Origin of the sequence: Sporanaerobium hydrogeniformans (assembly GCF_002735925.1) — a bacterium.
In the GTDB taxonomy this organism is placed as follows: domain Bacteria; phylum Bacillota; class Clostridia; order Lachnospirales; family Cellulosilyticaceae; genus Sporanaerobium; species Sporanaerobium hydrogeniformans.
Genome location: NZ_PEDL01000002.1, coordinates 1 through 57,671, shown reverse-complemented (window position 1 = coordinate 57,671; position 57,671 = coordinate 1). Strand labels below are relative to the sequence as shown.

At 34.6% G+C, this 57,671-nt stretch carries 49 protein-coding genes, 1 tRNA gene, 1 rRNA gene, 2 pseudogenes and 1 riboswitch (1 of these 54 running past the window's edge); of the genes and pseudogenes, 4 read left to right on the top strand and 49 right to left on the bottom strand.

The window, feature by feature from the left end:
• The 7 genes from CS063_RS03205 to CS063_RS03175 form a co-directional block, all read right to left on the bottom strand.
• On the bottom strand, nt 1-504 hold the 5' portion of the coding sequence (locus CS063_RS03205; RefSeq protein WP_099448546.1) for an ABC transporter ATP-binding protein. Its footprint begins 237 nt before the window's first position; the window shows 504 of its 741 coding nt (coding positions 1-504); it begins with the start codon at nt 502-504; the stop codon falls past the left edge of the window.
• 25 nt (nt 505-529) lie between these two features.
• Entirely contained in the window at nt 530-1,636 is a 1,107-nt protein-coding gene (locus CS063_RS03200) for a branched-chain amino acid ABC transporter permease (RefSeq protein WP_099448545.1), read from the bottom strand.
• Between the two features lie 5 nt (nt 1,637-1,641).
• The gene (locus CS063_RS03195; RefSeq protein WP_099448246.1) at nt 1,642-2,541 is read right to left on the bottom strand and encodes a branched-chain amino acid ABC transporter permease; all 900 of its coding nucleotides are present in this window, start codon (nt 2,539-2,541) and stop codon (nt 1,642-1,644) included.
• Nucleotides 2,542-2,631: 90 nt separating this feature from the next.
• Nucleotides 2,632-3,783 carry an ABC transporter substrate-binding protein gene (locus CS063_RS03190; RefSeq protein WP_099448245.1) on the bottom strand — a complete coding sequence of 384 codons (1,152 nt, stop codon included), beginning with the start codon at nt 3,781-3,783 and terminating at the stop codon, nt 2,632-2,634.
• A 159-nt stretch (nt 3,784-3,942) separates the two neighbouring features.
• The gene (locus CS063_RS03185) at nt 3,943-5,733 is read right to left on the bottom strand and encodes an FAD-dependent oxidoreductase (RefSeq protein ID WP_099448244.1); all 1,791 of its coding nucleotides are present in this window, start codon (nt 5,731-5,733) and stop codon (nt 3,943-3,945) included.
• A gap of 184 nt (nt 5,734-5,917) precedes the next feature.
• Nucleotides 5,918-7,741, bottom strand: coding sequence for an LTA synthase family protein (locus tag CS063_RS03180; protein WP_099448243.1), 1,824 nt, complete (start codon nt 7,739-7,741; stop codon nt 5,918-5,920).
• A gap of 87 nt (nt 7,742-7,828) precedes the next feature.
• Nucleotides 7,829-8,719, bottom strand: a complete 891-nt coding sequence (locus CS063_RS03175; protein WP_308415414.1) for a M15 family metallopeptidase — start codon at nt 8,717-8,719, stop codon at nt 7,829-7,831.
• A 233-nt stretch (nt 8,720-8,952) separates the two neighbouring features.
• Between CS063_RS03175 and CS063_RS03170 the strand changes: the two genes are divergently transcribed.
• Together CS063_RS03170 and CS063_RS03165 are read left to right on the top strand one after the other, a co-directional pair.
• Nucleotides 8,953-10,482 (top strand): catalase, encoded by a 1,530-nt coding sequence (locus CS063_RS03170; protein WP_099448242.1) that lies wholly within the window; start codon nt 8,953-8,955, stop codon nt 10,480-10,482.
• Between the two features lie 25 nt (nt 10,483-10,507).
• Entirely contained in the window at nt 10,508-12,049 is a 1,542-nt protein-coding gene (locus CS063_RS03165; protein ID WP_099448241.1) for a glycosyl hydrolase family 18 protein, read from the top strand.
• A gap of 174 nt (nt 12,050-12,223) precedes the next feature.
• Here the strand turns inward: CS063_RS03165 and CS063_RS18200 are convergent, their stop codons facing one another.
• From CS063_RS18200 to CS063_RS03105, 13 genes and pseudogenes are all read right to left on the bottom strand, one after another.
• Nucleotides 12,224-12,394 (bottom strand): Kiwa anti-phage protein KwaB-like domain-containing protein, encoded by a 171-nt coding sequence (locus CS063_RS18200; protein ID WP_143452434.1) that lies wholly within the window; start codon nt 12,392-12,394, stop codon nt 12,224-12,226.
• A pseudogene (locus CS063_RS17810) lies at nt 12,369-12,521 on the bottom strand (transposase); the annotation flags it as partial. The pseudogene CS063_RS17810 and the gene CS063_RS18200, both read right to left, overlap by 26 nt.
• Before the next feature lie 82 nt (nt 12,522-12,603).
• On the bottom strand, nt 12,604-13,359 hold the full coding sequence (locus tag CS063_RS03160; protein WP_099448240.1) for a stalk domain-containing protein: 756 nt from the start codon (nt 13,357-13,359) through the stop codon (nt 12,604-12,606).
• A 199-nt stretch (nt 13,360-13,558) separates the two neighbouring features.
• Nucleotides 13,559-14,323 carry a helix-turn-helix domain-containing protein gene (locus CS063_RS03155; RefSeq protein WP_099448239.1) on the bottom strand — a complete coding sequence of 255 codons (765 nt, stop codon included), beginning with the start codon at nt 14,321-14,323 and terminating at the stop codon, nt 13,559-13,561.
• A gap of 317 nt (nt 14,324-14,640) precedes the next feature.
• Nucleotides 14,641-15,186: a peptidoglycan recognition protein family protein gene (locus CS063_RS17805; RefSeq protein WP_308415413.1), complete on the bottom strand. Its 546-nt coding sequence runs from the start codon at nt 15,184-15,186 to the stop codon at nt 14,641-14,643.
• A gap of 99 nt (nt 15,187-15,285) precedes the next feature.
• Nucleotides 15,286-15,414, bottom strand: coding sequence for a P27 family phage terminase small subunit (locus CS063_RS18195; protein ID WP_308415412.1), 129 nt, complete (start codon nt 15,412-15,414; stop codon nt 15,286-15,288).
• 86 nt (nt 15,415-15,500) lie between these two features.
• Nucleotides 15,501-15,965, bottom strand: a complete 465-nt coding sequence (gene arr, locus CS063_RS03140) for an NAD(+)--rifampin ADP-ribosyltransferase (RefSeq protein ID WP_099448238.1) — start codon at nt 15,963-15,965, stop codon at nt 15,501-15,503.
• 353 nt (nt 15,966-16,318) lie between these two features.
• Nucleotides 16,319-16,840, bottom strand: coding sequence for a methyltransferase family protein (locus CS063_RS03130; RefSeq protein WP_099448236.1), 522 nt, complete (start codon nt 16,838-16,840; stop codon nt 16,319-16,321).
• 26 nt (nt 16,841-16,866) lie between these two features.
• Nucleotides 16,867-17,055 carry an HNH endonuclease gene (locus CS063_RS03125; RefSeq protein WP_099448235.1) on the bottom strand — a complete coding sequence of 63 codons (189 nt, stop codon included), beginning with the start codon at nt 17,053-17,055 and terminating at the stop codon, nt 16,867-16,869.
• A 543-nt stretch (nt 17,056-17,598) separates the two neighbouring features.
• Complete coding sequence (locus CS063_RS03120) at nt 17,599-18,381, bottom strand: Cof-type HAD-IIB family hydrolase (protein ID WP_099448234.1); 783 nt, start codon at nt 18,379-18,381, stop codon at nt 17,599-17,601.
• A 22-nt stretch (nt 18,382-18,403) separates the two neighbouring features.
• Nucleotides 18,404-22,144: a helicase-exonuclease AddAB subunit AddA gene (gene addA, locus CS063_RS03115; protein WP_099448233.1), complete on the bottom strand. Its 3,741-nt coding sequence runs from the start codon at nt 22,142-22,144 to the stop codon at nt 18,404-18,406.
• A complete protein-coding gene (locus tag CS063_RS03110; RefSeq protein WP_180270656.1) occupies nt 22,131-25,547 on the bottom strand; it encodes a PD-(D/E)XK nuclease family protein in 3,417 nt (1,138 codons plus the stop codon). The genes addA and CS063_RS03110 overlap by 14 nt, the downstream gene beginning before the upstream one ends.
• A gap of 156 nt (nt 25,548-25,703) precedes the next feature.
• Nucleotides 25,704-26,117 carry a hypothetical protein gene (locus CS063_RS03105; RefSeq protein WP_099448231.1) on the bottom strand — a complete coding sequence of 138 codons (414 nt, stop codon included), beginning with the start codon at nt 26,115-26,117 and terminating at the stop codon, nt 25,704-25,706.
• Between the two features lie 211 nt (nt 26,118-26,328).
• Between CS063_RS03105 and ytaF the strand changes: the two genes are divergently transcribed.
• Nucleotides 26,329-26,973: a sporulation membrane protein YtaF gene (gene ytaF / locus CS063_RS03100; RefSeq protein WP_099448230.1), complete on the top strand. Its 645-nt coding sequence runs from the start codon at nt 26,329-26,331 to the stop codon at nt 26,971-26,973.
• A gap of 201 nt (nt 26,974-27,174) precedes the next feature.
• Here ytaF and mgtE read toward each other — a convergent pair.
• The 12 genes and pseudogenes from mgtE to CS063_RS03045 form a co-directional block, all read right to left on the bottom strand.
• Nucleotides 27,175-28,505: pseudogene (gene mgtE / locus CS063_RS03095) on the bottom strand (magnesium transporter).
• Nucleotides 28,506-28,801: 296 nt separating this feature from the next.
• Nucleotides 28,802-28,974, bottom strand: a riboswitch (M-box (ykoK) riboswitch).
• Between the two features lie 114 nt (nt 28,975-29,088).
• Nucleotides 29,089-29,628 carry a ClbS/DfsB family four-helix bundle protein gene (locus CS063_RS03090; RefSeq protein WP_099448229.1) on the bottom strand — a complete coding sequence of 180 codons (540 nt, stop codon included), beginning with the start codon at nt 29,626-29,628 and terminating at the stop codon, nt 29,089-29,091.
• 70 nt (nt 29,629-29,698) lie between these two features.
• On the bottom strand, nt 29,699-29,809 hold the full coding sequence (locus tag CS063_RS18260; RefSeq protein ID WP_456300487.1) for a WCX domain-containing protein: 111 nt from the start codon (nt 29,807-29,809) through the stop codon (nt 29,699-29,701).
• A gap of 192 nt (nt 29,810-30,001) precedes the next feature.
• A complete protein-coding gene (locus CS063_RS03085) occupies nt 30,002-31,642 on the bottom strand; it encodes a SpoIID/LytB domain-containing protein (RefSeq protein ID WP_143452433.1) in 1,641 nt (546 codons plus the stop codon).
• A gap of 89 nt (nt 31,643-31,731) precedes the next feature.
• On the bottom strand, nt 31,732-32,706 hold the full coding sequence (locus CS063_RS03080; RefSeq protein WP_099448228.1) for a hypothetical protein: 975 nt from the start codon (nt 32,704-32,706) through the stop codon (nt 31,732-31,734).
• Between the two features lie 145 nt (nt 32,707-32,851).
• Nucleotides 32,852-33,118 (bottom strand): HPr family phosphocarrier protein, encoded by a 267-nt coding sequence (locus tag CS063_RS03075; RefSeq protein WP_099448227.1) that lies wholly within the window; start codon nt 33,116-33,118, stop codon nt 32,852-32,854.
• Complete coding sequence (gene whiA, locus CS063_RS03070; protein ID WP_099448226.1) at nt 33,099-34,076, bottom strand: DNA-binding protein WhiA; 978 nt, start codon at nt 34,074-34,076, stop codon at nt 33,099-33,101. The genes CS063_RS03075 and whiA overlap by 20 nt, the downstream gene beginning before the upstream one ends.
• Nucleotides 34,077-34,100: 24 nt before the next feature.
• Nucleotides 34,101-35,078, bottom strand: a complete 978-nt coding sequence (locus tag CS063_RS03065; protein ID WP_099448225.1) for a gluconeogenesis factor YvcK family protein — start codon at nt 35,076-35,078, stop codon at nt 34,101-34,103.
• Nucleotide 35,079: 1 nt separating this feature from the next.
• Nucleotides 35,080-35,952, bottom strand: coding sequence for an RNase adapter RapZ (gene rapZ, locus CS063_RS03060; RefSeq protein ID WP_099448224.1), 873 nt, complete (start codon nt 35,950-35,952; stop codon nt 35,080-35,082).
• A 19-nt stretch (nt 35,953-35,971) separates the two neighbouring features.
• Nucleotides 35,972-36,850 carry a UDP-N-acetylmuramate dehydrogenase gene (gene murB, locus CS063_RS03055; RefSeq protein WP_099448541.1) on the bottom strand — a complete coding sequence of 293 codons (879 nt, stop codon included), beginning with the start codon at nt 36,848-36,850 and terminating at the stop codon, nt 35,972-35,974.
• A 151-nt stretch (nt 36,851-37,001) separates the two neighbouring features.
• Nucleotides 37,002-40,094, bottom strand: a complete 3,093-nt coding sequence (locus CS063_RS03050; protein ID WP_099448223.1) for an SbcC/MukB-like Walker B domain-containing protein — start codon at nt 40,092-40,094, stop codon at nt 37,002-37,004.
• The gene (locus CS063_RS03045) at nt 40,084-41,244 is read right to left on the bottom strand and encodes an exonuclease SbcCD subunit D (RefSeq protein ID WP_180270655.1); all 1,161 of its coding nucleotides are present in this window, start codon (nt 41,242-41,244) and stop codon (nt 40,084-40,086) included. Before CS063_RS03045 ends, CS063_RS03050 begins: the two co-directional genes overlap by 11 nt.
• 188 nt (nt 41,245-41,432) lie before the next feature.
• Between CS063_RS03045 and CS063_RS03040 the strand changes: the two genes are divergently transcribed.
• Nucleotides 41,433-42,431, top strand: coding sequence for an alpha/beta hydrolase (locus tag CS063_RS03040; protein ID WP_180270654.1), 999 nt, complete (start codon nt 41,433-41,435; stop codon nt 42,429-42,431).
• Between the two features lie 113 nt (nt 42,432-42,544).
• Here the strand turns inward: CS063_RS03040 and CS063_RS03035 are convergent, their stop codons facing one another.
• The 17 genes from CS063_RS03035 to CS063_RS02955 all read right to left on the bottom strand — a co-directional run.
• A complete protein-coding gene (locus CS063_RS03035; RefSeq protein ID WP_099448220.1) occupies nt 42,545-42,883 on the bottom strand; it encodes a DsrE family protein in 339 nt (112 codons plus the stop codon).
• 74 nt (nt 42,884-42,957) lie between these two features.
• The gene (locus CS063_RS03030) at nt 42,958-43,302 is read right to left on the bottom strand and encodes a DUF4190 domain-containing protein (protein ID WP_099448219.1); all 345 of its coding nucleotides are present in this window, start codon (nt 43,300-43,302) and stop codon (nt 42,958-42,960) included.
• A gap of 234 nt (nt 43,303-43,536) precedes the next feature.
• Nucleotides 43,537-44,613: an ABC transporter substrate-binding protein gene (locus CS063_RS03025; RefSeq protein ID WP_099448218.1), complete on the bottom strand. Its 1,077-nt coding sequence runs from the start codon at nt 44,611-44,613 to the stop codon at nt 43,537-43,539.
• A gap of 22 nt (nt 44,614-44,635) precedes the next feature.
• Nucleotides 44,636-45,415: an ABC transporter permease gene (locus CS063_RS03020; protein ID WP_099448217.1), complete on the bottom strand. Its 780-nt coding sequence runs from the start codon at nt 45,413-45,415 to the stop codon at nt 44,636-44,638.
• Nucleotides 45,412-46,227: an ABC transporter permease gene (locus CS063_RS03015; protein WP_099448216.1), complete on the bottom strand. Its 816-nt coding sequence runs from the start codon at nt 46,225-46,227 to the stop codon at nt 45,412-45,414. The genes CS063_RS03020 and CS063_RS03015 overlap by 4 nt, the downstream gene beginning before the upstream one ends.
• A 2-nt stretch (nt 46,228-46,229) precedes the next feature.
• Complete coding sequence (gene potA, locus CS063_RS03010) at nt 46,230-47,285, bottom strand: spermidine/putrescine ABC transporter ATP-binding protein (protein ID WP_099448540.1); 1,056 nt, start codon at nt 47,283-47,285, stop codon at nt 46,230-46,232.
• An 18-nt stretch (nt 47,286-47,303) separates the two neighbouring features.
• Nucleotides 47,304-47,843 carry a helix-turn-helix domain-containing protein gene (locus tag CS063_RS03005; RefSeq protein WP_099448215.1) on the bottom strand — a complete coding sequence of 180 codons (540 nt, stop codon included), beginning with the start codon at nt 47,841-47,843 and terminating at the stop codon, nt 47,304-47,306.
• Nucleotides 47,844-48,306: 463 nt separating this feature from the next.
• A complete protein-coding gene (locus CS063_RS03000; RefSeq protein ID WP_099448214.1) occupies nt 48,307-49,371 on the bottom strand; it encodes a TolC family protein in 1,065 nt (354 codons plus the stop codon).
• 15 nt (nt 49,372-49,386) lie between these two features.
• The gene (locus CS063_RS02995; protein ID WP_099448213.1) at nt 49,387-50,589 is read right to left on the bottom strand and encodes an ABC transporter permease; all 1,203 of its coding nucleotides are present in this window, start codon (nt 50,587-50,589) and stop codon (nt 49,387-49,389) included.
• Between the two features lie 15 nt (nt 50,590-50,604).
• Nucleotides 50,605-51,825: an ABC transporter permease gene (locus tag CS063_RS02990; RefSeq protein ID WP_099448212.1), complete on the bottom strand. Its 1,221-nt coding sequence runs from the start codon at nt 51,823-51,825 to the stop codon at nt 50,605-50,607.
• Nucleotides 51,826-51,827: 2 nt separating this feature from the next.
• Nucleotides 51,828-52,520, bottom strand: coding sequence for an ABC transporter ATP-binding protein (locus CS063_RS02985; protein WP_099448211.1), 693 nt, complete (start codon nt 52,518-52,520; stop codon nt 51,828-51,830).
• Nucleotides 52,517-53,962 (bottom strand): efflux RND transporter periplasmic adaptor subunit, encoded by a 1,446-nt coding sequence (locus tag CS063_RS02980; RefSeq protein WP_099448210.1) that lies wholly within the window; start codon nt 53,960-53,962, stop codon nt 52,517-52,519. Before CS063_RS02980 ends, CS063_RS02985 begins: the two co-directional genes overlap by 4 nt.
• Nucleotides 53,963-54,089: 127 nt before the next feature.
• Nucleotides 54,090-54,731 (bottom strand): TetR/AcrR family transcriptional regulator, encoded by a 642-nt coding sequence (locus CS063_RS02975; RefSeq protein WP_099448209.1) that lies wholly within the window; start codon nt 54,729-54,731, stop codon nt 54,090-54,092.
• A gap of 259 nt (nt 54,732-54,990) precedes the next feature.
• Nucleotides 54,991-55,075 (bottom strand) — tRNA-Leu (locus tag CS063_RS02970).
• Between the two features lie 83 nt (nt 55,076-55,158).
• Complete coding sequence (locus CS063_RS02965) at nt 55,159-55,998, bottom strand: tRNA 2-thiocytidine biosynthesis TtcA family protein (RefSeq protein ID WP_099448208.1); 840 nt, start codon at nt 55,996-55,998, stop codon at nt 55,159-55,161.
• 14 nt (nt 55,999-56,012) lie between these two features.
• Complete coding sequence (locus CS063_RS02960) at nt 56,013-57,134, bottom strand: cysteine desulfurase family protein (protein WP_099448207.1); 1,122 nt, start codon at nt 57,132-57,134, stop codon at nt 56,013-56,015.
• A 238-nt stretch (nt 57,135-57,372) separates the two neighbouring features.
• Nucleotides 57,373-57,671, bottom strand: a 23S ribosomal RNA gene (locus CS063_RS02955); the annotation flags it as partial.

Below are 57,671 nucleotides of genomic sequence, written 5' to 3'. Positions count from 1 at the left end.
TGGTTCATCCAAAAGTAAAAGTTTGGGATTAGTTGCTAATGCTCTTGCAATTTCAAGATGTCGTTGTTGGCCATAAGGTAGTGAACTTGCTACTTCCTCTTTTAAATCGATAAGTCCTACTTTCGCCAAAAGTTCTTCACATTCTATCCGCATTTCCTTTTCTTCTTTCCTTGCCCAGGGTAAGTGAAGGGCTGTACTAAAGAGACCATGCTTTAAATGTAAATGCTTTGCAATCAGTACATTTTCCATTACAGTGAGCTCTTTAAAAAGTCTAATATTTTGGAAAGTACGAGCAATCCCTAATTGAGTAATTTTATGAGGTTTTAACGCTGTAATATCTTTTCCATTAAAAAGAATCTTTCCTGAGGTAGGTGTATAAACACCTGTTACCACATTAAAAGCAGTTGTCTTTCCTGCACCATTAGGTCCTATAAGTGCTACAATTTGCCCTTTATTTACATGTAAAGTTAAATCATTGACTGCAGTTACCCCTCCAAAACGCATAACAATATTGTCTAGTTGAAGTACATTACTCACTTAAGTCACCCCCAACCTGACTGCCTTCCTTCTTACCAAATTTCTTAAAGAAGCCAATAATTCTTTCCCAACTAAGCTCTGTCTGTCCCATGAGCCCCTTACGATAGAAAAGTACAACTCCCATCAAAAGAAGTGAAAAAACAACCATACGAAGCCCTGGTCTAAAGAGAGGGATAGAAATTCCTGCTATGCTTAAAGGTTCATCTAAAAATCGGAGCCATTCTAAACCTATTGTTACAATAAAAGCGGACATAATGGTTCCTGAAATACTCCCCATCCCACCTAATACAATAATCAAAAGAAAATTATACGTTAATGTAAAATAAAATTGCTTAGGATCTACTGTTCCTAAAAGAGCTGCAAATAAGCCTCCACCAATACCTGCCATAAAAGCACTTATCATAAAGGCAATCACTTTGTGCTTAAACAAACCTATTCCCATTGCTTCTGCAGCAATCTCATCTTCGCGAATAGCTTTAAAAGCTCTTCCGTAACTAGAACGAATTAAAAGCACCATGCTACTAATAACAATAAGGGCTATTCCCCATGTCCACCATAAATTACTAATTGTAGGGATGTTTTTAATCCCTAACGCTCCATTGGTAATGTTTTGTATATTGGTAAAAACGATTCGAATAATTTCCGAAAAGCCTAAAGTAGCTATAGCTAAGTAATCTCCACGTAATCTTAGAACAGGCGCACCAATTAAAAAAGCTGCTAAGGCGGCTAAAAGTCCACCTAATAAAAGTGCTACGACAAAAGGTAAACGAATATGGCTAATAGCTGGGTGCATAGGTTCAAGATAAAAAATAGTTGCTCTTGCTTCTAAAGGAACTGTAAAAATAGCTACGGCATAAGCACCAATAGCCATAAATCCTGCTTGCCCTAAAGAAAAAAGACCTGTAAAACCATTAATAAGATTCATAGATAATCCTAATATGGTGTAAATGGCACATAAATTTAAAATACGTCTTATGTAACTATCCAAAAATTGATTAGCAATAAAGATGAAAGCAATTAAAAATACTATAGCACCTATATTAAGTAACCATCTATTTTTTAAGGGTAATTGTGTTTTTGTTTTTACTCTTTTTTTCATATACATTACACCTTCTCCGCTGTCTTTTCTCCTAGTAAGCCAGTAGGACGTACAAGGAGTATAATGATAAGAAGTATAAAAGCAATGGCATCTCTATAACCTGTTAAACTACTAAAGGCTGCTACAAGAAGAACTTCTGCAAGTCCTAGGATAAAGCCACCCATCACAGCTCCTTTTATATTTCCAATTCCACCAATTACAGCAGCAATAAAGCATTTGAGTCCAGGCATAACCCCCATAAGTGGTGAAACTTGTGGATATTTCATTCCCCACAAAATAGCTCCTATAGCCGCAAGACTTGAACCAATACCAAAAGTATAGGCAATGATACGATCAATCTTAATTCCCATCACTTGTGCTATTTCATAATCCTTTGATACCGCGCGCATGGCCATTCCTAGTTTAGTATGGTTAACAATAAAAAGAAGTATAAAAAGAAGTAGAATCGTAACGAGAGGTACAACAAGAGTCAGTACTTGAATAGATATCCCCTTTATTTCTAATACTCTTGTCATTGCAGGAAAATCCGGAAAAGCTTTTGGCTTTCCTGAGAACAAGAAGGTTGCTAAATTCTCTAATAAGAATGAAACACCAATTGCAGAAATAAGTACAGAGCTTTTAGGTGCATCTCGAAGCGGTCTATAAGCAGCCTTTTCAATACCTGCACCTAACAAAACGGTTACTCCAATTACTAGCAAAAAGGCCACATACCAAGGTAAATGAAAAACTGCTATACCAAAAAAAGCAAAATAGGCTGCCATCATAAAGATATCGCCATGAGCAAAGTTAATGAGTCTTAAAATACCATACACCATGGTGTAGCCAATAGCAATTAAGGCATATAAGCTTCCCACAGAAATGCCATTTGCCAAGTGTTGCATAAATGTCTGGGCATCTAAAGTCATTTTTTATCCTCCTTTTTGTAAATTTAATCACTATAAAACAATAAACCCTCACCACGCAGAGCACTGAGTGAGGGCTTTCCTACAAAAATATTACTCTATAACTACAGTATCTAGATAAACAAATTGCCCATCTTTTACTGTCTTAATAACAGCTGAATTTTTGTCTGCATCGCCTTGTTCATTAATAGTGATAGAACCGGTTACTCCTTCAAAGTCTTTTGTAGTTGCAATAGCATCACGGATAGCCGTTGAGTCGGTTGAACCTGCTTTTTCAATAGCTTTAAGAATTAATAAGTAAGCATCATAGCCCAAAGCAGATACAGCTGCTATACTTTCCTTATCTGCATACTCTTTTTTGTATTCTTCTACAAACTTTTTAGCCTCATCTGTAACAGGTGCGGTATCATCAAAGAAGGTGGTAATAACAGCCCCTTCTACATCTTGACCACCTACATTTAAAAACTCTTCTGTTTCCCACGTATCTCCACCTAAAAATGGTACATTTAAGCCTAAGCTTTTCGCTTGCTTAATAACAAGCGCAGACTCTGTAAAATTCCCTGGCGCAAAAATAGCATCTGGATTTTTACTCTTAATATTGGTTAAAATACCTGAAAAATCTTGATCATTTGTATTATAATTTCCTACTTCTACGATACAATTTTCATCTCCTGTTAATTTCTTAAAAGCAGCTGTAAAAAAGTTAGCAAGCCCTACTGCATAGTCATTGGACACTTCCTGAACAATAGCTATTTTTCTATATCCTTGTTGATATGCATAATTGGCCATAACTGTTCCTTGGAACGGATCTAAGAAACATACCCTAAAATAGTAGTCATTATCTTGTGTAACCATTGGATTAGTACAAGAAGCTCCTACGGCTGGTACTTTATTGTTTTTCACTAAGTCTCCAGCAGCCATTGAAAGACTTGAACCCCATGAACCTATAATAGCGGACACCTTGTCTTTTTCAATAAGTCTAGCTGCAGCTGTTGTAGCTTCTGCCTTATCTGATTTGTTATCTGCAATAACGAGCTCTACTTTCTTACCTAATACTTCTGGATAAAGTTTATTGGCAAGTTTAATTCCTTCTACCTCTAACTCTCCTCCCGCTGCATTGGCACCTGTAAGTGGTTCAAATACTCCAATTTTTATAACGTTTGCATCCTCTTTTGTTCCCCCACAGCCAGCTAACATAACTACTGATAGACTTAAACACAAAATACTTACCAAACATTTTTTCATAATATCCCCCCACCATTAATAGTTAAATACCTGTTTAATATTTATCAAATTACATTACTTAATTTAAAAATATTATGCAAATTGATTATATTAATAATTATTATAATATATTTTATATTTACAAAAGTCAATATTCTCAATTGTTATTGACTAAATTTTTCACAATTTTCTTTTGTTTGTTTTTACTTTTTGTAAAACTTCATCCAATATAGCGTAAACATCTTCATTTAATAGGTTTTTGTGAAGATAAACCTTTTGGTAAGTTTCTTCACTTATGATGCCTAAATCTTTCATTTCTTCTAAATTAGCGCATAGTATTCCTGTGAGCTTATTCATTAGAACTACTATTTCCTCCTGCTCAAGTATCTCTCCAATTACCATTATGTCATCTAGTTTAGGTAATTCCCAACCTCCATTTGCTATTAAAAGCTGCCATTGACGCTTCATCGTTTCTTCGTCAGCTACTACCTGGCAGCGATAATCATTTAAGTTATGATACTCTTTTGAAACAAGTCCTTTCCCTCTTAAACTCACAATATGCTTATACGCCCAACTCTTTTTTTCATCTTGAGGTTCCTGAATAGGAAGATCTAGAAGGACACCTTCATACCTTAGGGTTTGCTGAATTTTCCTAATGGATGAATCTGTTTGGATAATCTCGTTTATTCTTTGCTTTTCTTGAATGCTATAGCTCGCTACTATGCCTGCAGCTTGTCCCATAGCCATTCCTACTGGTACAGTACGCGCACTGCTATGAGCAATACTGTCCATGCTCATGGAACGCCCTACTACTAAAAGACCTTCTAATTTTTGTGGCACCATAATAGAAAGGGGTAAAGTATAAAGACTTCTAGAGCTTAATACTGTTCCCCCAATTCCATCCCTTTTAGTCGCTTGTAAATCTGTAGGGTAACTTCCATAAGCTACCTTATCAGGAAAATTACTGTTTGTAAAAAGGTCTTCCCCTTTTAGAGTATAAGCTCCCTTAATCCGTACACCTTCTCGTACATAAAGCTCTTTGGCATATTTACTTAGTGATGCATCTTCAAATCCAATTGCCCTCTTATTTAAAAATTCTACAATATAGGGTAGCTCTTTAATGGCTTTTTCATAGCTTTCATAAAGCCTCCTAGGTGCTAAAGCATTAACATGAAAGATTTGAAAAGCATTGATAACTACTTCTCCATTATCTTGCAAGGAAAGGTTAAGTCTTCTTAGCTGAAAATCTTCTGAAGTAGGAACATAAGTTAACATTTCAGGATATCCCCATGCTACTTTGTTATTAGCCCCTGTATGAACAGAATCGTCATTATTTAAATAGCTCTTTACCTTTTCCCAATTCACATCTTTTACAGAAAATACTAAAGTTGTTGCTGCACAGACTTTGCCTAGTCCCATATCCTCTCTTCCTACCACATAATCAACACCTGCTTTTCGACTAAATGGTACATCAGGAGTTGCCTCGATAACAACTTTAGCAGGCAAACGATAACTCCTTCCTTCTTTTATATAACTTACTCCTACAATACGCCTTCCTTGTCTAAGAGGTAGTATATGGCGTGCTCTTAAAATAATGTCTACTTGCTCACTACGAAGTAACGTCTGGAAATATTTTTTAGTTTTTTCAACATCAATATTTGCTTCTTCCCCTACTGCATCATAAAATTCACGATAAAAGCCTTCATTCACAATATCTGCTGAGCCAAAAGCGCGATAATTCAAATCTAGCATACTGAGCATACCAGAAGTATAAAGACCTCCTACTTCATCTCTCGTATCGATTAAAAGAACCTTTTCTCCTTGTCTACGTGCACTTACAGCTGCACTAATACCTTCTGGGTCACTTCCTAATACAATCACATCATACGGGGTTTTCTCTCCACTATAGAAAACAGCAGCTACCAAACATAGCATACTACTTATAAGCACTAACCCTTGTCTACTTTTCACAAATCTCACCCTTCTTTATTTATTACCTATCCTTAGCATAAACAAAAGGTGAAAATTTATACACTCTACCCCTCTCTCCTATCTTTTTAAATAGCTACTTAAGCTTTATCATACTTTGTACACAAAAAAGACAATGTAAAATCTGTTTTCAGATTTTACATTGTCTTTTTTGAAATAATATATCTTATTTTTGATAAAGTAATCCTTTGCTGTATTTCTTACCAAACATTTTATCATATTGCAAAAGCCAATGTTGTTGCTTTTTATTTTTAATTTCTTCTGGCGCTTCTAACTGTGCCTTGCCTTCACCATCTACATAAACATAATTGGAATAGGCAGGTATGGTCTTAGACATTTCTAAAAGATAATCAAAGTACCTAGGTAACTCCACCTGCATACTACTTAACACTTTAGGAGCCAAATAATGTGCATTAATAACTCCCATATCTTCTTTTTTAAGAGCATAATTATTCCATGCCACAAAAGGTGTCGTATACATATCTAGGTAATGCTCTGCTGACCACTCGCCTTCTGGGATATAACCTAGTTCTTTATATACCTTATAATCATTACCTAACATAGGTAAGTGGTCACCAAACATGACGACAATCGTTGGCTCTTTTACTTTCTCAAAATAAGCAATGACTTGCTTTAAGGCATTATCTGCATCCTTTACACCTTGCACATAATTATCTAACATAAGGTTTACTTCCTCTGAAGCACCTTCTGCTGAAGCTGAAATGTTACGACTTGGATAAGTTTTATCATCATAAGGTGCATGATTTTCCATTGTCACTGTAAAACCAAAGAAAGGGGCATCACTTTCTGCTTTTGCCTTTTCATATTCTTCAATTAATTTCTTAATAGTTTCCTCATCTGAGATGTAGTTACCTCGTATTTCAGGGTCATTAAAATCTTCATCACTTACAAATTTCTCAAAGCCAAGAGCCGGATAAACTTCATCTCTATTCCAAAACCATTTTTGATAAGAATGAATTCCTACTGTAGTATAACCTTCTTCTTTTAAGAAAGAGGCTAATGAGGGATACTCCTCTTTTACATACTGCGGATAGGCCATAGCTCCATTAGGTAGAAACATCATACCATCTCCTGTTAATACTTCAAATTCTGTATTAGCAGTATTCCCACCATATTGTTGAGTTAGAAGCCAACCACTTACAGCTTCTTTTCTCAATTTATTAATGGTAGGAAGAGGATCCTCTGAAAAGGTTACTCCCTCTAGCTTAGTTGGATCCCAAAACGATTCATTCATAATCATAATAATATTAGGTTTAACATTATTTTCTGAGGTTACATTTACACTATTTAATAAATTTTCAACACTTTCCTTACTATAACCATTTGGCTCCATAATAATAATGTTTTTTGTATTCACCATAAAACCTACTAAAAAACCATTATAGTTATAATTCCTCACTTGATCCCAGTTAATTTCATAAATTCCTAGTGCATTCATATTGGTCTTATTCATAAAAAGGGTATAAAAACCTACCATAAAGCTTATCAAGCTAACGCTTAGTCCTACCAAACGAGCTCTCCAGCTTATTTTCTTTTCTTTTAAAAACAATGTACCTATAAAAAATAGACTCACAAAGAGAATCCCCCCCATCATTTGGGGTGTAAACTCAATAGAAATATGCTCCATAATATTACTTAACTCTTTACCTAATCTTAAATCCCAAGGTACAAAAGCATCACCACGTAATTCCATCTTAAAATAATTGATAAGTGCACCAACCAAAAAAAGAGAACCTGTAATGAGTGTCGCACTCCAAGTTCTTGCAGTTAAAAAATAAAATCCTATAAATACTAAACTAATGATGCCATAGCCTACCATAAAAGTATATGGTTTTGTCTGTATCCATCTCCACGTCTCAAGGATTGTCTCCCTTTGTAAATATTCAACTAAAAAATTAAGAAATAAAGGAAAAATGACCCATATTATATATTTAAAACTTAAATGCCATTTAGATTGTTTAAATCTCATTCTTTTTAAACCCCCTATACAAAAGTGCAGACCTATTATACTACACTCTTGCACATAGGAGTAGTGTTAATTTATGGTGTATTGTTTTTACTTTTTCCTCTCTGGAATTATTTTCTTTGTCGTTTCCTTCACCGCACTCAAAAAAAGCTGTACCTGCCTTTGATCCTTATTAAGGTCAGTCCCCTCTTCTGCAAGTGTTGTATTTTGTTCAACTACCTGAGAAGTTACTTCTTTTAGTTCTTCTAATTCTGTATGGATGAATGCTTCCTGTTTTACTTGTTCTTCCATCAATTCTTCTGGGGCTTTTTCTAATAGACAGCATGTTTCTATTTCTTCTAAGGTTAAACCTGTCTTATAAATATGTTCTGCTAATTCCGTACCTACATAGCGAATATGCCAAGGTTCATAGCTATACCCTGTAATCTGCTCTTTTCCTTTAGGATAACGAATTATAAAACCATAACGATATGCATTTTGAGCTAACCATTTTCCTTCTTGAGTCATTCCAAAACGAGTCGTTAAATCATAGCCTACACTTTTAGCAGAAACATCTATAGCAAGTCCTGTTTGATGTTCACTTTTTCCAGCTTGTGCACTTACTGTATCTGTGTATTTTTTTCCATAACGCTTTATGTACTGATTATAGAGTGTATTTTGCCTTTTATAAGAACGATAACCTGATACAGCTACTAAACTTATTTTTTCTTTATTAGCTCCTTGAAAAAGTTCTTCTAGATGAAGAGCTGCTACTTTTTCCATATGATTTTTTTCTATGTTACCAGCCTGTAGTACCTTTACATTGGGGATAACTAAATGGCTCGGCTTATAATCTGAGGATAAAGTCTTTTCTTTGTTAACAATCTGATGATATTTATTATTATTTGGACATTTATCTACTGCATCTTTTGCCAACGTTAAAAGGCTAAAGCTAAGACACATCCCCATCAAAGTCCATCTATAGATTTTATTTTGTTTCACGCATAATCTCCTCTAATCTATGTTGTCTTTTTATTCTATTATAACTGAATATCCAACATAATTAAATAGACTTTTATCCAATTTTCGCCTTATTTCGTCATTTAGTTAATACCTCCTTCTTTTATCTTGTCCTTCTTTCAGAGAAAAAGCTTGATTTTATTGTCAAACCTAGCATATCCTTATCCTTTCATGAATAGGATAACATAGAATACTCTAGCCTTAAGGAGATTAAGATGGATAACAAAAAGGTGTTAACAACATCTCTAGCTAAACCTATTGATAATGATCAAGCCTCACTTACTACTGGCAAAAAAGTAGGCTATACCTTGATGGGAGATGTAGATTTATTTCAGAAGCTTGCCCATTTTAATAGGGAACGTATCCCTGAACGTGTGGTGCATGCCAAAGGTTCTGGTGCTTTCGGCTACTTTGAAGTAACTAATGATTTAAGTAAGTATACTATGGCTAAATTTCTAAAAGGGGTGGGTAAGAAAACTCCTGTATTAGCTCGCTTTTCTACTGTAGGTGGTGAAAAAGGTTCTGCTGATACAGCCCGTGACCCACGTGGCTTTGCCCTTAAGTTTTATACAGAAGATGGTAATTATGATTTAGTAGGTAACAATACGCCTGTTTTCTTTATTCGTGATGCCATCAAATTTCCTGACTTTATTCACACCCAAAAAAGAGATCCACAAAACAATCTTAAGGACCCTAATATGTTTTGGGACTTCCTTTCCTTAACCCCTGAGTCTCTTCTTCAAGTTATGCGCCTTTTCTCTAACTTAGGAACTCCAAAAGGCTTCCGTCATATGGACGGCTTTGGAAGCCATACCTTTATGTGGTATAACGAAAAAAAAGACTATCATTGGATTAAATATCACTTTTTAACGGATCAAGGTATTGAAAATTTTACCCAAGATGAAGCTATTCTTATGGCAGGAAAAAACCCTGACTACGCTACTCAGGATTTATTTAATGCTATTGAAAAAGGAAATTACCCTTCTTGGTCTTGTTACATTCAAATAATGACACCTAAGCAAGCTAGTAATTATCGTTTTAATCCTTTTGATGTGACCAAAACTTGGGATGAAACAGACTTTCCACTCATCCCTTTAGGTAAACTCGTTCTTAATCGTAATCCGGATAACTTCTTTGCTGAGATTGAGCAAGCAGCCTTTGCACCTAGTCACTTTGTGCCAGGTATAGGCCCTTCTCCTGATAAGCTTCTTCAAGGTCGCCTTATAGCCTATACAGATGCCCATAACCATCGTCTAGGTCCTAATAGTTTTCAGATTCCTGTTAATACACCTAACTATTCAAATCCTTATACCAATCAGCGAGACGGAATGATGACTGTTAATGGTAATTTTGGTTCTCATCCCAATTATTATCCTACTACATTAGCTGATGTAGCTGTTACTCCAAGTGTTTCTTTACCTCCTATGCCTGTAGATGGAATCATTGCTAAACATACTATTGAGTCTGATGAGCAAGATTATATTTTACCAGGTGAATTTTTTAATACTATGGATCATCATGAAAAAGCTCATACTATCTATAACCTCACCCAAAGCCTAATGCTTGCCAATCCTAATCTACAATACCGTCAAACAGCTCTTTTTTATAAGGTAGATCCTATTCTTGGTAATAGTATTGCTGAGGTATTAGGTTTAGATAAAATGAAAGTACATGAACTTGCCAACCTTACCCAAGAAGAACGTGTCAAAGCTACACTTAAGCCCTATACTTTTTATAAAGAATAATTTATCAGTAAAAGGAGTGATTTTTATGAGTCATTTACTAAAGCTCAATGTGCCTGCCCCACCTTTTACGGCTTCAAGTACACAAGGTCTTCTTCAACTAAGTGATTATCATGGAAAATGGATTGTTTTACTTTACTCCCCTGCTTCTTTTTCTACACTTCATAAAAACCAGCTATTAGTACTTAGTAAAGGTCAATCTCTTTTTCAATCAAAAAATACCCAGCTACTAGGTATAAGTGCAGATAAAAATGCTACTCATCTTACTTGGTATTATACCAATACACGCAGCGGAAACCCTCCTCTTCCTTTTCCTCTCATTGATGATAGGCAAGGAAAGATAGGTGAACTCTATGGTATTCCTGAAAATACTGACTCCTCTACACAAGTATTTATTATTGATCCTACAGGTACTTTAAGAGCTTCTTCTAGCTACACTACCTTTAATTTTCCACAGTTAAAAGAATTAATTGAGAAACTAGAAAACCTCCAACATACTTATCGTCCCCCTATTCAAAGTGAAAAAAATCAGCCTATTGGTGATAATCCTAATTGTGATGTTACCCCTATTGTAGGAGAATATGTACTTGGTAATCCTAACAATGTAGATGGCTTACTTCTTGATTTTGTTATTTATGCTTTTGCACTTATTAATGCAGATGGTACCTTACAGGTATATTCAACACGTTATCTTAGAGAACTATCTAACTTAAGAGTAGAAAACCCCGAGCTTAAAGTCATACTTGCCATAGGTGGCTGGGGAGCAGATGGTTTTTCTGACGCTGCCCTTACACCACTTTCTCGCTATACCTTTGCGAGAGAGGTTCAGCGCTGGGTAAATGACTATAATTTAGATGGTGTAGACATTGACTGGGAATATCCTGGCACAAGTGTAGCAGGTATTAAATCACGCCCAGAGGATAAAGAAAATTTTACACTTCTCCTTGAAGCCTTACGTGATGTTTTAGGTCCTGATGCATGGTTAAGTGTAGCTGGAACAGGTTACCCTAGTTATATCCAAAATGTAGAAATTGCTAAGATAGCACCTATTATCAATTATTTTAATTTAATGGCTTATGACTTTAATGCTGGCGAAACCGGACCTGGTGCTGCTACTCATCACTCTAACCTCTACCCATCTAGTCTATCTCTTAGCAATGTAAGTGTAGATAATCAGGTCAAAAATCTAGAAGCAGCTGGAATGCCTTCTTCCCAAATCCTTATGGGTATTCCTTTTTATGGAAGATACGGTGCTTCTAGTACCAAAACCTTTGACGAACTCCGTACAAATTATATTAATAAAAACGGTTACAAAGTGCAGTGGGATAATGTAGCTAAAGCCCCTTACATTACAGACCCTTCTGGTGATTTCGCTTATGGCTACGACAACCTACTTTCCATCTATTTTAAAGGACTCTATGTCACTGATAACTGCCTAGGTGGTATGTTCGCATGGCAAAGTAGTATGGATAAAGCTAACATTCTCACTCAAGGTATGTCTCAAGCTATTCGTGATATAAGCTCTTTGGAAGATGTTCTTCAAAAAGCTTATTATGATACCTCTCAATAAAATGTATCTAAAAGAAATCTTAGGTCATACTAAATTATCTACTACACAGATTTATTTACAGATTAGTAACGAAGACCTACAACATAATTATGATAAGTATAGTCCTCTTGATTGCATTACAAGATAAGGTATAAAGCTAAAAAATAAGCTTAGCCCCCATTTTGGGGGCTTTCTTTATGAATTAATAGAATTAATAGCCTTCTTTTTTATTACATCTTGAAATCTATAAGATCTTTCCAATTTATCTAAATCTTTTATAAATAATTGGTTGCTTAAGGAAAAAAATTGAAAACCTCCATCTAATCTTATTAAAATGAAATATCTCCCAAAGGATTGCCCTATCATCTACATTTGCAGCTGTTATTTCTATATCTGTGATATAACCTTCTAGAGTAACTGCAGCATGAAGTTTTAGACCGTAGTAAGTTTCTTTTTTAGAAGCACAATACCTGTAAGATAAAATATCTTTAAATCACTTACTAAGGATAAAAAAGAAGGCTAACCCATAGGCCAACCTTGCTCTTATTCTCATAATAATTAGCTACATATTGCAATCAATATCTTCTAATATAATGGCATGATGTTTTAGAAGGGAAGATTAATGGCGTAGCAATTTCATAACAAATATTTTTGATTCTTACCCTATTATTCCCATAAATAGATACCATTGATACAATATCATCTGCTGAATAAAATATAAAACATGGACCTCCTGTCCTCAATTCTTGATTGCTTGATATCTTAAACTCATTTTCACTAAATTGCTGCATTACTTCTGGAACCTTTCCTGATGAATATATAAACTCAAATTCTGCTAGTGATCCAGGAACGAATCCAATTGAATCGACTAGTTCATACTCTGGAATCAATTCAGAAAAACTATATGAAGTATTTGTATCTACTACATCTATATTAATCATATCATTACTACATTCTATCTTAGTTAGAAAAAGGGCGTTTAAATCTTCTACACTTACATACAAAAGTCCTTTCCGCAAAAGAGGTTTTTGTTTTAACTCTACATGCAAACTTAATATATTTAATGCCCAACCATTGTCAACTTGAAACTTCACTGCCCCATATGGTACTGATAATATTGCTGTTTTTGAGTCATTATCCCATGATAACTCACCTTTCATAATATTAGCAACATCTCTTAATGAAAGAGAAATTCTTTTCTCCTCATATATAATTGGATTTATCATGCTATATTCTTGTCCATCTACACAAACTTTGTAATTGGATGCAGCTACATTTAAAGACAACACGGCATAAATAAACATAAAAATAATAATTATTAGTTTTCTCACTATCTTTCCCCCTTTTCAATAAACATACTATTCTGAATTTATTTTATCACATTTAGTATATTTTTTATATAATCTACATAATGAAATATTAATCTCTTCAGGAACAAAAATAAAACCAACCCTAAGGCTGGCTTATAAATTAACTATTTTATTAGTCTGCATTTTTACTTTAACTTCTTATAGCAATTACTTTGTACTATTATTCGTATTTCTTCCCAACAATATAAATCGGCAGGAACATACTAAATACAGAACCGAGCGTAAGAAATAACTGAAATTTTCCCCATAGCATTGGAGAAATATAAGAAATTCCTAAATATACCAAAGGGAATAAAATAAAAATAAACATAATTGATGTATGTGTGGCTTTAAGTATGTGTTTCCAGTTGCTATTGTTAAATCTAATTCCAGGAATATTCATTCTAAAAAATCCATCATAATAAAAGTTTATTTTATTTTCATCGTAGTAAACAGGCAAAGTTTCTTTTGTAAAAAATGTGAAGTAAAATCCAAAAATTAGCATAAGCAATTCCACAGTAAATAAATTCTCAAAAAGAGAAACTAGTGTATACCCCAATGAAATCATTAGAGTCATTTCTAAAATAATAAATAAAATGCAAAATGAAAAAAGAAATTTTCTATTTCGTTTAGCTTTGTTTTGTTCCTCTTTTTCTTCTTTAGACAAAACAACTGTTCTATTCATTAAAGATTCTACCTCCATCACTGTAAGTTGTGTATTTGGCTCAATTCTTTTTCCACTTAGTAATTCTGTTATTGTGACATCGAATATTTTAGATAATGGTATAAGTAATGATATGTCCGGTAAACTTAATCCTCTTTCCCACTTGCTAACTGCTTTATCTGAAATATATAGTTTTTCTGCAAGTTGCTTTTGTGTCAATTTTTTTTCCTTTCTTAATTCACTTAAGAACTGTCCAAAATGTTCATTGTTTATTTTTTCCATCACTAAACACCTCCTACTATATAGTAAATTGACAGATATATAATAAACAACCAACTGTCAGTAGAACTAAGCTAAAAGCAAAGTAAACCAACGGTAGAGTATATAAATAATCGCCACTGAACAAATATCTATTTTAGCTATTAACGTAACTTCTTTATCTCCATACTATCATTTAATAGAATTTTCCTAAATCTCAAACATTAGCCAACTTAACAATCAAATTCCTCACCTTTCTCTTGCTATAAGTCCTCTGTTTCCATATCTTTGGTCAGGTAATAATTCCCTCTACAATTAACCTATCCACTATTTCGTCATAGTCATTTAGGTTGAATTGCTTTTGCCCTAACTTCATAATGAGGGAGGCAACGTTCCTTAAGAAAATGGCTTGTGAGGTCATAAGCCTTTTGTGTGGGCTTACCTGTATTGTCCATGTGGCATAGCTCAATACCTATAGAATAACCATTGACCTTACCTGCATGGTAGGCTACCTCCTTTTCAGGGATACATCTAATAATAGTCCCATCATTCCCTATAATATAATGGGATGAAGCGTAGATGTAGTTACCACCTGAATTTTTCTCTTTTGCCAATACTGCATTGGTTTCTAAAAGCATTTTATTGGTAATTAAATTCAATAAGTTGCCACGACAAGGTAGAGTTGCTGCTGATACTCGTCTACCGTCAGTTATATTTGCATCATTAGATAAGGCTCTTAAGGTGCTTTCATTAATTTTACAAGTAATTACGTCCCTTTTAATATCAAACTTATCTTTAATAAAAGGTGAGGATTCGATCAACTTCTTGGTTTCGTTATAGACAATCTTTGATATATTTATTTGTTGGGAATCTACCATCCAGTACATCTATTGCATACTGATAAGCTTTTGATTCTTTAAAACTATTATAATCTATTACCCACCATCTCCTTGAATGATTCTAAGTAGCGGGTCTTGCTTTTCTTTTTACACACTAATATTAATATTGGCAAGTTTAGCCCTTGACTGAGGGCTTAGGCTTAGCTCGTTGCAGAGCCTAAAGAACTCCTTCATGTAATTAGATTTCATTTTAAGATAAGGACTCGGATCTTTCATTTATAACTATGTTTAATGAATAAACAAACTACTCTATTGATTTGAAATGAAAACTTTACCTAGTAATAGATAAAATTGTAAGCTCATTAATCATCGATTGCCTCTATCCCAAGTTTTTCTAATTTAGTTAGATTCTCACGCATATTTCGAAGTAGCTCTTCAGAATGGCCTTCCCAATTCAAAATTTCGCCAATTACTCGTAATGGCTGCTTGGTGCGATAGGACCTAGTAGGATTTCCAGGAAACTTCTTATCTGTTAAATTAGGGTCATCCTCAATCTCACCTAGTGGTTCTACGCAGTAAATGCGACCTGGAACATCCCCCACTGCAAGTTCTGCTCCCCAAATGGCGGTATCCATGGTGGCTGTCAAATAGACATAATTAGCTTTCTTTTGTTTTCCGTAGTTAGATTTATAACCCGTTTGTACCAAATCACCTAATTGTAGATCCGCCTTTGTACCATGATAAAAAGGGCCTGCATCTAAAACATTATTGCTTTGTGAACTATTAAGTCTACCTAAATTTCCCTCATTTTTATTTTTCTTATCCATCAAATACCCCCTATATAGTTGTTAAGATTAATGATATTAACCTCCCTCCCTTGCGCTTCTCTCCATCTGTTGTAGTAACTAGAAATTCTTGTGGCAACTCTACCACTAAATTTTTCTCATTTAGCCCCTGTTCATTTATATGCACAAGTCCATGATTTGTATTTAGATTCATACTAAACTTTGTAGCTTCATTTAATTCCAAGAGCTCTAAATTTCCTATATGCTATATCCCCCTTTACCAATCCACCACTCTACTATCCCCTATCTGAAAGTTACACACCCTACAAAGTATTACAATATTACCTAAGCTAATAATCTCTTACTAATATGCTAGTAGATAAACTGAAATTTGTTTAAATATAGCGCCTAACTTTTTTTATGTATTTCTTATAGGCTGTTCCAAACTTTGTTATACACCATCTCTCCTCTGAAAGAATTATCCAATGTGTGGAAATTTGAAATATCACTACTATTACCAATAATACCAAAGATTGAGTTAATAGAGTCATTCCAATAAAACAGATGAAATAAGCCACATACATTGGATTACGAGAAAATTTGTAAATTCCATTGGTATTCAGCCCTGTATAATCAGGAAAAGAAAAATGTACCACTGTTATCGCACATAAGCATAAGCCCAAAACATAGCCTATTAAACCTGAGTAAAAATGCCATGAAAAATCAACTTTTATCGTTTGGAAAATCAGATATACAAATATTCCTATATTAGATATTTGATAAATATAATAAGCAGTTCTTTCGTTTCCCTGTACTGGGGCAAAATAAGCAGCACGTTGTATAGATTTTGGATTTAAGATGGATAGTAATCCAAACCTTATCAACAAGAATGGTATCAATAATAAAAAAGCTCTCACACTCTTTCACCTCTCTAAATTCATATTTACCAATCCATCTCACTACTATCACCAACCTGCAAATTACGCACCCTACAAAGAATAGCTATATTATTCTCATCTAACCTCAACTCAGGATAATCCTTAAATGACTTTATATGATGCCCTTGCACATTCTCAGTAGTGATTATCTTCCACTTACTCCAACACCTTTCACAATAAGGATGTTCTTTCACTTTTTTTCCTTAATTTCTGCCATGCATATGATGAGTAAAATTTACGTTTCTCGGGTGAAATAGTTCTGTTATATGAAGTGCTTATCCTGCAAGTACACGTTTTGTTATATTCTATTGTCTTCCCACATCTACTACAGATTTTTTTCATATGTATTCCTTGTTATTACTAAATAGTATAAATTATATTAATTTTTTAAACAACACTTCAAGCTATAAAAAATACTCCCAACCTTTCAGTCAGGAGTTTATTGAGGAGTCACAAATGCATTACATCAATGCTTTTCACATATATTACTATACAACTCTACTACATTAAACATAAATTTTACCCTTGTGGGAAGATTGGTAGATTTCACCCACTACTATCACCAATCTTCCACAAGGCTTTCTATACTTTTGTAAATGCTACTTGTAGTTCCACCATTAAATACCGTAACTGTTATCTTATTTATTTCTATCATTGTTCAGGGTGATTTTCTCTTAATTAAGGTGAGTCACCCATCTTTAAGGTACTAAGTTTTTTCTTTTAAAGCTATTCATAGGTTATAATAAGAATGTTTGAATCGCATCTAATACTCCATTTTCATCATGATGCTTAGCACCATAGCGTGCTATCTTTTTCACATCTTCATGGGCATTTTCCATGGCATAACTATAATATGCCTTTTGGAGCATTTCATAATCATTCAGGTAATCTCCAAAGACTGCTGTTTCTTCATAACTTATATGAAGTCTTTTTTGAATATCTTCAAGTGCTCTGCCTTTATTCACCTCTTTAGCCATCATATCTACCCAAAGTGTACCCGCTACTGCAATTTGCACCTTATCCTTATAAGCTGCCACAATCGGCCAGCTATTTTGTTCTGCTCCTTTAAAATCAAAGTAAGTTACCTTGAGAATATCTCCTTCTATAGCTAATAAATCTGGAACTACTTGATGCTGCACATAGTATTTTCCAACCTCTTTTATGAATGCATCTGGTCCCCTCTCGATATAAGCTCCTTGTTTCATACAAAGTACAACATGCACTTGGTCTAGACTTTGACCTAACTTAATAAGTTCTCTAGCTATTTTTTTATCTAGTGGATGACATGCCAATTCTTTTTTTCCTTCCATAACAAGGCTTCCATTTTCTGCAATAAAAAGCATATCTTTACTAAATAATCCAAATTGTCTTTTTAAAGTCGCATACTGCCTTCCACTTGCTACTACAAACTGAATGCCTCGCTCTTTAAGTGCCTTAAAAACATCATAAAAATCCTTTGGTAACTCTCCTTTAGCATTCAGTAAAGTACCATCCATATCTGTTGCAATCAGTTTAATCATGTTGTCTCCTCTACTTTTATTCTTATAAATGTATCCATTCACCTATACTATAAAGATACAACCATTTTTCTTTTACCGGAAGCTTAGTAATCCTACTAATGGCCTCTGCATAAAGGTCAAGCTGTACTCTATAGCGCTTTCTAAGCTTTTCAACTCCTTTTAACTGTTCTTCTTTATCGATATAATCCGTTTTATAATCTACGAGTACAATACCATCCTCTTCAATAAAAAAGGCATCTATAATACCTTGGAGTAAAATTTCCTCATCCTCTGGATATATCTCTTCTACTTGATTGGCTTTTAAAAGATAAACAAATTGCTTTTCTTTCCATAATTTCTTAGCCTTACCCATTCGTTTAACTAAGGGTGAGTTAGCAAACTGAACTAGTTTTTTCTCCTCAATAATTTCTTCTATTTCAGGAGCTAATCTATTTTGAGCAATAAGGCTATGAATTTGCTCATGAATTTCTTCTGGTGTTTGATAACATAAATAATCCCATTGTTCAAATAAACTATGAATAAGTGTTCCTCTTTGAGTAGGTTTTAAAGACATCTTCTCCTTAATAAAAGAAGGAACTCTTTTTTCCTCCTCTATCCTGTCAAGCTCTTTTACACCCTCTTTTACTTCTACTAAGCTTTCTTTTTTAAGATCTGATACAGATACTTTAGTAGGTAAAGTTACTGCCTGCTCATAGGTGTATTTAAAGTTAAGGCGCCTATAAATCTCTTCTTTATAACTCCCAAAAACAGCTGTTGTATCCCATTCTTCTAAAAAGGCTTTCTTCTCATGAGTTAATTCTCTTCTTTTTTCATCCTCTAGCTGAAGATCCGAAGTATGCCATAGGGTAAGTTCCCAGTGGGAGCGTCCTTCAAGAGTATATTTAGGAACTACACCTGCTTTTTCTGAAAGCTGCGGTAATTCTGGGTGAGCATACAGTGCCATGCCTAACCAATTTAAATAAGAGTTTGCTCGTTTAATCCCTAGAGGTAGTAGGCCCTTACTATTTCTTACACCATAGAGACTCCAGTTCCTAGTGCTCTTTTCCCAACTATTTACCACACCTGTTATAAAGAGTTTTTCTTTCGCTCGTGTTAAAGCAACATAAAGCACACGTATTTCCTCGGAAATATTTTCAGATAGAATTTGATTTTTTATAGCCATCTTAGGTAAAGTAGAATATTTAATATGTTCTTCTATATCTACATAATCTGGACCCAAACCTTGTTCACTGTGTAAAAGAATATTTTGCCGAATATCACTGTTATTAAACTTTTTATCTGTATGCGCCAAAAAAACGACACTAAATTCTAAACCTTTACTTTTGTGGATGCTCATAATACGTACAAGATTATCTTGATCTCCAATGAGTTTTGCTTCTTCTAATCCTTCTGAGCTTTCCATTAGCTTATCTAAATAAGCAATAAACATAGAAAGCTTACCATTACTACTTTTCTCATAATCCTCTGCATATTTTTTAAAAAGACGTAAGTTAGCCTTTTTTTTCGCCCCTGTTGGAAGCATACTTACATAACGATAGTAACCTGTCTCTACGTAAAGTATCCCTAGTAATTCCTCCAAGCTTGCTTCTGGACTGATCTGCCTCCAGCGTTCTAGGTTCGACATAAAATTTTGCACCTTTTCACTAGCTACCTTCAAACGCCTAGCCTCTTCCATAGCTTCATAAAAGCAACCTTCTTCTAAACTCTTTCTTAAAACTACCAATTCATCTAGACTCAGTCCTACTATAGGTGAACGTAACACAGTTAAAAGCGGAATATCCTGAAGTGGATTATCGATGATTTTAAGCACTGCAAGCATAGTCTGTATCTCTAATGTCTCGAAAAAACTGGTTCCTAGCTCCGCATAGGCTCCAATCCCCTTTTGGATAAGAGCGTTCTCAAACAGCTCTGCTTTCCCTTTGGTGGCTCTTAACAAAATAACTATGTCTCTAGGCTCCACAGGGCGATAGATGCCTTGGTCCTTATCATAGACATGGGTTGGGTTTCCCTCTCCCTTTAATAACTTATCAATAAGTTGTGCTACCAAAATAGCTTCTTTCTCTAATCTTTTTAGTTCTCCTATTTCACTTTCTTCGTCTTCTTTCTCATCTTCTTTTTCTTCTAAAAGATGTAATTCAATGGCACCTGCTAATGCCGCCTCTCCTAACTTTTCTGGCTCTCCAGCATGATAGAAATTTCCTACTTTTAGTCTAGCAAATTCATCATATTCTAATTCTCCAACTGTTGGACTCATAAGCTGTTCAAAAAGTTCATTTGCCCCCTCTAAAATATTTTCTCTACTTCTAAAGTTTTGAGAGAGGTCAATACAAATTTCTTGACTATCTTGTACTTTATCTTCTTTATATTTATCCCACTTCTCATACTTTTCAGAGAAAATTAAAGGGTTTGCTAAACGAAATCGATAAATACTTTGTTTCATATCGCCTACCATAAAACGTGTGGGACCTTCCTCCTTGTTTCCCTCCGCTATAGCCTTCAAAATGGTTTCTTGTACAGTGTTACTATCTTGGTATTCATCAATATACACTTCTTCATAAAAGGTACTAAGCTCCTTTGCAGCATCTGTATAAGCTACTTCTATAAGTTGTCCCTTTTCATCTACCTTTGGTGTTATCAACACTTGCATACAGTAGTGCTCTAAGTCATTGTAATCTACTATACTGGCTTCTTGTTTTGCCTCTTGGTAACGTTCTTCAAAGGTGAAAATTAAATCAGCTAAAGTTCTCATCAGCTTTCCTATTATAGGAATATGAGAAAGAAGCTTTTCATCTCTTAGAAAAATAGTATCTCCCTTTAGGCCCTTCACTACCTCTTTAACTAACTCACGATAATTCTTGACCCTCTCTTTAAGTCCAGCATCACATTCTTGTTTCTTACTAGGCAACCTACCAAATTGAGTAGACTCAATAGCTAAAATAACTTCCTTTAAACTACTTTGGTCATTTAACCTACATAAGAAACTTCCATCTGCTTCAATTGTCTCTTTATAGAGCAAAGGTCCATTGTTTTTCTCACATAGTTCAAGTGCTTCCTTTAAAATGACTTGTAAATCTAGGACCTGTGAAAGAAGATCCCTTCTCATCGTTTCTCCCCATGGACTTTTCTCTATGGCTTCATAATCACCTTGAAAATAGGCTATCTTTTCTTGTAACCACATTTTAGGAAAAGGAGTGCTTTTTGAAAAGGTATGCACCTCCAAAATAAGATTGACTAAGGGACCAAGTCCCTGTACATTGCCATATACTTCAGCTAGTTCTAAAAAATCTTTCTCTCCTTCTGTTAATCTTTCCTCCAAAAGCTGTTCAAGAATTTCTAATTTCATCAATGTAAGCTCTGCTTGATTTCCCACCTTTATATTAGGATCAATCCCTAATATATGAAAATAGCCTTTAATCACCTTAAGACAAAAGGAGTGAATAGTTGAAATAGAAGCCATCGGTAAAAGAGAAAGCTGCTTTTCAAGATAAGCAACTTGCTCTTCTTCTCCTCTTTCTTGTAATAAAGTAATTTGCTCTGTTAGCTTATTGGCAATACGCTCTTTCATTTCATTTGCTGCTGCACTGGTAAACGTTACAATAAGAAAACGTTCAATTGGGATAGGCTGTTCTTTTTCACTTCCTATAATACGTTGTACAACACGCTCAGTAAGAACAGCTGTTTTACCTGAGCCTGCTGCTGCTGAAACTAAAACATCTACACCTCTTTGATGAATAGCTGCTTCTTGAGCTTTAGTCCATGCCATGCTCACTCACCTCCCTTAATTTACATACTATTTGCCAGATTTCTTCCTTATCTAGTTTGGGGAGCTGTTCATAGTTATTATCCGGTTCCCCCTCACTAAACTGACAAATCGTCCTATACTTACAGTAGTCACAGGGTTGTTTATCTCCTAATCTGTAAGGCTTTGCACTTACCTTACCCTCTAATATTTGGCGTCCTAATTCAGCAATGGTTGCCACAATATGCTGTTCTAATGCATTAAACTGTTCTAAACTAGCAACTGAAGAGCCCTTTTTTAGACTACCATCTTTATTCAAACTAACCGGAATCGTTTCACCACTTTTGGTACGGTCTAAAGCCTCAATAACCTCTTCCTCTTCAAGTGCTAATCCAGAAAGCTTAAATTGCTTAAACTGTGTAGTTTCTAGCTCTTCCTTTGTCATCCCTGCCTTATACTCTACATAGGGATTATTAATATGGAAATAAAAAATACCACCTGGTTTATAATCGGGATTAAGCTTCAAATAGGCATCCAAATAGAGAAGTAACTGGAGCTGCAGACCATAATATACTTCTACTAAGTTAAAGCTTTTATAACCTGTTTTATAATCTAAAATCTTAATATACGCTTCTTTTTCATCTTTATAGTAAACGTCTACCCGATCAATTTGCCCAGTAAGTAGTAAACGTCTTGTTTCATCAATAGCAATCTCTATAGGTGGTAAACTGGCTCCTTCTGCAAAATTAATTTCATAATCTTGAGGTATAAATTCGCCTTTAAGAAGCTGCTGAGTAAGTGCATAGATTGCTCTTTTTGTCATCTTCTCTACCTTTGAAGCTGTATATTTAAATCGTCCTTCTTCTCTTTGAGAATGCATAACTGCTTCAAGTGCCACCTCTGTCGCTCTTTTAATGCCATAATCCATCTGTTCCTTTGTAGCCTTAGTCCATGTGGTTTGTAAGAGGTCTAATTCCTTAGGGTATTGCTCAAGTGCTCGGTGAAAAAGTGTACCTATTTTAGCATGATCCCATTTAAAAATTTTACGCTCTTCTGCTTGAATACCATAACGCATAAAGTAGCAGCAGGCACAGCTTCTAAAGCTTTCTAACCTTGTAATGCTGGTTCTTAACTCATCTTTATAAAGAAGCTTAGTCGTTTCTTCCTCTAGATAGTGTTGCTGATTCGTATAGAACAAATACTGAATAAGTCCCCTAAGCTTCTCTTCCCATTCAGGTTGCTCCTTGTACCAGCTTACAATATCCTTCCAATCTTCTTCTTCATTTCGCCCCTCTAAAAAGTCTCGAAGCTTACCTCCTACATAACCAAAGGTAGGTAAGGGACGTGTCACTTCTTGAAGTATATCACTTGTTCTTACCTCCTCTTCCTTTTTAAATAACTTTTTAAGACGATAATACACACTAGATGGCCTTAAAAGCTTACCATTATCATCAGCTAAAGGACTACTTACAAACAGCTTATGTGTTGCCCGAGTGAGAACTGTATAAACTGCAAATTGCCCAGCATAAAGTGAACTACTCACCAACGACTCATAAAGCCGTTCTTTCTCACTACTTTTCCCCTCACAAAGTTGACCAAACACAAGCTTATCCATATTACTAAAAAGAGTGAGTCCTTCATCTACTTGAGGAATAATACCCTCTGTTGTACCCACTATAAACATAGCCTTAACACTAGGTAAACGCGTACGATCTAATGTTCCTATAAGTACTTGATCCTTTGCCGGTGGAATGACCCCCATCTTCATATATGAAAAGCTCGTGCTTAATATTTTTTTATAAAGTGTAAGACTTGTTACTTGTTCACCTAGTAATTCTACTAACCTTTCAAAAACTTCTATAATCTGTCCCCATATTTGAGTGTTTTCTAGTTCTAGTAGTCTATTACCTTGTTCTTTATACGCTTCAATACGCATTTGTAACTGAGTATAAGCACCGATATCTTCTAAAAAGTAATAAAGTGCCGTTGTAATTACCTCAACGGTAAGTGTCTTTCCTTTTTCACCCTTTAGCCTCTCCTCAAAGGCATCAATAGGCTTTAAAATCTGTAAGCGTGTCTCATTAATTGCCTCTTGACTAGAGTCCCCTTCTTCGGCAAAACACCAGGTCTCATGCCATTTTTTCTTTCCTTTAATGCCATATGCCAATATATAATTCTCTAGCCTATCAATTGCTTCTCGTTTAATACCAAGCATACCTGTACGTAAAAAAGCCATCATACTTTTATAAGAATAAGATGTGGTAAGTAGCTCCAATAAACCTTCAATCACTGCAACAAGGCTATTGGTATGCACATTGCGCTTCCTATCTAGGAAATAGGGAATCTCATATTCTTTAAAAACATTTTGTAGATGAGAAGTATAGCCTCCTAAATCACCTATAATAAGTGCAATTTCTCGGTAACGATATCCCTCATCCCTTACCAATTGCAAAATGCGCTTAGCTGTTTCTTCAATTTCTTGATTTTTATTAGCATAAAGAGTGAGATTTAAATGAGGACTCTCTGCTAGATAAGGAGAACTGTAATTTTTAAAATAATATTTTTCAAGATATTGAAATTCTGGTGCCTTTCTCTTTTCTTCTAAGGCTTCTACATATTGCGTCGTATAGTCTCTATTTTCAGTTTTGCAAAAGGCAACTAAACGTTGATAGGTTCGAATACTTTCATAAAAAGGATGGGTTTCTTTGATTTTCTGTTCTAAACTATAGATACCATCACTAGGTAAAGTAATAATTACTTTTTGGCAAACTCCTATAAGTTTTTGTAAAATCATAAGCTGTGGTCCTGTGAAGCCATAAAAGCTGTCTACCCATAAGGTTGCCTCTTTTAGCTTTTTACTCTTTTCTAAGTTTTTAGCAAGGAGTGTCATATGCCTTTCAACGGTTAAATACTGTCCTTGTATATAAGCTTCAAAAGCTTCATAAATGCGTTTAATATCTTTGAGTTTACTTTGGAGTAGATGTGAAGATGCGGTTTCTTTCTCAAATTCATCCAATGTTTCTTTAGAAATGCCAGATTGCTCAAAAACGGTAATTAAATGATTCAGTTCTTCTATAAAACCTACGTTTTGACTTGCTCTCCTAAAAAACAAAAGGTCTTTTTTATGCTCCTCTACAATTTTCTTTAAGATCATGACACGTTCTAAATCTTCAATAATAGGAACTTGCATTTGCCCTACTTCTTTAAAAACTTCTCTTGCTAGTGTATTAAAGCTTGCTACCTCTATCCGTAGAAGTCCAGGATAAAACCGATGACACAAGTGATCTTGTGTCTGTAAAGTAAACTGTTCTGGTACCAATAAAATTAAAGGTGTATAAACTTCTTTCTTTAACTCTTCTTCTATTTGCAGGTAGCATGTCGTGGTTTTTCCACTAGAAGCTCGTCCTAAAATAAACGTCACTGACATATGCTTCTCCTCTCTTTCACACCGTTCTTTCATACTTTTATTTTAACACATTCTCTTTGCTTTATTATACCCCTCTTTATAGAACGCAAAAAGCAAATGCTCTTAGCCGTCTTTAGGCAATAAGTAGACATTTGCTCCATTCTTTTTATTTTTCAATTATATAGATAGATAAGTATTTTTTAAATGCTTAATTTCTGAAGGACTTACATAAGGATAAACACTCTCTGCACCATCTAACATAATGAGTGCTTCATCTAAATAAGGAATACTACGTGCAGGTTCATGTGTCACTTCAAAGCTAAGCCTTGCCAAATTCTCAAAAAATCTTACCTTCTCTACAATGTATTCTTCGTAAGCTCCATGAATCCCCTTATCAAAGCGAAAGATATTTTCTTCATATATTTTGCGCATCACTGCATAAGCTTCTTCTTTCTTTCCCAGCTTCTGCAATACTTGCGCCATATACAATCTGGAATTCCAATGTAAAGGTTCTTTGTCTACATACTGTGGTAATACTTCCCCTCCTTGGATTAAGTAATCTTTTAATTCAAGTATTTCTTCTTTGTTCATATAGGCTTCCTCCCTTGAATAAATTTATCTCTTTCTCTTTATTTTACCTTCTATAAATTATGTAGAAATTCCTATTATTGTTACATATTGCCAATCGTTCTGTCAAGCTTTTTCTTTTATCTTATTATAGCGTATTTATTACCTTTTGTCACAACATTCTCTTTCTTACAATAAACTATAAGTGAAAAATAATCATAGGAGTATCCTTCGTATGCACGCTCTTAACATGAACATTTTACTTGAAGCACTTTTGCTAGTCATTGCTCTTTCTATTGATGCCTTCGTTGCTAGCTTTGCTTATGGTACAAATAAGATTAAAATTCCTTGGAAATCTGCTGCACTTATTACCTTGATCTGTTCCTTCCTCTTGGGAATGGCCCTTTTTTTAGGTAATAGTGTCAGTTCATTCATTCCACCTTGGATTACAAAAGGTCTTTGCTTTAGCGCCCTCTTTCTTTTAGGTCTACTGAAGCTATTTGATAGTACAATCAAGTCTTGGCTTAAAAAGAGTACCTATTCAACTCAAGCTATTTCCTTTAAGTTTTTAGACTTTCAATTCTTCTTAAAGGTATGCATTGATAGCACAGAAGCTGATAAAGACCACTCGCATATCTTAAGCCCTTCTGAAGCTTGCTCCTTAGCCATTGCCCTTTCCCTAGATGGTTTAGCTGCTGGTTTTAGTACTGGACTTTTAGCTACTCATTCTCTAGATATTTTGCTCCTCTCCCTCATTGTTAATGGTATAGCCATTCTATTGGGCTGCTTCCTTGGTAATCGCTTTGCCCAAAAAACGAACTATGATATTTCTTGGCTAAGTGGTGTTCTTCTTATTGTGTTAGCTTTTCTCAAGCTTTAATATACTAAAAGTGAGTCTTGCATACTTTTAAAAGGTATGCTCACTCACTTCTTAGTACTTTTTTCTTTATATTAATATTAGAAAATAGACATTTTCCTTATTTTATTAACATTTCTCAACCATATTTAATTAAAATAACTTTGTCTCTTCTATGTTTGAATCTTCTGATACTAATCTTTCTATAAACACTCTTTTGTATCCTTATAGCTTAAAGAAAAGTGTAGCAATATTAAAATACACTAAAATAGAGCATGTATCCACAATGGTTGTAATCAATGGTGCTGCCATAATGGCTGGATCTAGTTTACATTTTTTAGCGATAAGTGGTAAGATACATCCTATCACTTTGCCATAACGATCGTACATACTAAGGAACATCCTACTACGATAGCCAAGGTTAAATCTTGATACATTAAAAATATCCTAAGACTATTTACTATAGCTAATACGATACTTACTATTAATGAAATACGGAATTCTTTAAAAACAACCTTAAAGAAATCCTTAAATCTTATTTCCTCTAAAACTAATCCACGAATAATTAATGTGGAGCTTTGTGACCCACAATTACCTCCAGTATCCATAAGCATAGGAATAAAAGCAACTAATAGTGGAATAGTAGAAAAGGCTCCTTCATACTGGGTAATAATATTACCCGTAATAGTGGCAGATAACATGAGTACTAATAACCATACAATACGGTTCTTTGCATGTTTAAATATGGACATCTTAAAATAGCTTTCTTCACTAGGACTCATTGCTGCCATTTTAGTCATATCTTCTGTTGTTTCTTTTTCTATCACATCCATGGCATCATCAACAGTCACAATTCCTACTAGACATTGCTCTGTATCTACTACAGGAAGAGCCAAAAAATCATATTTTACAAATAATTTCGCTACATTTTCCCGATCTTCGTGTGTATATGTCCAAATGACATGAGTTTCCATAATGTCCTCAACGCGTTCTTCATCCTTTGACATGAGTAAATCTTTTACCGATACTAATCCAATAAGCTTGCGATTTTCTGTTACATAACACGTATAAATTGTTTCTTTATTTATTGCTTCTGTACGAATACGTTCAATGGCTTCTGAAACACTCATATCCTTTTTCAAATGAATATACTCAATGGTCATCAAGCTTCCTGCACTGTCTTTGGGATAGTTTAAGATGCTATTAATACTATTTCTGGTTTCTTCATCTGTATTTTTCAAAATGCGTTTTACCACATTTGCTGGCATTTCTTCAATAATGTCTACTGTATCATCTAAAAACATTTCATCCATTACTTCTTTAAGCTCTTCATCTGTAAGCCCTTCAATAAGCAGTTTTTTCATTAAGCCACTCATATAAGAAAAAGTAACTGCCGCTGTTTCTTTATTGAGTAACCTAAAAACAATTAATAATTGTCTTTCCTCTAATTCTTCTAAAAGTGCTGCTAAATCTACAGGATTTATCTGATGGAGTTGATTTTTTAAAATAGAAAAGTTCCTTTGCTTGATTAATTGTAAAATAATTTCTTTATTCATCTCTCTGTCCCCCTCTTGAATAGTTTAACTTTTTATTTATTCTGTAAGAGCAAGACATATTCCTTCATAAAAATAGTAGTTTCTATAATAGTAGCTGAAGAACGGATGATTCCTTGGCCCTATAGAAGCTGTTCTTTTTTCTATTCCGATTTATGTCCTGCCTACTATTCCATTCATCTTCCATTCTCCTCACCTCACCTTTATTATTTTAAATTTTGGCAAATAAAAAACACGCCAAAGTATGAACACTGGCGTGACTCTCTATCCCTCATCACTTTATAATAAACCTATAGTCTATTATATTACCGTTCAAACTTTAGCTTCACAGGGCGCAATGACTGAGTCATCTTGAAATTGCATTAGATTATGCCTTGAATTCGACATAGCCTGCTAACCAACTTATAGTGTCTCCACTATTTCGCGGCAGCAATCCTTATCCCTGTGGTAACCTTATCTACCGGACTATTCCATTCTCCTTTAATCTACCTTTAAAAGCTTTCTTTGTCAATGTCATTTTATGTAAATCTCTTTTTGCTTTTCAAAATCATTGGTAAAGCATTCTGCTAATTGCTTCAGTAGTTATTTATCCTTTACATTTTTTGATATGTGCTTTTAATTTCTTTATAGCCCAGTCATAATGGCTTGCTGTGCTACTGACAAAATATGAACCTAATGTGCTTCCACCAACCCATTTGTATACATCTTTTGAGAATAATTCTTCATCGGAAAATTCCTCAGCTAAACACATTACTTTTTCATATGATTTTGTAAGCATTTTTTTAGCTTCTTCTAATGAAGTGTTTTGATGTTGTTTCCAAAATTCTACATTCATATCACCATATGTTTTCCAGTTATATGGTTCGGGTAGAAAAGGCTTGTTTTCTCCTGCTTTATTTGAATTAATCCAGTTAATCAGAAGTTGATGCCATTCATAGAGATGGATTAAAATATCCCTAAGATTTTTGTCCCTGTTCCAATGTGCTTCTTTCTTTTTGATGTCCGATGAAAAATCAAGGGGTGTTGATAACTCCTTTTCCGTCATTGATGAGATAATGCTGTTCATTTTATCCCAATTAGCTGTTGCTACATCTAATAAATCCGTTTTTGTAGTAGGTCTACCCATACTCATTCTTCCCTTCATGGTTAAAATTTATGCTGCGTTTATTCTAAAAAAGAAATATTGACATCTTATGTCAAGGTTTATTTTTTTCATAAATTCTTTGTTCCTGTTCTGCTGATATTTTTCTCAAATACTTTGGTTCAATGACTTCAACTTGTGTTCCAAAAGAAAGTAAATATCCTATAAGCTATGTATCAATAGGCATTTTAGCAGAAGCAATTATATCTCACAGTTCTTCTTTCGATTATCAAACACGAAAGCTGCCTTTTATCTCAAGGAGTGGCTTTCGCTGTAAATTAACTTGCTTATCCGATTTTTCATAGTAATTATGACTTTGTAATTTTTTTATACTTCTACCATTGAAGGGTTTCTCTCCCTAATGCCCTACCCTAACACCTGTATAATAATATTCAATAATTTCTCGATAATTATATCCTGCCTTTGCCATACCTTTAGCACCACTTTGAGACATACCTACGCCATGCCCAAAACCTTGACCGTAAATTATCAAATCACCCATTTGCACCTCTGTAGCAGGGAGGTTATGTTTTATACTACCTCCTAAGGTAGCAGAAGTATTCGAACCTTTATCGTTTGTACCTCCTACTAGCGTTATCCCCTCTTTAGAGAGTAATACGAGCTGCTCTGGTGCTTCTACCATATCCCTAGCACTCATAAGCATTAAATCAGATAAGCTTCCCTGTCCAAGGCTACTTGCCCCCATAATGACCAGATCTGTCTTTTCTTCCTCTGAAGCAGGTGGAGCTGTCTGTCCTCCTATAATTGTGAAAGTTTGAAAGCTAAATAGACGGCTTTTCAAAGAACCTTCCTTAGTACTACTAAAAAAGCTGCGTATATTCTCATTTTTATAGCTTTTACTTCCATTTGTTCCAATAACTCTCATTTCTAATACACGCCCTGCGGGTGTACGTGATACAATCTCTATACCTAGTGCCTGTCCGATGTTCACCCCTTGTGCATTTAGACAAGCTTGCACTTCACTTAAAGTTATTTTACGTGTCCATGCTGTTTGAGCTGGCTCTGTTTCCAAAAAATCGCTTACAGCTATGAGATAAGGAACTACATTCCCCCATGTGTACTGGGCATCTTCTGTTACACCTCCACTTGTAGAGAAATAAACAGTTTCTGCAACCTGCCCATTATAAAGTGCCAATTCTCCTTTGGTTTCATCTACAGCTTGAGTCGTTATGACATTTTCAGCTCCATAACCCCTATAAACTTGACTGGCAGTAGTATCTACTAAGTTATATCCTTTGCTACTATAACGATTATACTGAAAGTTAGCTATAGAGCGTGCTACTACAGCTTGAGCCTTAAGCGCCTCTATAGGATAAGATGCCCCCATTTCACAGGGTACTACTCCATAAAGGTACTCTTCCATTCCTACTTGGTTATAGGGGGTTAATCCGCTATTTTGTCCATTTACTACACCGATTGCTCCCCTATAAACACGACTAGAACCTACTTGTGTAAGAGCTATCTCATTCCCTTTGCTAGCTCCTTGAAAAACAAGTGGCACTTCATTATTGTAACTAATTAAAATCAGTTTTTGTCCTTCATCGTAAATTTCAATAAGTGTGCTCGGCTTATCTACCTGAAAAAAACCCTCTAATTTCTCTTTGCTAAATACGCCATAGGTATATGTATCAATATAACCCGCCACAGCTCCACTCCCTAAAACTTCTGCTTCTTGCTGTGCTTCCTGAAGCGTTTGATAAATATTACCTGACCAATAATAGTTACCACTTCCTCTCGTTAGTGTCACTTGTTTAGTAGGTAATACCCCTTCTTCTTGAAAGGTCAGGCCCTCCATATAGCCTACTAATAAATTCCGTTGACTCGACAAACTAATGGTTCCTGCATCCTTATAAACAGACTCTAAACCAATTTTAATGGTGTCATAACCTGCTGCCCATACCTTCATACTCCCTAACCATAATATCGCTAAAAAAACAATAGCTCTTCCCATTTGCTTTAGCTTTTGTAACTTATCCACCTTTTTCCTCCTCTATGCTTCTACCTGATAGTCCTAAATTTTTGTCTTATTCTTCTAGTTTCTATTATATAAGCATGTGACTTAAAAAGCTATAATTTATAGTAATCCGTACATATTTTCAAATCACTAAGCCACGCCTCTACTTTATTCTCCTCCATATGACTCAAATACTGATGATTAAAATAGCTTTGAATATCTTTTACTGTACTTTGATTATGCACTACATTTTTTGAAGTAGAAAGACTTTTGTATAAGCTTTCTGTCGCTCCGTTATAAACCACTATCTTTTCATATACATGATAAAAATCTATCCAAGTGCATTTAGAGGGAAAGGCTACATATTCTTCCCATTTTTGTTTGCAGTTTTCCCACCAATAAGGATGGAGATCCACCTTATAGCCACTAAAATAATGATAAGTTAGCTCTAACCAATGGCAATCTCCTTCAAAAACCTTATAAATCCATTCATTTAAAGGGAAAACTTCTAAAGGATGTCGCCTTTCATAAATAAAGAGGCTTTCTACAAAATGACATTTTGAAATACTATAGGGCATATACATAGGATGCCACGTAGAAAGATCTAAAATAATACTTAACCTTTTAACTTTTCCCTTCAAGTATTGGTTTATCCTTTCAAATACCTCATAATAAGTCATATACATAGGAGGGATTTGAGAAAAGTCAAGAAACATACCTGTTGAATTTCCTTGTCCAATTAAGATTAGAATAACTTCCTCACTTAAAAACTTTTCAGCTCCTTTCTTTAAAAAAGCTTCAAATTCTTCTAAGGAAACTGCCTTCATCTTCATCTCATAAGTTGTTATCATCTCCATTCCCTCATAACTATACTCTTGTACCCCTCCATGTATAGGATGTATAAGTGTATCCTTTAAATCTGCAAAACGACGGTAGAGCGCTGCACAACCACTCTCAAAAACATGTGCCTTTGCATAGACTTTCAGCTGATTAAGAGATATATTTGAAAGGCCGCTTAAGCTTTTTTCTAGTGCCCCAGCTAATTCACAATTTCCTGCTCCATAAATCAATAAGCTATAGCTTCCCATCCTTATTCCTCTTTTCCTAACAACTATTTTGTCCTTATAATATATGATAGCTCTTATATTCCTATGAATAAGGCAATTAAAAAAGAAGTAGCTAGATGCCTCTTTAATGTGGCTAGCTACTTCTTTTGTGTACTATTAACGCTTGCTATTCACTTACTTCTTGTTGGGTTAGAAATTGAATAAGTGCTGCTACTGCTTCGTTTTCATCTTCTCCCTCGGCAATAATTTCGATCTTTTCACCTTTTATGGTACCAAGAGACATCATACCCATAATACTTTTTGCATTGACTTGCTTTTCATTTACAACTACTGTAATATGACTTTCATATTTACTTGCAATTTGTACAAATAATGCAGCTGGCCTTGCTTCTAAACCATTTTTAAGCTCTAGTTTAATTGTTTGATTCTTCATTTTTAATTCCTCCTCTTGTATCTCTTAATTGATCTGCTATTTCACTTATTTTTTTTAATCGATGATTGATTCCTGATTTTCCTACTGGGGGACTTAATAGCTCTCCTAATTCCTTTAAAGTAGCACTGGGATACTCCAGTCGATAAATGGCTACTTCTTGTAAGTTTTTCGGCAAATACTTAATGCCTACTTCCCTTTGTATATATTCGATATCTTGCATTTGCCTTACAGCTGCAGATACCGTTTTCTTCAAATTAGCGGTTTCACAATTAACAATGCGGTTTACATTGTTACGTACTTCTTTAACAATCCGCACATTTTCTAATTCCATAAGGGCGACATGAGCTCCTATAATATTAAGTAAATCGACTATTTGTGTCCCTTCCTTTAAATATACCACAAAATTCCCTTTACGTGGTACTATTTTAGGTTCCATTTCTAACTGCTGCATGACTTCTTTTAAATACTCTGCCTGCCGCTTCGTTCTACTTACAAACTCCAAATGATAACCTTTTTCAGGATCACTTACAGAGCCTGCTCCTAAGAAAGCTCCTCTTAAATAAGCTCTTTTACAGCAAATACTCTGTATCGTATTTAAATCAATATAATCTCTTATAACCTCACTATCTTGTTCTTTTTTTAAGATGGTCGTTGCCTGCAAAACTTTTCTAGCTTTCTCTGATTCCTTTATGAACAATAAGTAGGTTTGTTTTTTATGAAGTTTTTTATTCGTTTTTACCATTACCTCAGTATTAATATTAAAAGCTTTTTTCACTATTGTAAAGTATTTTCTTGCAATAGCTGCATTTTCTGTTTGAAATCTAATGTTATATTGCCCATTTTCATCACTTATTTCCCCTGACATTAAGAGCATAGCTGCTAGCTCTGCTAATAGACAATGTCTCGCTCCTAGCGGGACACAAGTAAGTTCCTTTTTTACATTGGAGGAAAAAGACATGTTTCTCACCTCTTTTATGTAATTTTAGTCCTTAATTTCATTAAAAATACATTCAGCTAGTTTTTTAGAATCATGTCTAACTATTCTGCGTTGGGTATAAAACTTAGCTAATGGTGCTTCTATTTTTTTAATACGTCTCCATATTTCATGATCGGCATCGTATGTTAAAACATGCGCTCCATCCATCTCATATTCCTTTAAATACTCTTCTGGAATGCATGCATTATTGACAATGACACTGTCTAGCACATTTTTACCAATATATCTTTCTAGCTTCTCAATATGGTTTTCTACTGTAAAACCTGTTGTTTCACCTGGTTGACTCATAATATTGGCCACATAAATCTTTCGCCCTTTTGCCTCTTGTAAAAGAGTAGGCATCCTATCTACTAAAAGATTGGGAATAATACTCGTATAAAGGCTTCCTGGACCTAATAAAATCATATCTGCTTCTTTAATAGCTAGGACAGCTTCTTTAACAGGTCTAGGATTATTAGGAATCAGGCAGATGTCTTTAATCATTACTTTTTCTCTGCTTCCATAGTCTACAATCTCTGTTTCACCCTCTATCTGTTTACCATTTTCAAAGGTGGCATAAAGCTGAACATCTTCTAAAGTAACAGGAAGTACCTGGCCTGTAATAGCTAGTACATTACTTGTTACATGAACAGCCTTCTCAAAACTGCCTGTAATCTCTGTAAGAGCAGCTAAAAAGAGATTTCCTAGATTTTGACCTTTTAAAGAGCCTTCTTTAAAGCGATATTGTAGAACCTTTTCCATAATAGGTTCTGTATTGGCAAGGGCAACAAGACAATTTCGTATATCACCTGGAGGCATTATCCCCATCTCTTCACGTAGTTTCCCTGAACCACCACCATTATCTGCAACAGTAACAATAGCTGTAATCGCTGACGTATATTTTTTAATTCCCTTTAGCATCGTTGATAAGCCTGTTCCACCACCAATAACAACAACCTTTCGCTCTTTATTTATAGGATCCATTTTATTTTCCTCTTTTACTATCTTTATCGATATCCCGATGCTGGATAATAACGCTATGTCCCTCATCTTGCAGGTATTTATAAAGGGCATTTGCGATGGTTACAGAACGATGTTTACCTCCTGTACAACCAATAGCAATAACTAGTTGATTTTTTCCCTCCTGCATATAGTTTGGCACTAAAAAGCTAATCATATCCTTTAATTTATTTAAAAACAATTGAGTTACTTCAAACTGCAATACATAATCCTTAATAATATCATCATTTCCTGTATAAGGACGCATTTCTGGAATATAGTAAGGGTTCGGTGTAAAGCGTACATCAAAAACTAAATCTGCATCAATGGGCATGCCATATTTAAAACCAAAAGACACAATAGTAATCATTAAACTATGAAAAGCTTTTTGCTCACTATACATCTTATAAAGAACTTCTTTTGTATCCTTAGGAAGCATGTAGGATGTATCAATAATATGATGGGCTTTTGATTTGATTTCTTTAAGAATCTCTCTCTCCTTTTGGATGCCTTCTTCAATGCGTTCATTACGTGCAAGAGGATGAAGTCTCCTTGTTTCTTTATAGCGTTTAACAAGTTCGGTATCACCACAATCTAAAAAAACAATTTCATAGGTGTGTCCCTCTGCTTTTAACTCATGTAGGCTACTAAATAAATCCTCAAAAAGTATACCTCCACGAATGTCAATTCCCAATACGACTTTATTTAAACTCTCTTGTTGCTGAGTAATAAGTGTAGCAAAGTTACCAATAAGAGTAGGTGGAAGATTGTCTACACAATAGTAACCCATATCTTCAAAAAATTTGATGGCGCTACTTTTACCTGCTCCTGACATACCTGTTACAATTATAAAATTCATAGCTGCCTCCTATCATATCTTATCTTTTGTTTGTCAGAATTCTTACCTCTGGTTCTAATTGAACACCAAACTTCTCCCCAACAATCCTTTGAACCGCCTTAATCAACATACACACATCCTTATAGGTAGCTGTGCCGTCATTTACAATAAACCCACAGTGTTTCTCAGAAACAAGCGCACCACCTATTTGATAACCTCTTAGCCCTGCATCCATAATGAGCTTCCCTGCAAAATGACCTTCTGGTCTTTTAAAGGTGCTCCCTGCACTGGGTTTATCTAGTGGCTGCTTCTCTCTTCTTCTCCCACTTAAATCTTTCATGCACTCCTGTATCTTCTTTTTTTCACCAGGGTTTAACTCTAAGGTTGCTTCTAGTACAATGTAACCTTCCCTTTGTACTTTACTGGTACGATACCCTAGCTCTAATTCTTCTTTAGATAAAGAAAAAATCTCTCCTTTTTGATCCATCACTAGGCTACTTACTAAAACATCCTTCATTTCTCCACCGTAAGCTCCTGCATTCATAGCTACAGCCCCTCCCAAGGTACCTGGAATACCGTGGGCAAACTCTAGGCCTGTTAAACTATGCTCTAAAGCAACTGTAGCTATTTTAGATAAAAGGGCACCACTAGAGGCTATTAAATAATTTCCTTCTACCTCTATCTTAGCAAAATTCCTATAAAGCTGAATAACTATGCCTTCAAGGCCTTCATCATCTACTAAGAGATTACTTCCATTACCAATAATATAAAAAGGTACCTGCTGTCTTTGACAAGCCCTAATGACTTTACCTAAAACTTCAATTGAAGGTGGTAAAATAAGAGCATCTGCTGGACCTCCTATTTTAAAGGATGTATAGTCTTTTAAAGGTTCATTTAAACGTATATTTTCTTTAGGCATAATGCCTTGTAATTCTTCTATGATTGGATGGATATTCACTCTCTCACTCCTTTAGAGAATACCAAGTTGCATTCTAGTAATATATTATTATAATATACCGTATTTCCCCCTATAATGATAGTCTTTTACCTATTTAAGAAGATATTTTTAACTAAAGACAAAATTGAGCTCTACTACCTGTTGTCCCACTCGTAATTTCAAGGCGTATAGGGATTTGCTCCTTAAGCTCCTTCACATGAGAAATAATGCCAATTAAACGTCCGGTATCTTGAATACTTAAAAGGGTTTTTATAGCTTGGTCGAGAGCTTCTTCATCTAAGCTACCAAATCCTTCATCTATAAACATGGCTTCTAGAGGTGTAGCACCTGCTAACCGTTCAATAACTTCTGCAAGGCCTAATGCTAAAGCTAAGGCAGCCATAAAGCTTTCTCCTCCTGAAAGTGTTGTAACTGGTCTAGTTTGTTGACTGTAGTAATCTATAATCCCAATATCAAGTCCTGCCTGGGCATTAGCACGTTGTAAATCATCTGTACGGTAAAGTTCATAACGATTCTGTGTCATGGGTTTTAGCTTTTTATTAGCACTTTTTAAAACTTCTTCAAAAATACTACTTTGAATATAGCGTTCAAAGGATAAACCTTTTTTATTTTTTCCTTTAGCAATGAGACTAATCCGATCAATAATCTCTTTCTTTTTAATAAGCGTATTATTCGTTTCGTAAAGCTTCAATACTTCTTCTTTAATCTTTAAATGTGTTATGCAGTAATGGGTATGCATTTGCGCCTCTGCCGCAAGCTCACTATTTCTTTTGATCAGCGCTTGCTGCTGCAGCTCAGCAGCTTCTAAATCTTCTTTTTTAAAATTCTTTACCTTCGTCTCTAGTTCTTTCATTTGAGCTTCTATAAGTGTTTTTCGTTCTTTATAGGCTTCTAAAGCTATTTTTAATTCTTCTTTTTCAGGAATAAGTGCCTTACATCTTTTATACTCTTCTTGAGAAAATAAGCCATTTACCTCTAATGCCTGCTTAAAGCTCTCTTCCTTCTCAGAAAGCTGGATTTTTAAGCCTTCCATACGTTTTATTTTTTCTAATTGAACAGCCTTATTTTGTCCTTGCTCTCTTAAGAGGGTCTCAAGTGAAGCCATCACTTCTTTATGCTGTGTTTCTAACTGGATAACTTGCTTTTTAATCTGCTCTAGCTTTACATCTAGATTCCCCCCTTGTGTAAGAGCCTCTGGAATCTCTGCCTTAATTGCTTCTATATGTGTCTTTACTTGTGTGAGTTGCAAACGTTTTTCTTCTAGTCGTTGATTTCGCTTTTCTTTTTGATATTCTTGATCTTTTTGTCTCTCTCTTTTGACTTGGTGTGTTTGTTCTAAAGCATCTAGCTCTGCCATCTGTTTCTTTAAATCTTCAATGGTCTTATCTAGTTTCTCTTTATGAATCCATTCAAAGGCTTCTTGACCTTTAATCTCCTTCTCATATTCCTCAATCACTTCCTTGAGTCCCTTGCCCTGCTCAACAACTGCAGCTAAAGCCTCTCGCTCCTTATTCATTTCACTCTCTAGCTTCTTATTATTCTTTTCTTCTACTTCTAGTGTCTCTTTTGTAATACGGCTTGCAACAAGGCTGGCTTTATGAGGGTGATTATAAGAACCGCATACAGGGCAAGGCGTATTATCTCGTAAATTCTGGGCTAACTCTCCGGCTTGATTAAGCATGAATTTTTCAAATAGATGATTATAATAAGCAAGCCTCTCATTAAAATATACCATCTTTTCTTCTATGGCTTTCTTTCGTTCTTGATAAGTCTTTAGAAGCTGATTACGCTCTTGCTTTTTTTTAGCAATCAGTACTTTGCGCTCTAATACACGCTCTATTTCTTTTTGCTCTAAAAGACTTTCACTTAACTTCCTTTGAAGTTCCCCTTTTGACTTTAAACGCACTTCTTCTTCTTCCCATTCTTTTTTTAATTGCTCTAAATGAGCTAAAAGTGCTTTTAAGTCCATTTCGTCTTTATCTACTTCTTGTTCTAATTTTTTCTCCTTTTCCTTGTATAAGAAAAGTTGTTCTACCTTGGGTAGGTAGCTTTCTAAAATACCTTCTTCTTTTTTTAGCTTTTCTATTTGCTTAGGAAACTCCTTTACTCGTTCCTCCTCTTTTTTTAGTATTTCCTGCTTTATTTCCATTTGTTTTTGTACAAGTAGTGTTTGCTCTATGCTTTCAAGTTGATTTTTAATTTCTTCTCTTAATTCTTCTACACGTTCTCCCAGAGGTAAGAGGAGGATGGCTTTTTCTGCCTTTTCTATTTTTATGCGACTTTCTTCATAATAAGGTAACTGCTCATTAAGATTATCCCATTCTTTTCTTATGGTGGCGTATTCTATACTCTGATTATATTTTTGTGTTAACTCACTAAGTTTCTGCTGATAAGCTTTAAGCCGTATACTTAATGCCTCTGTTTCTTCCTCTAGGACTTTTAAACGTTCCTGTTTGATTTTGCACTGTCTTTCTAAAAGTTCTGCAACTTGTGGTGCATTATTTAAGAATTTAGTAGCTATATACGCCTTTAGCTCTTCCTCTTCTAAAGGTTCAATATTATTCATCCAATTCTCATAGATAAGTTGTTTTTCCTTTACTTGTTCTTTAAAGGCACTCTGCATACGTTCTAGCCTTTTTTCAACCTTTTGATAAATACCTGTTTCAAAAATATCTTGTAAGATAGCTTGTCGCTCCTTACTACTTACCGTAAGTAACTCTCTAAATTTATTCTGGGCAATCATAATAACTTGCCTAAACTGCTCTACATTAAAATGAAGAAGTGTTTGAATGTGTTCACTCACTTCATTGTATTTACTAGAAAGAAGGATCCATTCACCTTCTTCTAATTTGTAAAGCTCTACTTCACTATTTACTTTCACTTTACCGGAACCTCTTTTCGAATCACGATCATATTGAGGCCTACGAATCATTTTATACTCTCGTCCTCTTAAACTAAAAATAAATTCAATCTCCGTAATAACCTCAGGCTCAGCAAACTTACTTCGCATACTTTCTCCACTTCGCTCACCTCCATTGGTTTCTCCGTAAAGTCCATAGCACATGGCATCTAATAAAGTAGTCTTTCCCCCTCCTGTAGGACCATGAATAAGAAACATATTTGCTTCTTGAAGAAGACCAAAATCAATGATTTGTTCCCCACCATAAGGACCAAAGGCTGTCATTTTTAAATATTTAGGTCTCATCCCGCTCCTCCTCTATTTCTGTAATCACTTCCTGAATATAATTGAGTTCCTCTTCCTCAAATGCTAAGTCACTGGTATAATTTAAAAACTCCATAAAAACTTCTGTTATGCTTTTTTGCTTCTGACTTAAAAAATCACTACTTGTCTCTTCTGTCTCTATACCTTCTTTTACTCTCTCCTCTACATATTCTGTACCTAATATGTTGGGATACACATTCCTTAATCTTGCTACACTGTCCTCAATATCTGTTCCTACAATGCGTGCATATACATAATCCTCACAGCAAGCATCTGTTAAAGCTCCCTCAATAAGCTTTTCTAAAGATCCTTTTAAGATGCGCACTTCACGTAATGGTTTATACTCCCTTTCTTGTATCCCTAAAAGTCCCTCTTTTCCTATCTCTACCATTACAAAGCCTTTCTTTTGATTTGCTTCTGATACAGAATATTTAAGGAGTGAGCCACTGTAACGAATATGTTCACTTCCCATAGCTTGCCTTTTATGTAAGTGTCCAAGTGCTGTATAAGTAAAATCCTGAAAATGGTTTGCGTCTACAAGCTCCGCCCCTCCTACTACACTAAGGCGTCTTTCAGAATCTGATATATCTCCCCCTGTTACAAAAGCATGTGTAACTAATACTGTAGGTACCCTTCTCTTTTCTTCTAACATCTTTTTTATTAAATAACCCATAGCTTCGTCATGGCGTTTAATGCTTTCGTCCCCTGCTAACTGCCTCACCTCTGCAGGCTCACTATAAGGAAGCATATACACATCCATTTCTACTTCTCCCTTTTGTAGAGTTACCTTCTCATAGCCTTTTTTACATTTACCTGTAATATAGAGATGTTGATTTTTAAAAATCTCACTCCCAAAATTTAAGCGTTCATGACTGTCATGATTTCCTGCTATAATCAGTGTATCTATTTTATATTCTAAAATTACTTTCCCTAAAAAAGTATTAAAAAGCTCTACAGCTGCTTCATTAGGAATAGCCTTATCATATACATCCCCTGCAATAATTAAAGCATCCACTTGTTCTTCCTTTATACAACTTAGTAGCTGCTCAAGCATATAACGCTGATCCTCTATTAAGGAATAGCCATGTAGTGTCCTTCCTAAATGCCAATCAGATGTATGTACTATTTTCACTTTTTCCACCTCTTTTACTTTTTCTCTTATCATAGTATACCATTTATGTAAGATAGACTACCAGTTAAAAGATTTTCCTTAAGGTCTCTCCCTCTTCTTCCAAGGCTATGTTATAATAATACTAAAAATGACACTATACTATATAATTTTTAATAAAATAAAGTGCTTTTACATAAAGGAGAATGAAAATGAAAGGCAAAAAAATGATTGTTAAAGACTTCTATGTTAAACCTAAACACTATAAACCTCGTAAAATTATCTATCTCCTTTTATTTGCTATTATCTTAAGTGGCATGCTCTATCAAGGTATAAGTATTTCTTTAAGTGCTAAAGACTACGCACGTGTTGGACAGCTTCTAGCTATTGATGATACTCTCATGCATGTTTATACAGGTGGAAGTGGTGATGCTACCTTTGTCCTTGCTTCATCTATTGGTACACCTTCTCCCTATGCTGCTCTCTCCCCTTTACATGAAAAACTAGCTTCTTTAGGTAAAGTGGTTGTTTATGATAAGCCTGGCTATGGTTGGAGTGAGCTGACTAAAGCCCCACGTGACCTTGATACACTCACAAGTGAAATCCATGCCATTCTAGAAAAATCTGGTAGGCAAGCTCCCTATATTTTAGTTGCTCATTCTACGGGGTCCTTAGAAATGCTTCGTTTTGCTCAACGTTATCCAGAAGAAGTGTCAGGTATTTTGCTGATAGATGGCGCTTCTCCTAGTTTTTGTAGAGATTACAACAATATTATGATTGCTGAATCTTTTTTACTTAATTTTTCACGCCATTTAGGTATTTTACGTCTAGGTGAGCACTTAGGCTATTTTCAGTATGCCCTATCTCCTAATCCTGATTTAAAAGAAGATATACAGGTTATCTCCAAAGGACTTGCTCTAGAAAAGCTTTGGAATCGTAATGCTTTAGAAGAACAGCTTCGTATTAAAAACAATGCAGAAATAGTTTTAGAAGGTGGCAATTTAGGTTCTATCCCCCTTTATTTCTTAACCTCTCAGGCTAATATTTATGGCAACTGGACAAAAACACAGCAAGAATTTTTTTCTCTCTCTACAGAAGCTAAGCAATTTGTCATAAGTGGTTCCTCAGAACAGCTTGAAAGAAAAGATCTTCCTACTATTCTAAGTGCCTGCGAGCAGCTTGTTACCTTCTTACAACCTGAGGAAAATTAGATACTATTTTACCATTTAATAAAAAGAGCTCCCTCAGTCTTTTTACATCTATTTGTAAAAAACTGAGAAAGCTCTTTTCTTTCATTTTAATAAGATCACTGTTTGGTAAATGTCTAAAGTGTAATAACCTTTTCAGCTTGCAGTAAAATAGTTGCAATTTCTTCCATATTCGTGATGCGACCTGCCACAAGAGCTTTATCATTACAAGCTCTGAAAACACATGTACCACAAGCTAGTAATTCGACACCTCTTTCTTCGAGACCTTGTAAAATCTCTCCAAAATAAGAGCCCTTTACAACTAACTTTACACCCGAATTATAGAAGATAATAGCATCGGGAACGTCTATACTGGCAAGAATTTTGCGCAAAAATGTACCAATTAAAGTATGTCCAACCTCTTCATCGCCCCTACCTAACGTACCGCTATTAATGACAATGACTGTCTTATACATTTATTTTCCCCCTTAATGTAACCTTACATAACACCATTTTATGCTTTATTCCATTAATGGGTGCACCTTATGACTTACTTTGTCTTTTTAAAATACAACACAATATCTACAATGCCTTTGGCAATAGATGCCACTAAAAAAACAGTACTTACTACAAACCCAGCAATACCAATACCCCTATTTTTCTTATTTTTCATACTTACTGCCCCAAGTACTGTTCCTACAATTGTAACTGGTAACCCTATAATAGGCACTAACCAGCCTAAAGAACCAATAATCCCTAAAATAAGAGAGGTCCATGCATTTAAATTATTACTTTTAGGTTCATTTATACTTGTGTCCATATCTTCAAATTCATCTGTCAAATCAAAGTCAGGTTCCTCAAAATCCAATTCTCCCCCTAATAATTGCTCATCCATTTTCTCTACCTCCATTCTTACTATTATTTTTATTATAGCTTATCTCCCTTCCTCTTTAAAGCCCTCTATACTATTTTGTTCAAAATCCTTCCAACTCTAAATGACATATTTTTATTTATCTTCTCTAAAAATTATAAACTATTCTTTTCTAGATCATCTAAAAAGAAGCATTCTCGATTACCTTTTCAAGAATGCTCCTTAATCTTTTCTTATATTACCTTATTTATTCTAAACTTATTGGTTGGAAGCTTTTACTTGTGTCCATAAATCAGAGTATAGTTCAATAACATCTGATGGGTCATTGAACATTTCCATGTTATCTGCACTTGTAATGGCTTCATCTGGATACGCTACAGGACTATTTTTAATTTCTTCTGGTAAAAGCTCTCTTGCTTCGCTAATAGGTGTTGAATAACCAATGTATTCTGCATTTCTAGCCGCAATATCCGGACGGCATAAGAAATCAATATATTTATAAGCTGCTTCTTTATTTTTTGCATCCTTATGAATAACAATAGAGTCTACAAAGTAGTTTGAACCTTCCTTTGGAATCGCAAAATCTAAATCTGGATTTTGATCCATCATTACCATAGCATCTCCTGCCCAAGCAATCATAAGTGCTGCTTCACCATTTACCATTTTACCTTTTCCCTCATCTCCTACATAAGCAAGTACTAAAGGTGCTTGCTTAATGAGCAGGTTTTTAGCTTCTTCTAATTCTTTAGGATCTCTTGTGTTCATAGAGTAACCTAGTTTTTTAAGGGCTACCATAATGGAATCTCTTTCACTATCATACATAAAAATCTTATCATCATATTTTTCATCCCATAAAATATCCCAGCTATCTACTGGCTCATCTACCATGGTTTTATTATAAACAATTCCTACTGTCCCCCACATATAAGGCACAGAATACTTATCTTCCTTATCAAAAGGGAGTCCTTTAAAACGCTCATCAATTTTTGTATAATTAGGAATCTTGCTTGTATCCATTGGGGCTAACATATCATTATTAATCATTTTTTCAATCATGTAGTCAGAAGGAATTAAGATATCATAATTAACATTTCCAGGCTCAACAGTTGCATACATTTCTTCATTATTAGCATACTCTGAGTAAACTACCTTAATGCCTGTTTCCTTAGTGAACTCTGCATTTACATCTGGGTCAATATAATCGCCCCAATTATAAACAACTACCTTTTCATTTCCACTTGAACTACTTTCATTTGCTCCTCCACATCCCACAAGAGATAGTACAAGTACACCTGCTAATGCTAATGGAAGTCCTACTTTTATAAGCTTTTTCATAAATTCTCTCACCTTTCATCTTCTATCTATTAGTATCTTTTGCTTTCCTACTGGCCTTTAAATTCGTTGCCACTAAAACAACAATGATAGTGGTAAACATCAAGGTAGAAATAGCATTAATTGTTGGATTGACACCTTTTCTTGCCATAGAATAAATCTTAATAGGTAACGTATCTACTCCCGCTCCTTTATTAAAGAAACTAACTACAAAGTCATCAATAGACAATGTAAATGCAATAAAGGTTCCCGCAATAACACCTGGCATAATTTCAGGGAAAATAACTTTTTTAAAGGCATAGCCCGGTGTCGCTCCCAAATCAAGCGCGGCTTCATATAAATTATAATTCATTTGCTGAAGCCTTGGCATTACCGAAAGGATAACGTAAGGAATACTAAAGGTAATATGAGAGATGATAAGGGTTGGAAGTCCAAAAGGTAATTTAATAACTGAAAATAACATCATCAAGGAAATACCGATTACAATATCTGGACTTAATAATGGAATATAGGTCACATAGAGAACACACTTCTTCTGCCACCCTCTCATACGATGAATCCCCATTGCTGCAAAGGTTCCAATAACCGTTGCACAAAGTGAGGATACTAAGGCAATCAATAGGGTATACATAAATGCTTGCTGAATACCTGCGTCATTAAACATTTTTGTATACCAATCAAGGGTAAAGCCTTTCCATACTGGTAAACGATTCGCATTAAATGAAAAAATCATAAGAAGTGCAATAGGTGCATACATAACGAGTAAAATAACTGCTATATAAGATTTTTTAAGCCATCTGATCAAAACAATCCGCCTCCTTTACCATCTAGTGAATCTTTTTTACCAAGGAAAGTAAGAGCTAAAAGTACAAGTACCATTAAAATCATAGAAATGGCAGATCCAAAGCTTAAATCACGTGTACGTGTAAATTGTTCTTCGATAATATTACCAATCAGCATAACCTTACCGCCACCTAAGAGACGTGTAATAAGGAAGGTTGTAAGAGCTGGCATAAATACCATAACAATCCCTGTTACTACACCAGGCATACTTAAAGGTAAAATAACCTTTCTAAAAGTAGTTACTTTATTAGCTCCCAAATCATACGATGCCTCTACTAAATGAGGGTCAATTTTACAAAGGGCATTATAGATAGGTAATACCATAAAGGGAAAGAAATTATACACCATACCAAAAATAACAGCCTTATCACCATATAAAAACTTAATAGTAGGAAGTCCTATCCCCTGTAATAAACTATTAATAACACCTGTATTTTCAAGTAAGCTTGCCCAAGCATAAGTACGTAATAAAGAATTCATCCACATAGGAAGAATAACAAGTAACAAAACAACTTGTTTATTAGACATTTCCTTTCCACTTAATAGCATAGCGAGTGGATAAGCAACAATTAAACAGATAACTGTGCTGAAAAAAGCAAGCTGTACAGAACGCCATAGTGCTTTAATATAATAAGGTTCTAAAAATTTTTGATAACTCTGAAAGGAAAATTGTCCCTCTTGAAAAAAACTAAAGTAAACAATAAGTAGCAGTGGCACAATGATAAATAAAGCCGACCATATAAGATAAGGTATTGCTAAAGATTTCTTATTCATGGCTACCTCCTCTTCATAATGTGAATATCAGGCGGTGTAATCACCATACCTACTTGACTTCCTATAGGTGACATAACTGTAGAATGAACAATCCAGGAATAACTGGTACTCTTAACAATCATTTCATAATGTACACCCTTAAAGGTTACACTTTCTACTAATCCATTAAGCATGCCTTGATCCTTATCTACAATCTTAATGTCTTCAGGTCTTACTACTACGTCAATTGGCATATTTTCGCCAAAGCCTCTATCCACACATTCAAAATCCACATCGTGGAAACGTACCAGGTAGTCCTTTAACATGATTCCTTGTAAAATATTGCTTTCACCTATAAAGTCTGCTACAAAAGCGTTTTTAGGTTCATTATAAATATCTACAGGTGTACCTATTTGCTGCACTCTACCTTCATTCATAATAGCAATTGTATCGGACATAGTAAGTGCCTCTTCTTGATCATGCGTAACATAAATAAAAGTAATTCCTACTTTTTGCTGAATTTTTTTAAGCTCTAATTGCATTCCTTTACGAAGCTTTAAATCGAGAGCTCCTAAAGGCTCATCTAAAAGTAACACTTGTGGCTCATTTACAAGAGCCCTTGCAATGGCAATGCGCTGTTGTTGACCACCACTTAGAGAATCAATGCTTCTTTTTTCGTAACCTTTTAAATTAACGAGTTCAAGCATTTCATATACCTTCTTTTGAATAAGCTTCTTATCCATCTTTTTGATTTGAAGCCCAAAGCTAATATTATCCTCTACATTCATATGAGGAAATAACGCATATTTTTGAAAAACAGTATTAATTTTACGCTTATAAGGAGGTAAGTCACCTATGTTTTTCCCTTCAAAAAGCACTTCTCCTTCTGTGGCACTTTCAAACCCTCCTATAATACGGAGTAAGGTTGTTTTTCCACACCCACTTGGACCAAGCAAGGTTAAAAACTCATTCCTTCTGATGTACATACTAATGTCATCTAATACCTGTGTATCCTCAAAGCTTTTGGATATATGTTTTAAATCAATGATATAATCATTTGGTCTGGTTTTTTCATTCATCACACTTATACATCTCCTTTAAAAACTTGGTGGCGAAGCAACCCATAAAACAGTTGCTTTTGTCTTCCCTGTATTTTGTAAATAATGATCACTTGTTGGTCTAAAATAAAAGCTATCGCCTTTTTTTGCACGGAACTTTTTATTCCCGAGATGAACATAAATATTACCAGCAATCACATATCCAAACTCTTCACCCTCATGTGGTGCATCTATAGTAGATTGCCCACCTGGCTCAATATTTATAAGAATAGGCTCCATATCATTTTTTTGAGCATTAGGAATAAGCCAAGTAATCATATTCCCATCCTCTTTATCTTCTTTTTCAAAAACATCTTGTTTTGTAAAAACAATTTTTTCTTGGCTAGATTCATTAAAAAAATCTTTTAAATTTGTACCTAAACATTCAAGTATATCAATAAGCGTGGCAATAGATGGCGAAGTCAGTCCTCTTTCCACTTGAGAGATAAACCCTTTCGAAAGCTCACAACGGTCAGCAAGCTCCTCTTGGGTGAGTCCATTTTTCTTTCTTAACTGGTTAATCTTATTACCAATATCCATCTTTGACCCTCCTTAATTTTATTATTTATCGTTAATTATAAACTTTTTGTTTACAGAGATTAAACTTACCTATCAAATTATAACGACTAATGAAATAAACGTCAATACAAAATCCCCAAAAATTCATTCAGATAAAACATTTTGTTTAGTATAAGATATACTCCTTTGCTTTTCGATTGATAGCATTAGCTTTATAGTTGATTTATCTTATTTGTTTTCTGTAGTTTTCTTATATAAATCTAAATTTTCAAACTAATAAACAGCCTATAAAGTTGTGTTAAAAGGTACTATTTCTATAAATTAAGTTTAGTTATACTCATTTTATTTTACTATTCTCTCTAAGTTTGTTCCATTTTTAGAAAAATTTACTACTTTATTTGATTACTTTATTTTTCATACAAAAAAGGTAGTTACCCTTTTCTTTTAAGGGAACTACCTTTTAATTTTATTGCTTTATACTAACTTACTTTACCCAAGGTTTTTCAAAACTCATTTTGTATTGATTATGACTTATAACATTTTGATAAATCTGATTTTCTAAATTATTCTTAGCGTAAACTGCTTCATCATAAGCAAGTTGACTAATAAGACCTGCTTTTAATTGAATACCTAATTTATTAACTTCTGCTGTTTTTATAGCTAACTGCTCTTTTGCAACTTCAATAGATTGTTCTGTATTTAATAGAGTTGTATAAATTCCTATAACAGCTTGTTTATAAGCTTTTTTACTTTGCTCTACATTATTTTCTTTTTGAGCATTGGTTGCTTGAGCAGCTACTAGGTCTGACTTATAAACCATTTGTCCTCCATTTAATAAAGTATCAATGCTCGCTTCTCCACTAAATTTAGCTATTTTTTCACTATACTCAGTTAATTTACCTGCCATACTTGCTGCATAACCATCAATGGATCCTTTAAATACTAAAGGTGCATACTCCACTTTATCCTCTAAAGTATAATGATCCATTTTAATATTGGTGTTCATTTCAAAAGTCTTTTGTGTCTGCTCATAATTTTGAGTAGCCTTTATTTTATCTATTTTTGTAGCTTCTAATTGTGACTTTATCTTTTGATAAGATAAATTATCTAAAAGACCATTTTCTTTTTGAATTTCTGCACGTTGCACATACTTTTGTTCTAATGCAATTTTTTCATCTAAAAGTTTAGCCGCTTTTTGCTGCATCATTAAACTATAATATTGAGTAGTTATATCATATGTAATTTTATCTTTTATAAACTGCCTATCTTGTTCATTTTTAAGCTTAGAGTAGTAAGTTGCTTGATACTGACTGCCTACTCCTTTTATACCTAAGCTTTCTAAGTTAGCCTTATACGCTTCTAACTCTTGTGCATTGCTAGATAACTCAAGGCTATATATAGTTGCTGCCTCAATAGCCTTTTCCAAAGTCAACACTTTTTTTTGCTCTTTTGTAACTTGTATCGTATTGTTATCTGCTGCATAAACAGAAGCTGTCATCATCATACTACTGAGTACTATTATGGCTAACTTTTTTACCAATCTCTTCATATTTTTCCTCCTATTTTATTCATCCCTTAAAGCTTCAACTGGATCTAATTTTGCAGCCTTATAGGCTGGATATACTCCAAATACAATTCCTACCAAACTGGATATACCAACTGAAAGAACGACCATCCCTACAGTCATTTTAGCTACTACATCAATCATTGCTCCTAGCATGATACCACCTAGATATCCTACTATCATTCCAATAATACCTCCTATAATAGTAAGTATTAGAGCTTCTATAAGGAACTGATACAATATTTGCTTATCGGTAGCACCAAGTGCTTTTCTTACTCCTATTTCTTTGGTGCGCTCTTTTACTGTTACGGTCATAATATTCATAATACCAATCCCACCTACTAAAAGTGATACAGCTGCTACCAAGCTAATAAAAAGATTCATGGTATCTAAAACCTTATTGATTTCATCCATTTGATCGAGTATCGCACTCACATCAAAAATATTCTTTTTCCCGTGTTTCTTTTCTAATATACGTGTAATAATGGTTCCATACTCATTCGGGTCTTTACCATCTTCTACAATGATAAAACTACTGTAGCTTGAGCCATCACCATAGGCAATTAATGGATCTAATGTTGAAAAAGGGAGATAGCCCATAATAGGCATCATCTCAGCTGGCATCACACTAGGTGTCTTGTTTTTGAGCACCCCTACAACCTCTAAGCTCTGCATTTCTCCTCCAATATTAAGTTCCACGCTTTTTCCTATAGCATACTTGGCTTTTGTGCGATTAAATAGTTTTTTAACAGCTAGCTCATCAATAATAATAACAGGACTTCTTAACCTTTCGTCCGCTTCAGAGAACATGCGTCCTTCTACCATTTCAAAGGGCTGTATTTTAGTTACCTCTTCTGTAATTCCGAAAAGCATAATTTCTTTTGTTTCTTTTTTATAATTTGTAATGCTCCCCCAATATTGATTATGGTAATTCATAGCAGCCTTTATTCCTTCAATATTTCGTATTTCTTCTAAGTCATCCGCTGTAATCATATCCTCTTTGACGTAGGTACGGCTTTTGAGTTCGATAGTCCCTTTACCCATTTGGTCAAATTGACTATTGATATATCCTTTTAAACCTTCTCCTACACTTAAAATAATGATAACAGCACCAATTCCAATGAACATTCCTAACATAGTCAGGAAGGTTCTTAACTTGTTACTTTTTAGCTGCCTAATGGCGCCTTTTACAACCTCATTCATCAGTAACCTTCCCTTCTATTCATACCTAAGTGCTTCAATGGGTTCAAGCTGGGCTGCTTGATAAGCAGGATAAACACCAAATACTAGTCCAATAAAGATGGAAACACCTGCTGAGAATAAAATCATTCCTATTGAAAGCTTAGCTGCTATATCAAATTGCGCTCCGATAAGCATAGCACCTATATATCCCATTAGCATACCTATAATCCCTGCTATAATAGTAATCATCAAAGCTTCAATTAAAAATTGTCTTAATATAACCCCATTAGTAGCACCTAATGCTTTTCGTATACCTATCTCTCGGGTTCTTTCCTTTACCGTAACAAGCATGATATTCATAATTCCTACACCACCCACTAGTAACGAAATGCCTGCAACTGTTCCTATAAATAAGGTAATCATATTAAGCATCTGATTAATCATATCCATCTGTTGAGCTAAAGTCATTACTTCGTATTCATCCTTTTGTTGATGTCTTTTATTTAGGAAATTACGAACTTTTGCACCCACTTCCTTTGCATCATACTCTGTATTAGCCAAACCATCTACAAAGCTATACCCCTCTCCATATTCACAGATTAAAGCCAATGTTTTAATAGGAACATACATTTTTTGACTTTGTAGCCTTTTTTTAAGCATCTCTTTTGAATCAGTTAACTTCACATTCGTTTTATAAACACCTATTATTGTAAATTGTTCCTCTTGGTTATTAATCGTTAGTGCTATACTTTCACCAACAATACTTTTATAATCTTTTTTATTAAACATTACTTTTGAGAAAAAGTCGGGAACTACAATAGCCCTTGCATAGGCCCTATCATCATCTGGGTTAATAAAACGTCCAGCAAGTAACTCTTTTTTATCAATGACTTCTGCATAGTTTGGATCTGAACCATAGATTCTAAAGGTCATTTCCTCTCTTTTAGAGTCATAGGCTATTCCTGATGCGTTGATGCTCCCCATAACTGTTTTTATTTCTGGCATAGAGTTAAGTAATTCAATATCTTCTTCTGTAATAAGGTTATGGGTTTCCCCTGTTTTAGTGTAAGCATAGAAAGCTCCTATCCCTATTTCTTCACCAAAAGAGGCCATTTGCCCCTTGAATCCCTCTCCAAGCCCCAATATCATAATAACTGAACCAATCCCAATAAACATGCCTAACATCGTTAATAGTGTACGCCCTTTATTTCCTATAAGTTGTCTAAGGGCAAAAACAATACTTTCTTTTAAATTCATAATTATACACCTCGCCTGTTTTGTATCGGTGTATCTTCGATGATAATTCCATCTCTAAAAACAACTTTCCTTTTAGTGTATTCTGCAATTTCCGGCTCATGTGTAACCATGACAATGGTAACTCCAACATCATTAAGACGCTGAAAAATATTCATAATTTCTATACTTGATTTACTATCTAAGTTTCCTGTAGGTTCATCTGCCAATATAATAGCAGGGTTGTTAACAAGTGCCCTAGCTATAGCCACCCTTTGCCTTTGTCCCCCTGATATTTCATTAGGTGTATGTTTAATACGGTTACCTAGTCCTACTTTAATAAGTGCATCAATGGCTCTTTCTTTTCTTTCCTTTGGTTTAATGCCCGCATAGATCATAGGAAGCTCTACATTTTCTGTAATAGTAAGCTTAGGAAGTAAATTAAAAGCCTGAAATACAAATCCGATTTTTTGATTTCGAATTTTAGAGAAGTCTTTATCTTTTGCCTCAGATACATTGATACCATCTAAAATATAGGTTCCTGAAGAAGCATGGTCTAAACAACCTAAAATTTGTAGGAACGTAGATTTACCTGAACCAGAAGCACCCATAATTGAGACAAACTCATTTTTTTCTACTTTAAAATCAATATCAAATAAAGCTTGTAATTCTAATTTCCCATTCCGATAAATCTTATTTACTTTTTGAACGTCAATCACTTTACATCACCTATCTTTTCATATGATACCTGCATACCTTCACTTAAGTAATCTGAAGGGCTGGCAACAATCATTTCACCTTCTTTTACATTAGAGACTTCAATATTCAATCCATTACTTAATCCTTGTTCTACTTCTCGCTTTTCAAGGGTTCCATCTTCTGCTACAACATATACATAAGTTTTATCTTGATCATCATCTTCAATGGTCGCAAGAAGTGGCACAAGGCAAACGTTTTCTCTTGTTTCAGTAATAATTTTTACGTCCACTGTAAAACCTGGCTTAATAACCTCTCCTGGATTAAGCACTTGTACCTCTACAGGAATAGTAGTTGTAGCTTGTTTGTCTGCTGCCGTTTGAGTAAGAGCTATTGGAGATACTTTAGATACTTTTCCCTGTACCTCGATGATTTTAGAACCTGTATATTTGATAGTGGCATCTAACCCCACTTTTAAATCTGCTGCATAATAAGGTGAAATAGGACAGTTCACTATTAGCTTACTTGGGTCTACAATGGTAACAATGACTGTGCCTTGTACAATAGGTGCTCCCTCATCTTCGATAGTTTGTGTAATAACACCATCAATGGGTGCTACAATTTGTGTATCTATTTTTCCTAAATCAGTTTGACTATTAAAAATCTGGGTCTGTAATTCTTTAATCGTTGCTTGTTGATTACTAATTTTTTGCCTCTTATTTGAGTCATCTATTTTATTAAGAAGCACATCTAGGTTGTATTCTGCCTTTTCTTTATTGAGTGCAATCGTCTCTAACTTTTTAGTATGAGCAGCAATGGCTACTTCTGTGCTTTCGATATCTTGCTCCAATCGAACAAGCTTATTTTTAGCATCATCTAACTCTTTTTGTGAAGCTAAACCTGCCTCAAATGATTGCTTTTGCACATCATATTCAAGCTGTGAGGTTTTTAAATCTCTTCTTAAATTTTCTAGTTCTGTCTTTTTGCTATCTAAAGCATCTTTTGTATTTTGCTCATCTACTTCTGCATTTAAAATCGCACTTTGCGCACTTAATATCTCTTCCTTAGAACCAGCACCTAAAAGCTTATTGAGTTCATCTTGGGCTGCTTTTAATTTAAGCTCTAAGGCTTCTATTTGCTTACTTGTCTTTACTTGAGCTGCCGTATCTAAGGTAAGAATGACATCTCCTTTTTTAACTAGATCTCCTGCTTTCTTATGTACTTCTACAACTGTATTAGGTGTTTCTGCATAAATTGTACATGTATTTTCAGCTTCTAATTTTCCACTTGATGAAATTTTGGTTTGAATATTATCTTTTTTAACACGTTCTACAGTTACTCTTGGACCTGACTTGAGTCCTCCTATTGTCTCTTCTGTCTTTGGTTTTTTAGCTACAGCAACCACAACAAAAGCTCCTATCAATATAACAACCATAACTCCTATTAATAACTTCTTATTCTTCATATTAGCCTCCTATTTATTATAAATGCTTACTGAGCATATCCTTAACTTATTTTACCCTTCAACCCCCTCTACCCTTTTAAATCATATATAGTAAATGTAGTACTTTTATGAGTAAGCTACAATTATATTAAACTTTATACACACCATGCTTTAGAATTTCAATATATTTATCAAAATCTGCGAGTCCCTTCTCCATACCAGGCATTTTCCCTAAAAGCATCATACGTTCCATCTCCTCATGCTTCTTTCCAATAGCTTCTGCAAAGGTAAAGGTAATAAAAATAACATCCTGCTTTGTAACACCTTCTCTTAATTTACTCTCATCAATATATTGAATGAGGTATTTATCAATAAGTTCATCATTAATTGATAGATATCTCTCAATAATAGGTATAGGTTCTTTTAGGGCACTTATTGGATTAAAAAAATATTGTGATAAAATCTGAGCTTCTTCTCCATGCTTTAAAATACTATTATATTTAAGAAGGGTAATTTTTTTTAAACGATCATAAAAATCGATTTCTTCTATTTGTTCTATCTCTGCAATAAGTTCCTCTGCCATTAAGACTGTACAATGCTCTAAAATATAACGGTATAAATTTAACTTGTTTTTAAAATAATTAAATAAACTTCCTTTTGAAATCCCGGCTTGCTGAGCGATAACATCTGTAGATGCCTTATCATAATTATGTGCTGCAAATTCCTTTATAGCAGAAGCTATAATGGCCTGTTTTTTTTCTTCTGGCAAATTAATAAATCGGCTATCCATTTTCTCCACCTTAAATTGAAATCTAATTAGCCTAGTTTATCTTAATTTTAACGATTGACTAACTAGTCACTACACATTATATGCTCTAATGACTGATTAGTCAATATTTTTATAATTATTCTCCTTTTTTATCAGTAAGGTATTTATTCATTTATATTTCTTTAGTCAATCTGACATCCAAAGCTTTTCTATCCTTTTTATTTGTATTATACATGTCAAAAAAGCTCCAAATAATTTTAAATTATTTGGAGCTTTTTAATGCCCGAGACCGGAATCGAACCGGTACGAGGGGTTAGCTCGCAGGATTTTAAGTCCTGTGCGTCTGCCAGTTCCGCCACTCGGGCTTATCCTTTTTTAATAAATGGATAAGATATTAAATTTAAACTACTGATTACTTGTACTATATTACACAATTCTATGACATCTGTCAACTATTTTTCTTATCGTACGTATCTAAAAAGCTATATTGCTTTTCATCATCATGGTAACCAATAATAGTATTAAGATTAACGTTATGCACACTTCTAAAAATATTCATTTCAATATATGGGTTTTCCTGTCTAAACCGCTTAATAAGCCTTTTCATGGCTTGTCGCTTAGAACCACCACCTTGATGATCACCTAGTGAACAAGCCTCTGTAAAACGACATGCACATTGTAAAAACTGAAGCTCATGGTAGTTTTTCCATGCAATGATTTCTTCTTCTCTTACCATATAAAGAGGCCTTATTAGTTCCATACCTTCAAAGTTTGTACTATGAAGCTTAGGCATCATCGTTTGAATCTGAGCGCCATACAGCATCCCCATTAAAATAGTTTCAATTACATCATCAAAATGATGACCTAATGCAATTTTATTACATCCTAAAGCCTGTGCTTCTTTATATAAATATCCCCTTCTCATTCTTGCACATAAATAACAGGGGGTTTCTTCTACCTCTGCCACTATATCAAAAATATCTGATTCAAAAATATGAATAGGGATATTCATTAATTTTGCATTTTCTATAATCTGCGCACGATTCACTTCATTATAACCTGGGTCCATTACAATAAATTCTAATTCAAAATTTACTTTCCTATGCTTTTTAAGCTCTTGCATACATTTTGCCAAAAGCATAGAATCCTTTCCACCCGAAATACATACAGCTATTTTATCACCTTCCTTTACCAGTTCATAGTCTCTTACTCCTTTTATAAACTGACTCCAAATACATTTTCTAAATTTTTTAATTAAGCTTTGCTCTATTTCTTGATATTTTTCCATTTCTTCTATCCTTCTTATTTTATAAAATACTTATAACACTTATCAAAAATATTTAAAAAAGTCTCAATTTCTTCTTCTGTCACTAAATAACTTAAACTTATTCGCCAAGATTCTAATGCATTTTTCCGATCTTTTGTTAATGCCATAACTGGACGTGATGGGGTATTGGCAACTGAACAAGCAGATTTGGTGGATAAATAAACTTCATGTTTTTCTAATATGCTTTGAAAATCATCGGCTTTTATCCCCTTTATACTTATATTAAGGATATGGGGAATAGATGCTGATGTACTATTGATGCGAACACCTTTATAAGTTTTTAGTGCACGTTTCAACTTTATATTTAAGCCTTCTACATATTTAAAGTTAGATTCCAAATCTTTAAGTGCTAACTCAAGGGCTTTTTGAGTAGAAGCTGCAAGTGCTAGCGCAGGGGTTCCACTCCTATAAGCTGTGGTGCTAGAACCACCATGGATAAGGGGTTCAAGCTGAAGCATTTCTTTTTTTAATAAAACACCACATCCATTTAATCCAAAAAATTTATGAGGAGCAAAAACTAGGCAATCTACTAGCTCAAAGCTTACTGGGATTTTCCCCACTGCTTGAGTCGCATCTGTATGAAAAAAGCAATTAGGGTGCTTTTTTAAAAGTTTACCTATTGCTTCAATAGGTTGCCTAATCCCTAATTCACTATCTACGTAACAAACAGATACAAGTATTGTATCTGTTCGTAATAATTCCTCTAAATGCTCTATATCTATTGTGCCATCCTCTAATAGTTCAAGATAATCTATTTCATAACCTTGTTGCTGCAAAGCAACTAATGTTGCTCCTACAGAAGAATGCTCAAGTGGAGTAGAAATAATATGCTTTCCCTTTGTCTTATGAGCTCCTACAATCCCTTTTATAGCTAAATTATTAGCTTCACTTGCTCCTGAGGTATAAATGACTTCTGAAGATTTTGCACCCAGTTCTATTGCAATCTTTTCTGTTAAAGCATCCATATAACTTTTAGCTTCCCTACCTAATAAATGTGTTGCATTAGGATTAGCAATATATTCTTTGTTTGTATTATAAAACAGTTCTAGTACCTCTTGGTGAACAGGTGTATTCGCTGCATAATCTAAATAAATCATTTTTACTCCTCTATTCTTCATAAACTCATCTATTCCTTTTTTACATCGCTATCTTGAATCATACTATACATCTCCAAAAACCTCAAGGTATAAGAATGGTAAGGACTTTTCTACAAGCTTACTCCTCGTTAAGCACTATATACCTTTATTACGCTTAGACAACAAAAAAACACCCTTTTGGGTGCTTTCATCTCTAATACTCTCAAAAACAAATACTACGACTTTAACCTTTTTTCGTTAGGTCAAACCCTCGAACCGTTAGTACTTAGTACCTACATGCATTACTGCACTTACAGCCTAAGCCTATCTACCTCATAGTCTCTAAGGGGTCTTACTCCATTTCTGGATGGGAAGTCTTATCTTGAGGGGGGCTTCACGCTTAGATGCCTTCAGCGTTTATCCCTTCCAGACTTGGCTTCTCTGCTATGCCTTTGGCAAGACAACAGATGCACCAGTGGTCCGTTCATCCCGGTCCTCTCGTACTAAGGACAACTCCTCTCAAACTTCCTGCGCCCACGACGGATAGGGACCGAACTG

What these genes read in the sequence shown, in the direction of transcription:
- CS063_RS18195 (WP_308415412.1), bottom strand. Translation starts at nt 15,414, where the DNA reads ATGAAAGATCCGAGTCCTTATCTTAAAATGAAATCTAATTACATGAAG.
- CS063_RS18200 (WP_143452434.1), bottom strand. Translation starts at nt 12,394, where the DNA reads ATGATAGGGCAATCCTTTGGGAGATATTTCATTTTAATAAGATTAGAT.
- CS063_RS03170 (WP_099448242.1), top strand. Translation starts at nt 8,953, where the DNA reads ATGGATAACAAAAAGGTGTTAACAACATCTCTAGCTAAACCTATTGAT.
- CS063_RS03050 (WP_099448223.1), bottom strand. Translation starts at nt 40,094, where the DNA reads ATGAGACCTAAATATTTAAAAATGACAGCCTTTGGTCCTTATGGTGGG.
- CS063_RS03120 (WP_099448234.1), bottom strand. Translation starts at nt 18,381, where the DNA reads ATGATTAAACTGATTGCAACAGATATGGATGGTACTTTACTGAATGCT.
- ytaF (WP_099448230.1), top strand. Translation starts at nt 26,329, where the DNA reads ATGCACGCTCTTAACATGAACATTTTACTTGAAGCACTTTTGCTAGTC.
- CS063_RS03090 (WP_099448229.1), bottom strand. Translation starts at nt 29,628, where the DNA reads ATGGGTAGACCTACTACAAAAACGGATTTATTAGATGTAGCAACAGCT.
- potA (WP_099448540.1), bottom strand. Translation starts at nt 47,285, where the DNA reads ATGAATGAAAAAACCAGACCAAATGATTATATCATTGATTTAAAACAT.
- CS063_RS03110 (WP_180270656.1), bottom strand. Translation starts at nt 25,547, where the DNA reads ATGTCAGTGACGTTTATTTTAGGACGAGCTTCTAGTGGAAAAACCACG.
- CS063_RS02975 (WP_099448209.1), bottom strand. Translation starts at nt 54,731, where the DNA reads ATGGATAGCCGATTTATTAATTTGCCAGAAGAAAAAAAACAGGCCATT.
- CS063_RS02980 (WP_099448210.1), bottom strand. Translation starts at nt 53,962, where the DNA reads ATGAAGAATAAGAAGTTATTAATAGGAGTTATGGTTGTTATATTGATA.
- CS063_RS03030 (WP_099448219.1), bottom strand. Translation starts at nt 43,302, where the DNA reads ATGGATGAGCAATTATTAGGGGGAGAATTGGATTTTGAGGAACCTGAC.
- CS063_RS03195 (WP_099448246.1), bottom strand. Translation starts at nt 2,541, where the DNA reads ATGACTTTAGATGCCCAGACATTTATGCAACACTTGGCAAATGGCATT.
- CS063_RS03075 (WP_099448227.1), bottom strand. Translation starts at nt 33,118, where the DNA reads ATGAAGAATCAAACAATTAAACTAGAGCTTAAAAATGGTTTAGAAGCA.
- CS063_RS03000 (WP_099448214.1), bottom strand. Translation starts at nt 49,371, where the DNA reads ATGAAGAGATTGGTAAAAAAGTTAGCCATAATAGTACTCAGTAGTATG.
- CS063_RS03015 (WP_099448216.1), bottom strand. Translation starts at nt 46,227, where the DNA reads ATGAATAAGAAATCTTTAGCAATACCTTATCTTATATGGTCGGCTTTA.
- rapZ (WP_099448224.1), bottom strand. Translation starts at nt 35,952, where the DNA reads ATGAATTTTATAATTGTAACAGGTATGTCAGGAGCAGGTAAAAGTAGC.
- CS063_RS02990 (WP_099448212.1), bottom strand. Translation starts at nt 51,825, where the DNA reads ATGAATTTAAAAGAAAGTATTGTTTTTGCCCTTAGACAACTTATAGGA.
- CS063_RS02995 (WP_099448213.1), bottom strand. Translation starts at nt 50,589, where the DNA reads ATGAATGAGGTTGTAAAAGGCGCCATTAGGCAGCTAAAAAGTAACAAG.
- CS063_RS03190 (WP_099448245.1), bottom strand. Translation starts at nt 3,783, where the DNA reads ATGAAAAAATGTTTGGTAAGTATTTTGTGTTTAAGTCTATCAGTAGTT.
- whiA (WP_099448226.1), bottom strand. Translation starts at nt 34,076, where the DNA reads ATGTCTTTTTCCTCCAATGTAAAAAAGGAACTTACTTGTGTCCCGCTA.
- CS063_RS03080 (WP_099448228.1), bottom strand. Translation starts at nt 32,706, where the DNA reads ATGGGAAGCTATAGCTTATTGATTTATGGAGCAGGAAATTGTGAATTA.
- CS063_RS03035 (WP_099448220.1), bottom strand. Translation starts at nt 42,883, where the DNA reads ATGTATAAGACAGTCATTGTCATTAATAGCGGTACGTTAGGTAGGGGC.
- arr (WP_099448238.1), bottom strand. Translation starts at nt 15,965, where the DNA reads ATGGATAAGAAAAATAAAAATGAGGGAAATTTAGGTAGACTTAATAGT.
- murB (WP_099448541.1), bottom strand. Translation starts at nt 36,850, where the DNA reads ATGCCTAAAGAAAATATACGTTTAAATGAACCTTTAAAAGACTATACA.
- addA (WP_099448233.1), bottom strand. Translation starts at nt 22,144, where the DNA reads ATGGCATGGACTAAAGCTCAAGAAGCAGCTATTCATCAAAGAGGTGTA.
- CS063_RS03065 (WP_099448225.1), bottom strand. Translation starts at nt 35,078, where the DNA reads ATGGATCCTATAAATAAAGAGCGAAAGGTTGTTGTTATTGGTGGTGGA.
- CS063_RS03025 (WP_099448218.1), bottom strand. Translation starts at nt 44,613, where the DNA reads ATGAAAAAGCTTATAAAAGTAGGACTTCCATTAGCATTAGCAGGTGTA.
- CS063_RS03040 (WP_180270654.1), top strand. Translation starts at nt 41,433, where the DNA reads ATGAAAGGCAAAAAAATGATTGTTAAAGACTTCTATGTTAAACCTAAA.
- CS063_RS17805 (WP_308415413.1), bottom strand. Translation starts at nt 15,186, where the DNA reads ATGTACTGGATGGTAGATTCCCAACAAATAAATATATCAAAGATTGTC.
- CS063_RS03200 (WP_099448545.1), bottom strand. Translation starts at nt 1,636, where the DNA reads ATGAAAAAAAGAGTAAAAACAAAAACACAATTACCCTTAAAAAATAGA.
- CS063_RS02965 (WP_099448208.1), bottom strand. Translation starts at nt 55,998, where the DNA reads ATGGAAAAATATCAAGAAATAGAGCAAAGCTTAATTAAAAAATTTAGA.
- CS063_RS03005 (WP_099448215.1), bottom strand. Translation starts at nt 47,843, where the DNA reads ATGGATATTGGTAATAAGATTAACCAGTTAAGAAAGAAAAATGGACTC.
- CS063_RS02960 (WP_099448207.1), bottom strand. Translation starts at nt 57,134, where the DNA reads ATGATTTATTTAGATTATGCAGCGAATACACCTGTTCACCAAGAGGTA.
- CS063_RS03105 (WP_099448231.1), bottom strand. Translation starts at nt 26,117, where the DNA reads ATGAACAAAGAAGAAATACTTGAATTAAAAGATTACTTAATCCAAGGA.
- CS063_RS03155 (WP_099448239.1), bottom strand. Translation starts at nt 14,323, where the DNA reads ATGGAAAAAATAAACAATGAACATTTTGGACAGTTCTTAAGTGAATTA.
- CS063_RS03180 (WP_099448243.1), bottom strand. Translation starts at nt 7,741, where the DNA reads ATGAGATTTAAACAATCTAAATGGCATTTAAGTTTTAAATATATAATA.
- CS063_RS03165 (WP_099448241.1), top strand. Translation starts at nt 10,508, where the DNA reads ATGAGTCATTTACTAAAGCTCAATGTGCCTGCCCCACCTTTTACGGCT.